Source organism: Allobosea sp. GW821-FHT10B12 (assembly GCF_059415545.1).
Window position 1 is genome coordinate 850,401 of the sequence record NZ_JBWKNL010000003.1, and the last position, 55,591, is coordinate 905,991.

General features: G+C 65.7%; 57 protein-coding genes and 1 tRNA gene (2 of these 58 only partly in view). 28 read left to right on the forward strand and 30 right to left on the reverse strand.

The window, feature by feature from the left end; all coding sequences use genetic code 11:
- On the reverse strand, positions 1-163 hold the beginning of the coding sequence (locus AC07O0_RS14120; RefSeq protein WP_494624011.1) for a 2-hydroxyacid dehydrogenase. Its footprint begins 812 nt before the window's first position; 163 of the gene's 975 nt are visible here — the first part of the coding sequence; it begins with the start codon at positions 161-163; the stop codon falls past the left edge of the window.
- Positions 164-341: 178 nt separating this feature from the next.
- On the reverse strand, positions 342-1,103 hold the full coding sequence (locus tag AC07O0_RS14125) for a FadR/GntR family transcriptional regulator (RefSeq protein ID WP_494624013.1): 762 nt from the start codon (positions 1,101-1,103) through the stop codon (positions 342-344).
- Positions 1,104-1,349: 246 nt separating this feature from the next.
- On the opposite strand from AC07O0_RS14125, the gene AC07O0_RS14130 reads away from it, so the two are divergent.
- The 5 genes from AC07O0_RS14130 to AC07O0_RS14150 all read left to right on the forward strand — a co-directional run bounded on the left by AC07O0_RS14130 (position 1,350) and on the right by AC07O0_RS14150 (position 6,676).
- A complete protein-coding gene (locus tag AC07O0_RS14130; protein WP_494624015.1) occupies positions 1,350-2,402 on the forward strand; it encodes an ABC transporter ATP-binding protein in 1,053 nt (350 codons plus the stop codon).
- A 113-nt stretch (positions 2,403-2,515) separates the two neighbouring features.
- The gene (locus AC07O0_RS14135) at positions 2,516-3,823 is read left to right on the forward strand and encodes an ABC transporter substrate-binding protein (protein ID WP_494624017.1); all 1,308 of its coding nucleotides are present in this window, start codon (positions 2,516-2,518) and stop codon (positions 3,821-3,823) included.
- A 61-nt stretch (positions 3,824-3,884) separates the two neighbouring features.
- Complete coding sequence (locus tag AC07O0_RS14140; protein WP_494624019.1) at positions 3,885-4,838, forward strand: carbohydrate ABC transporter permease; 954 nt, start codon at positions 3,885-3,887, stop codon at positions 4,836-4,838.
- Complete coding sequence (locus tag AC07O0_RS14145) at positions 4,831-5,736, forward strand: carbohydrate ABC transporter permease (RefSeq protein WP_110491520.1); 906 nt, start codon at positions 4,831-4,833, stop codon at positions 5,734-5,736. Before AC07O0_RS14140 ends, AC07O0_RS14145 begins: the two co-directional genes overlap by 8 nt.
- A 43-nt stretch (positions 5,737-5,779) precedes the next feature.
- Positions 5,780-6,676 (forward strand): NAD(P)-dependent oxidoreductase, encoded by an 897-nt coding sequence (locus AC07O0_RS14150; protein ID WP_494624224.1) that lies wholly within the window; start codon positions 5,780-5,782, stop codon positions 6,674-6,676.
- Between the two features lie 109 nt (positions 6,677-6,785).
- On the opposite strand, the gene AC07O0_RS14155 is transcribed toward AC07O0_RS14150, so the two are convergent.
- Positions 6,786-7,871: a LacI family DNA-binding transcriptional regulator gene (locus tag AC07O0_RS14155; protein WP_494624022.1), complete on the reverse strand. Its 1,086-nt coding sequence runs from the start codon at positions 7,869-7,871 to the stop codon at positions 6,786-6,788.
- A 104-nt stretch (positions 7,872-7,975) separates the two neighbouring features.
- On the opposite strand from AC07O0_RS14155, the gene AC07O0_RS14160 reads away from it, so the two are divergent.
- Positions 7,976-8,878: an NAD(P)-dependent oxidoreductase gene (locus AC07O0_RS14160; protein ID WP_494624024.1), complete on the forward strand. Its 903-nt coding sequence runs from the start codon at positions 7,976-7,978 to the stop codon at positions 8,876-8,878.
- Positions 8,879-9,012: 134 nt separating this feature from the next.
- Here the strand turns inward: AC07O0_RS14160 and AC07O0_RS14165 are convergent, their stop codons facing one another.
- The 5 genes from AC07O0_RS14165 to AC07O0_RS14185 form a co-directional block, all read right to left on the reverse strand.
- Positions 9,013-9,930, reverse strand: coding sequence for a DMT family transporter (locus tag AC07O0_RS14165; protein ID WP_494624026.1), 918 nt, complete (start codon positions 9,928-9,930; stop codon positions 9,013-9,015).
- Positions 9,931-10,041: 111 nt separating this feature from the next.
- Positions 10,042-10,515 carry a MarR family winged helix-turn-helix transcriptional regulator gene (locus AC07O0_RS14170; RefSeq protein ID WP_494624028.1) on the reverse strand — a complete coding sequence of 158 codons (474 nt, stop codon included), beginning with the start codon at positions 10,513-10,515 and terminating at the stop codon, positions 10,042-10,044.
- 81 nt (positions 10,516-10,596) lie between these two features.
- Positions 10,597-11,190 carry an NAD(P)H-dependent oxidoreductase gene (locus AC07O0_RS14175; RefSeq protein ID WP_494624030.1) on the reverse strand — a complete coding sequence of 198 codons (594 nt, stop codon included), beginning with the start codon at positions 11,188-11,190 and terminating at the stop codon, positions 10,597-10,599.
- A gap of 8 nt (positions 11,191-11,198) precedes the next feature.
- Positions 11,199-12,626 carry an FAD-binding oxidoreductase gene (locus tag AC07O0_RS14180; RefSeq protein ID WP_494624032.1) on the reverse strand — a complete coding sequence of 476 codons (1,428 nt, stop codon included), beginning with the start codon at positions 12,624-12,626 and terminating at the stop codon, positions 11,199-11,201.
- The gene (locus AC07O0_RS14185) at positions 12,623-13,972 is read right to left on the reverse strand and encodes a cytosine deaminase (RefSeq protein WP_494624034.1); all 1,350 of its coding nucleotides are present in this window, start codon (positions 13,970-13,972) and stop codon (positions 12,623-12,625) included. The genes AC07O0_RS14180 and AC07O0_RS14185 overlap by 4 nt, the downstream gene beginning before the upstream one ends.
- 184 nt (positions 13,973-14,156) lie before the next feature.
- Here AC07O0_RS14185 and folD point away from each other — a divergent pair, with 184 nt between their 5' ends.
- On the forward strand, positions 14,157-15,014 hold the full coding sequence (gene folD, locus AC07O0_RS14190) for a bifunctional methylenetetrahydrofolate dehydrogenase/methenyltetrahydrofolate cyclohydrolase FolD (RefSeq protein ID WP_494624036.1): 858 nt from the start codon (positions 14,157-14,159) through the stop codon (positions 15,012-15,014).
- Between the two features lie 115 nt (positions 15,015-15,129).
- On the opposite strand, the gene lpdA is transcribed toward folD, so the two are convergent.
- From lpdA to AC07O0_RS14250, 12 genes are all read right to left on the reverse strand, one after another.
- On the reverse strand, positions 15,130-16,530 hold the full coding sequence (lpdA, locus tag AC07O0_RS14195; protein ID WP_494624038.1) for a dihydrolipoyl dehydrogenase: 1,401 nt from the start codon (positions 16,528-16,530) through the stop codon (positions 15,130-15,132).
- Positions 16,531-16,549: 19 nt separating this feature from the next.
- Positions 16,550-17,215, reverse strand: a complete 666-nt coding sequence (locus tag AC07O0_RS14200; RefSeq protein ID WP_494624040.1) for a hypothetical protein — start codon at positions 17,213-17,215, stop codon at positions 16,550-16,552.
- Positions 17,215-17,652: a VOC family protein gene (locus AC07O0_RS14205; protein WP_494624042.1), complete on the reverse strand. Its 438-nt coding sequence runs from the start codon at positions 17,650-17,652 to the stop codon at positions 17,215-17,217. The genes AC07O0_RS14200 and AC07O0_RS14205 overlap by 1 nt, the downstream gene beginning before the upstream one ends.
- A 64-nt stretch (positions 17,653-17,716) precedes the next feature.
- Positions 17,717-18,103 carry a hypothetical protein gene (locus tag AC07O0_RS14210; RefSeq protein ID WP_494624044.1) on the reverse strand — a complete coding sequence of 129 codons (387 nt, stop codon included), beginning with the start codon at positions 18,101-18,103 and terminating at the stop codon, positions 17,717-17,719.
- Positions 18,104-18,114: 11 nt separating this feature from the next.
- Entirely contained in the window at positions 18,115-19,347 is a 1,233-nt protein-coding gene (gene odhB, locus AC07O0_RS14215; protein WP_494624046.1) for a 2-oxoglutarate dehydrogenase complex dihydrolipoyllysine-residue succinyltransferase, read from the reverse strand.
- A 39-nt stretch (positions 19,348-19,386) separates the two neighbouring features.
- The gene (locus AC07O0_RS14220; RefSeq protein WP_494624048.1) at positions 19,387-22,344 is read right to left on the reverse strand and encodes a 2-oxoglutarate dehydrogenase E1 component; all 2,958 of its coding nucleotides are present in this window, start codon (positions 22,342-22,344) and stop codon (positions 19,387-19,389) included.
- Between the two features lie 133 nt (positions 22,345-22,477).
- On the reverse strand, positions 22,478-23,362 hold the full coding sequence (gene sucD / locus AC07O0_RS14225) for a succinate--CoA ligase subunit alpha (protein ID WP_494624050.1): 885 nt from the start codon (positions 23,360-23,362) through the stop codon (positions 22,478-22,480).
- Positions 23,363-23,371: 9 nt separating this feature from the next.
- On the reverse strand, positions 23,372-24,568 hold the full coding sequence (sucC, locus tag AC07O0_RS14230; protein WP_494624052.1) for an ADP-forming succinate--CoA ligase subunit beta: 1,197 nt from the start codon (positions 24,566-24,568) through the stop codon (positions 23,372-23,374).
- A gap of 85 nt (positions 24,569-24,653) precedes the next feature.
- Positions 24,654-25,616, reverse strand: a complete 963-nt coding sequence (gene mdh / locus AC07O0_RS14235) for a malate dehydrogenase (protein ID WP_091836521.1) — start codon at positions 25,614-25,616, stop codon at positions 24,654-24,656.
- Positions 25,617-25,861: 245 nt separating this feature from the next.
- Complete coding sequence (locus AC07O0_RS14240; RefSeq protein WP_494624055.1) at positions 25,862-26,464, reverse strand: TetR/AcrR family transcriptional regulator; 603 nt, start codon at positions 26,462-26,464, stop codon at positions 25,862-25,864.
- Between the two features lie 2 nt (positions 26,465-26,466).
- Positions 26,467-27,642 carry a cell division protein ZapE gene (gene zapE, locus AC07O0_RS14245; RefSeq protein WP_494624057.1) on the reverse strand — a complete coding sequence of 392 codons (1,176 nt, stop codon included), beginning with the start codon at positions 27,640-27,642 and terminating at the stop codon, positions 26,467-26,469.
- Positions 27,643-27,722: 80 nt separating this feature from the next.
- The gene (locus AC07O0_RS14250) at positions 27,723-28,586 is read right to left on the reverse strand and encodes a LysR family transcriptional regulator (protein WP_494624059.1); all 864 of its coding nucleotides are present in this window, start codon (positions 28,584-28,586) and stop codon (positions 27,723-27,725) included.
- A gap of 99 nt (positions 28,587-28,685) precedes the next feature.
- On the opposite strand from AC07O0_RS14250, the gene AC07O0_RS14255 reads away from it, so the two are divergent.
- Positions 28,686-29,282 carry a LysE family translocator gene (locus AC07O0_RS14255; protein ID WP_494624226.1) on the forward strand — a complete coding sequence of 199 codons (597 nt, stop codon included), beginning with the start codon at positions 28,686-28,688 and terminating at the stop codon, positions 29,280-29,282.
- 163 nt (positions 29,283-29,445) lie between these two features.
- Entirely contained in the window at positions 29,446-30,063 is a 618-nt protein-coding gene (locus AC07O0_RS14260) for a GNAT family N-acetyltransferase (RefSeq protein ID WP_494624061.1), read from the forward strand.
- A gap of 31 nt (positions 30,064-30,094) precedes the next feature.
- Here the strand turns inward: AC07O0_RS14260 and AC07O0_RS14265 are convergent, their stop codons facing one another.
- Entirely contained in the window at positions 30,095-30,817 is a 723-nt protein-coding gene (locus AC07O0_RS14265) for an AprI/Inh family metalloprotease inhibitor (RefSeq protein WP_494624063.1), read from the reverse strand.
- A 171-nt stretch (positions 30,818-30,988) separates the two neighbouring features.
- Here AC07O0_RS14265 and AC07O0_RS14270 point away from each other — a divergent pair, with 171 nt between their 5' ends.
- The gene (locus AC07O0_RS14270) at positions 30,989-31,417 is read left to right on the forward strand and encodes a RidA family protein (protein ID WP_494624065.1); all 429 of its coding nucleotides are present in this window, start codon (positions 30,989-30,991) and stop codon (positions 31,415-31,417) included.
- Positions 31,418-31,431: 14 nt separating this feature from the next.
- On the opposite strand, the gene AC07O0_RS14275 is transcribed toward AC07O0_RS14270, so the two are convergent.
- On the reverse strand, positions 31,432-33,009 hold the full coding sequence (locus AC07O0_RS14275) for an OpgD/OpgG family glucan biosynthesis protein (RefSeq protein ID WP_494624067.1): 1,578 nt from the start codon (positions 33,007-33,009) through the stop codon (positions 31,432-31,434).
- A gap of 663 nt (positions 33,010-33,672) precedes the next feature.
- Here AC07O0_RS14275 and AC07O0_RS14280 point away from each other — a divergent pair.
- The 4 genes from AC07O0_RS14280 (at position 33,673) to AC07O0_RS14295 (ending at position 38,041) form a co-directional block, all read left to right on the forward strand.
- Positions 33,673-34,818, forward strand: a complete 1,146-nt coding sequence (locus AC07O0_RS14280) for a type III PLP-dependent enzyme (protein ID WP_454025096.1) — start codon at positions 33,673-33,675, stop codon at positions 34,816-34,818.
- Positions 34,819-35,049: 231 nt separating this feature from the next.
- Entirely contained in the window at positions 35,050-35,586 is a 537-nt protein-coding gene (locus AC07O0_RS14285; RefSeq protein WP_494624069.1) for a GNAT family N-acetyltransferase, read from the forward strand.
- A 122-nt stretch (positions 35,587-35,708) separates the two neighbouring features.
- Positions 35,709-36,521: a phosphodiesterase gene (locus AC07O0_RS14290; protein ID WP_494624071.1), complete on the forward strand. Its 813-nt coding sequence runs from the start codon at positions 35,709-35,711 to the stop codon at positions 36,519-36,521.
- Positions 36,522-36,604: 83 nt separating this feature from the next.
- Positions 36,605-38,041, forward strand: coding sequence for a homospermidine synthase (locus AC07O0_RS14295; protein ID WP_494624073.1), 1,437 nt, complete (start codon positions 36,605-36,607; stop codon positions 38,039-38,041).
- Between the two features lie 58 nt (positions 38,042-38,099).
- Here the strand turns inward: AC07O0_RS14295 and AC07O0_RS14300 are convergent, their stop codons facing one another.
- Both AC07O0_RS14300 and AC07O0_RS14305 read right to left on the reverse strand, forming a co-directional pair.
- Positions 38,100-38,405, reverse strand: coding sequence for a hypothetical protein (locus AC07O0_RS14300; RefSeq protein ID WP_494624075.1), 306 nt, complete (start codon positions 38,403-38,405; stop codon positions 38,100-38,102).
- Between the two features lie 122 nt (positions 38,406-38,527).
- Positions 38,528-39,604: a hypothetical protein gene (locus tag AC07O0_RS14305; protein WP_494624077.1), complete on the reverse strand. Its 1,077-nt coding sequence runs from the start codon at positions 39,602-39,604 to the stop codon at positions 38,528-38,530.
- 448 nt (positions 39,605-40,052) lie between these two features.
- Here AC07O0_RS14305 and AC07O0_RS14310 point away from each other — a divergent pair, with 448 nt between their 5' ends.
- The 3 genes from AC07O0_RS14310 to AC07O0_RS14320 all read left to right on the forward strand — a co-directional run bounded on the left by AC07O0_RS14310 (position 40,053) and on the right by AC07O0_RS14320 (position 43,144).
- The gene (locus AC07O0_RS14310) at positions 40,053-41,087 is read left to right on the forward strand and encodes an aspartate-semialdehyde dehydrogenase (protein ID WP_454025101.1); all 1,035 of its coding nucleotides are present in this window, start codon (positions 40,053-40,055) and stop codon (positions 41,085-41,087) included.
- Positions 41,088-41,259: 172 nt separating this feature from the next.
- A complete protein-coding gene (locus AC07O0_RS14315; RefSeq protein ID WP_494624228.1) occupies positions 41,260-42,186 on the forward strand; it encodes a DMT family transporter in 927 nt (308 codons plus the stop codon).
- A gap of 70 nt (positions 42,187-42,256) precedes the next feature.
- A complete protein-coding gene (locus AC07O0_RS14320; RefSeq protein ID WP_494624079.1) occupies positions 42,257-43,144 on the forward strand; it encodes an alpha/beta hydrolase in 888 nt (295 codons plus the stop codon).
- Here the strand turns inward: AC07O0_RS14320 and AC07O0_RS14325 are convergent.
- Positions 43,117-43,791, reverse strand: coding sequence for a TetR/AcrR family transcriptional regulator (locus tag AC07O0_RS14325; protein ID WP_494624081.1), 675 nt, complete (start codon positions 43,789-43,791; stop codon positions 43,117-43,119). The two genes, AC07O0_RS14320 and AC07O0_RS14325, sit on opposite strands and share 28 nt — an antisense overlap.
- A gap of 149 nt (positions 43,792-43,940) precedes the next feature.
- Here AC07O0_RS14325 and AC07O0_RS14330 point away from each other — a divergent pair, with 149 nt between their 5' ends.
- The 6 genes from AC07O0_RS14330 to AC07O0_RS14355 all read left to right on the forward strand — a co-directional run bounded on the left by AC07O0_RS14330 (position 43,941) and on the right by AC07O0_RS14355 (position 49,161).
- Positions 43,941-45,146, forward strand: coding sequence for an HlyD family secretion protein (locus tag AC07O0_RS14330; RefSeq protein WP_494624083.1), 1,206 nt, complete (start codon positions 43,941-43,943; stop codon positions 45,144-45,146).
- 178 nt (positions 45,147-45,324) lie between these two features.
- Positions 45,325-46,911, forward strand: a complete 1,587-nt coding sequence (locus tag AC07O0_RS14335; RefSeq protein WP_494624084.1) for a DHA2 family efflux MFS transporter permease subunit — start codon at positions 45,325-45,327, stop codon at positions 46,909-46,911.
- A gap of 169 nt (positions 46,912-47,080) precedes the next feature.
- Positions 47,081-47,614, forward strand: coding sequence for an iron response transcriptional regulator IrrA (gene irrA, locus AC07O0_RS14340; RefSeq protein WP_494624085.1), 534 nt, complete (start codon positions 47,081-47,083; stop codon positions 47,612-47,614).
- The gene (locus AC07O0_RS14345) at positions 47,611-47,898 is read left to right on the forward strand and encodes a (2Fe-2S)-binding protein (RefSeq protein ID WP_494624086.1); all 288 of its coding nucleotides are present in this window, start codon (positions 47,611-47,613) and stop codon (positions 47,896-47,898) included. Before irrA ends, AC07O0_RS14345 begins: the two co-directional genes overlap by 4 nt.
- Positions 47,899-48,008: 110 nt before the next feature.
- On the forward strand, positions 48,009-48,497 hold the full coding sequence (gene bfr, locus AC07O0_RS14350) for a bacterioferritin (protein WP_092156792.1): 489 nt from the start codon (positions 48,009-48,011) through the stop codon (positions 48,495-48,497).
- A 124-nt stretch (positions 48,498-48,621) separates the two neighbouring features.
- Positions 48,622-49,161, forward strand: a complete 540-nt coding sequence (locus AC07O0_RS14355) for an MOSC domain-containing protein (RefSeq protein ID WP_494624087.1) — start codon at positions 48,622-48,624, stop codon at positions 49,159-49,161.
- 102 nt (positions 49,162-49,263) lie between these two features.
- On the opposite strand, the gene AC07O0_RS14360 is transcribed toward AC07O0_RS14355, so the two are convergent.
- The 4 genes from AC07O0_RS14360 to AC07O0_RS14375 form a co-directional block, all read right to left on the reverse strand.
- On the reverse strand, positions 49,264-49,926 hold the full coding sequence (locus tag AC07O0_RS14360; protein WP_494624089.1) for a cold-shock protein: 663 nt from the start codon (positions 49,924-49,926) through the stop codon (positions 49,264-49,266).
- A gap of 179 nt (positions 49,927-50,105) precedes the next feature.
- The gene (locus tag AC07O0_RS14365; RefSeq protein WP_494624091.1) at positions 50,106-50,825 is read right to left on the reverse strand and encodes a carbonic anhydrase; all 720 of its coding nucleotides are present in this window, start codon (positions 50,823-50,825) and stop codon (positions 50,106-50,108) included.
- A 70-nt stretch (positions 50,826-50,895) separates the two neighbouring features.
- Entirely contained in the window at positions 50,896-51,210 is a 315-nt protein-coding gene (locus AC07O0_RS14370) for a DUF167 family protein (protein ID WP_494624093.1), read from the reverse strand.
- Between the two features lie 4 nt (positions 51,211-51,214).
- Positions 51,215-51,505, reverse strand: a complete 291-nt coding sequence (locus tag AC07O0_RS14375; protein WP_494624095.1) for a YggT family protein — start codon at positions 51,503-51,505, stop codon at positions 51,215-51,217.
- A gap of 108 nt (positions 51,506-51,613) precedes the next feature.
- On the opposite strand from AC07O0_RS14375, the gene AC07O0_RS14380 reads away from it, so the two are divergent.
- The 3 genes from AC07O0_RS14380 to AC07O0_RS14390 all read left to right on the forward strand — a co-directional run bounded on the left by AC07O0_RS14380 (position 51,614) and on the right by AC07O0_RS14390 (position 54,233).
- Positions 51,614-51,689, forward strand: a tRNA-Ala gene (locus tag AC07O0_RS14380).
- Positions 51,690-51,831: 142 nt separating this feature from the next.
- On the forward strand, positions 51,832-52,689 hold the full coding sequence (locus tag AC07O0_RS14385) for a LysR family transcriptional regulator (RefSeq protein ID WP_494624097.1): 858 nt from the start codon (positions 51,832-51,834) through the stop codon (positions 52,687-52,689).
- Between the two features lie 188 nt (positions 52,690-52,877).
- On the forward strand, positions 52,878-54,233 hold the full coding sequence (locus tag AC07O0_RS14390) for an amidohydrolase family protein (RefSeq protein WP_494624099.1): 1,356 nt from the start codon (positions 52,878-52,880) through the stop codon (positions 54,231-54,233).
- Positions 54,234-54,299: 66 nt separating this feature from the next.
- Here the strand turns inward: AC07O0_RS14390 and AC07O0_RS14395 are convergent, their stop codons facing one another.
- Positions 54,300-54,785, reverse strand: a complete 486-nt coding sequence (locus tag AC07O0_RS14395; protein WP_494624101.1) for a hypothetical protein — start codon at positions 54,783-54,785, stop codon at positions 54,300-54,302.
- Positions 54,786-54,920: 135 nt separating this feature from the next.
- Here AC07O0_RS14395 and AC07O0_RS14400 point away from each other — a divergent pair, with 135 nt between their 5' ends.
- Both AC07O0_RS14400 and AC07O0_RS14405 read left to right on the forward strand, forming a co-directional pair.
- A complete protein-coding gene (locus tag AC07O0_RS14400; protein ID WP_494624103.1) occupies positions 54,921-55,127 on the forward strand; it encodes a hypothetical protein in 207 nt (68 codons plus the stop codon).
- A gap of 73 nt (positions 55,128-55,200) precedes the next feature.
- A protein-coding gene (locus AC07O0_RS14405; RefSeq protein WP_494624105.1) for a hypothetical protein crosses the window boundary here: on the forward strand, positions 55,201-55,591 show its 5' portion. The gene runs 236 nt beyond the window's last position; 391 of the gene's 627 nt are visible here — the first part of the coding sequence; it begins with the start codon at positions 55,201-55,203; the stop codon falls past the right edge of the window.

The following is a 55,591-nucleotide window of genomic DNA, read 5'->3' on the forward strand; positions in this document are numbered from 1 at the left end:
CGCCGGCGACGCCGCGGACGCGATCCTTCACGGCGGCCAGCGCCGCCGGGCGATCCTGCTCCTTCCAGAGCTCGTGCACGGTGAAGCGCGCCTTCAGCTGGTCGGCGGCATAGGCCATCAGCGGCCCGGTCATGATGATCTCGATCTTGCTCTGCGCGGTCATGGCCCTGCTTTCGTGGAACGCCTGCTGGCTTGATTTCAAATTCTTAAAACGATTAGATCAACCCTAGCCGCTCGGATGCCACCGGGGAATTCCCAGGCGCGCAAGCAGGAGCTGCTTGCAGAGCCGGTTATGACATCCCGGCTCGGCTGTCGATTCAGCCCGATATAGTATGACTTAATCACGCGCTTTTCGACGCTTCCGCCTGCGCTCGCGCCGCGAGCAGACCCAAAGTGCTGTTCAGACTGTCGATCACCAGTCCGCTCATCCGCGCTGCGGCGAGATCGCCGTCGCGCTGCACGATCGCATCGAGAACGCGTTCGTGATCGATCAATGACGCGGTGAAGAAGAACTGGTCGTCCGGAGCCTTGAGAAACAGCGACCACTGGATCGTCGCGCAGACGGCTGGCGCGAGGCATTGCAGCGGCGGGTTGCGGGTCGCGGCGAAAATCGCCTCGTGGAAGGCGAGATCGGCATTGACGGTCGGCTCGGCATAGGGCGGGTTCTCGGCCATGCCGCGAAAGGCCGCCTCGATCCGGCGCAGATCAGCAGCCTCGCGTCGCTGCGCCGCCAGCCGCGCTGCACTCGGCTCGACGAAAAGCCGAAGCTCAAACAGATCTCGGATGAATTTCTCATTCGGGTCGGCCTTGAAATGCCAGGCCAGCACGTCGGGGTCGAGCAGGTTCCAGGCCTCTCGCGGCGCCACCCGCGTACCACTTTTCGGCTTGGCCTCGACCAGCCCCTTGCCGCTCAGGAACTTGACCGCCTCGCGATAGGCGGTACGGGAGACCGAAATCTCGTCCTTCAGATCGTCCTCGTTCGGCAGCAATGCGCCGGCCGGCGACGCTCCGGTGATGATCGCGACCGCGAGCCTCTGCGCCACCTGGCCGAAGAGCCGGTCTGGATTGAGCCTCGTCGCGCGTGCATGGACATGGAGCTGCATCGAACCGCGCTTTTTCCTCCGTGATCGGCGGCGTCGGAGAGGTCGTCCCGCTGCCTGCCCGGCGCTTGACACGCCCGTTTCTATCGTATGACTTTATCCCGGAACGAGGTTGACGCAACAGGCGGCTCGCCTGAATTGCGCGGCCTCGTTTCGATCGGCCGTCAGAAGCCGATGGTCTGCAACGCCGCCGGCGGGGATTGTGTCAGGCACCCCGAGGCAACCTAAAGAGCGGGAGAGAAACCAAAGATGGCATCCGTCCAGATTGCCGACGTGCGCAAGGCCTATGGCTCGACGCAAGTCATTCACGGCGTCGACATCGACATCAACGATGGCGAATTCGTCATCCTGGTCGGCCCTTCGGGCTGCGGGAAATCGACCCTGCTGCGCATGATCGCCGGCCTCGAGAACATCTCGGGCGGCGAGATCCGGATCGGCTCGCGCGTCGTCAACGACGTGCCGCCGAAAGAGCGCGACATCGCCATGGTCTTCCAGAATTATGCGCTCTATCCGCATATGACGGTGGCCGACAACATGGCCTTCTCGATGAAGCTGCGGAAGGCGCCGAAAGCCGAGATCGACGAGCGTGTCAGCAAGGCCGCCGGCATTCTCGGCCTGACCAATCTGCTCGACCGCTTTCCGCGCCAGCTTTCGGGCGGCCAGCGTCAGCGCGTCGCCATGGGCCGCGCCATCGTGCGCGATCCGCAGGTCTTCCTGTTCGACGAGCCACTTTCGAACCTCGACGCCAAGCTGCGCGTGCAGATGCGGACCGAGATCAAGGAGCTGCATCAGCGCCTCAAGACCACCACGGTCTACGTTACCCACGACCAGATCGAGGCCATGACCATGGCCGACAAGATCGTCGTGATGCATGACGGCATCGTCGAGCAGATGGGCGCGCCGCTCGATCTCTACGACAATCCCGCCAACCTCTTCGTCGCCGCCTTCATCGGCTCGCCGTCGATGAACCTGCTGAAGGGCACGATCCGCGCCAATGGCTTCGAGACCGAAGGTGGCGTGATCTGGCCGATCGGCAAGCACCCCACCGATTCGAACGACCGGGCGGCCGTGCTGGGCATCCGCCCCGAACATCTCATTCTCGACCCTGCCGGCCTGCCGGCCGAGGTCGTGGTCATCGAGCCGATGGGTTCGGAAACGCAGGTCGTCGTCCGCTGCGGCGGCCAGGACCTGACCTGCATCTTCCGCGAGCGCATCACTGCCAAGCCCGGCGAAACCATCAATATCCGGCCCGACACCTCGGTGACCCATCTCTTCGACGCCGCGACGAGCAAGCGTATCTGAACTCCCGCGGAGGGCCGCACGGGGAACACCCCGGCGGCCCGCCCCCCGTACTGCCTACAATATCCGACGAGGCTCCCATGCAGGGCCTCGCGACAACCCGGAGGAGACAAGCGATGAGCATTTCCAGACGTGACGTATTGATTGGCGGCGCGGGTCTCGCCGCCGGCGCCACCCTTGCCGCGCCGTCGATCGCCCAGACCGCCAATATCGAGAAGGGCGCGACGCTGCGCGTGCTGCGTCCGACCAAGTTCGTCGATCCCGACCAGACGATCTTCAACGAGAACACCGAGGCCTTCACCAAGGCGACCGGCGTCCAGGTCCGCGTCGACTATGCCAGCTGGGAGGATCTGCGCCCGCAAACCGCCGTCACCGCCAACACCGGCGCCGGCCCCGACGTCGTCGTCGGCTGGGCCGATGATCCGCACATCTTCGCCGACAAGCTGATCGACCTCACCCAGGTCGCCGAGGACCTCGGCAAGAAATATGGCGGCTGGTACCCGGTCGCCGAGAAATACGGCAAGAAGGACAAGACCAACCAGTGGATCTCGATCCCCATGGGCGGCTCCGGCGGTCCGGCGGTCTATCGCGAATCCTGGGTCAAGGAAGCGGGCTTCAGCAGCTTCCCGAAGGATCATGCCGGCTTCCTCGACCTCTGCCGCAAGCTCAAGGCCAATGGCCATCCCCCCGGCTTCGCCCTCGGCAACGCCGTCGGCGACGGCAACTCGTTCTGCAACTGGCTGGTCTGGTCGCATGGCGGCTACATGGTCGACGAGAACAACAAGGTCGCGATCAACAGCAAGGAGACGATCGAGGCGCTGAAATACGCCAAGGCGCTCTACGAGACCTTCATCCCGGGCACGCTCTCCTGGCTCGACATCAGCAACAACAAGGCGCTGACCGCCGGTGAAATCGGCCTGACCCAGAACGGCGTCTCGCTCTACTTCTCGATCAAGAACTCGAAGGACGAGAAGACCGCCGAGATCGGCAAGGACCTCAACCATGCGCCGATGCCGGTCGGCGCCGGTGTCGGGCGGCCGACCGAGACGGCGCTGGTGATCAACGCCATGGTGTTCAAGCACACCAAGTTCCCGAATGCGGCCAAGGAATATCTCCGCTTCATGATGGAGAAGGAGCAGTACGACAAGTGGCTGACCGGCTGCTTCGGCTACTGGACCCAGCCGCTCAAGGGCTATGCACAGAGCAAGGTCTGGGAGAGCGATCCCAAGATCCTGGTCTATCGCGACACCTGGGAGCGGGCTCTCTGGAGCGGCTACAAGGGCGCGATTACCGAGGCGGCCGGCACTGTCAACGCCGAGTACGTCATGGTCCAGATGGTCGCGTCCGTCTGCGCCGGCCAGGCGACGCCCGAGCAGGCGGCCGCCGAAGCCGAGCGCCGCGCCAAGCGCTACTACCGCACCTGATCCGTCGACACCGCGCCGCCGGTTTGTCCGGCGGCGCGGCTCCATCACGGGATAAAGCGCCATGACCATTGCGGCGGAGGCCCGGCCGACCACCCAGCCCGAGCAGAGCTGGCTGGTGAGGCTGTTCGACTACAAGCCATTTCTGATCTTCATTTGCCTGCTGCCGGCACTCGGCCTGCTATTGGTCTTCCTGAGCTATCCGCTCGGCCTCGGCATCTGGCTCGCCTTCACCGATACGCGCATCGGCCGCAGCGGCGTCTTCATCGGCTTCGAGAACTTCGAGTCGCTCTGGCACGACCCGGTCTTCATCACCTCGGTCTGGAACACGTTGCTCTATACCAGCGTCGCGACCGCCGGGAAATTCGGGCTCGGCCTCTGGCTGGCGCTCCTGCTCAACAACCATCTGCCGTTCAAGTCGCTGTTGCGCGCGTTGATCCTGGTCCCGTGGATCGTGCCGACGGTGCTCTCGGCGATCGCCTTCTGGTGGATCTATGATCCGCAGTTCTCGATCATTTCCTATGTGTTGGTCGACGTGCTCGGCTGGCGCGACACCTATATCGACTTCCTCGGCTCGCCTTGGCCGGCGCGCTGGTCGCTGATCGCCGCCAATGTCTGGCGCGGCATCCCCTTCGTCGCAATCTCGCTGCTCGCCGGCCTGCAGACCATCTCGCCGGCGCTCTACGAGGCAGCGATGCTCGACGGCGCCAATGCCTGGCAGCGCTTCCGGCACGTCACCTTGCCGATGCTGATGCCGATCCTGGCGATCGTGCTGACCTTCTCGGTGCTGTTCACCTTCACCGACTTCCAGCTCGTCTACGCCATCACCCGTGGCGGCCCGATCAACTCGACGCACCTGATGGCGACCCTCGCCTTCCAGCGCGGCATCCCCGGCGGCCAGCTCGGCGAGGGCGCTGCGATCGCGGTGGCGATGATCCCCTTCCTCGTGATGGCGACGCTGTTCAGCTATTTCGCGCTCGCCCGCCGCAAATGGCAGCAGGGAGAAGACAATGACTGATCAAGCCGCCCCTGCTCCACGCCCGCATCTCGTCGACAAGGAGAGGGCCGGCGTAATCGACTGGTCCTCGGGACCGCGCCGCTTCATCACGCTTTATCTGCCGCTCTCGCTCTTCGTGATCGTGCTGCTGTTCCCGTTCTACTGGATGGCGATCACGGCGATCAAACCGAATGGCGAGCTGCTCGACTACAAGAACAACAATCCGTTCTGGGTGAAGTCGCCGACGCTCGACAACATCAACAAGCTGCTGTTCCAGACCGACTATCCGCAATGGCTGCTGACGACGATGACGGTCGCGACGGTCGCGACCGCGCTCTCGCTCTTCGCCAGCGTGCTCGCCGCCTATGCGATCCAGCGCCTGAAGTTCAAGGGCTCGAACTATGTCGGCCTTGCCATCTACCTGGCCTATCTGGTGCCGCCCTCGATCCTGTTCATCCCGCTGGCGACGCTGATCTTCCAGTTCGGGCTGTACGACTCGCAGCTCGCGCTGATCCTGACCTATCCGACCTTCCTGATCCCGTTCTGCACCTGGCTCCTGATCGGCTACTTCAAGTCGATCCCCTATGAGCTCGAGGAATGCGCCATGATCGACGGCGCGACGAGGCTGCAGACGCTCTGGAAGATCACCCTGCCGCTGGCGCTGCCGGGGCTGATCTCGGCCGGCATCTTCGCCTTCACCCTGTCCTGGAACGAATTCATCTACGCGCTCGCCTTCATCCAGTCAGCGGAGAAGAAGACCGTGCCGGTGGCGGTGCTGACCCAGCTCGTCGAGGGCGACGTCTACCATTGGGGCTCGCTGATGGCCGGTGCGCTGCTCGGCTCGATCCCGGTCGCGATCCTCTATTCGTTCTTCGTCGACTACTACGTCGCCTCGATGACGGGTGCGGTGAAGGAATAGCTCCCGGCGGGCGGCCAGGCCGCCCGCCTTCCAACCAAGGCAAATCGTTGTGACTTCCATCGCCTTCGTCGGGCTCGGCGCCATGGGCGCACCGATGGCCGAGAACCTCGTCAAGCGCCAGTTCCGCGTCACCGGTTTCGACATGCGCGAAAGCGCCCGCGCTGCGCTCGTAGCCGCCGGCGGCCAGGCTACCGATAGCGCCGCCGCAGCGGCTGAAGGAGCCGAGACGCTCGTCCTGATGGTGGTGAACGCCGCACAGGCCCGCTCGGTCCTGTTCGACGCCGGCGCGCTCGCTGCGCTGGCTTCGGGTGCGACCGTCATCCTGATGGCGACCTGTCCGCCCGGCGAGGTCGAGGCCATCGCCGAAGCCGTGACCAAGACCGGCCGGCATTTCGTCGACGCGCCGGTCTCCGGCGGCGTGAAGGGCGCGCAAGGCGGCACGCTGACCATCATGGTCGGAGCCCCCACGGAGAGCTTCGCCAAGGCCAAGCCCGCACTCGACGCCATGGGCGACAAGGTCTTCCATGTCGGCGAGAAACCGGGTCAGGGTGCGACGGTAAAGACCGTCAACCAGCTGCTCTGCGGCGTCCATATCGCGGTCGCGGCAGAGGCGCTCTCGCTGGCGCAAAAGGCCGGCATCGACGGCGCCCTGCTGTTCGAGATCATGGGCGGCTCCGCCGCCTCATCCTGGATGCTGAAAGACCGCGGCCCGCGCATGCTCGAGGACGAGCCGCCGGTCGCCAGCGCCGTCGACATCTTCGTCAAGGACCTCGGCATCGTCCTCGATGCCGGCCGCGCCGCCAAGGCGGCCCTGCCGCTCGCCGCGGCCGCGCACCAGATGTTCCTGGCCGCCTCGGGCCTCGGCCATGGCGGGCGCGACGACTCGCATGTGGTGCGCGCCTATCGGGCGCTGAACCGCAAGCCGGACAATGATGCCTGAGCCAAAGCATTTTCGAGCGAAGTGGGCACCGGTTCGCGTGAAGAAAATGCGTCAAAACAAAAGCCTGGGACATCTCCGTGCTTCGGAGAAGCTCGGACCTGTCCCAGCCTCAGTGCCGCACCTTCGGCGGCGCCGTCGTCCCGCGCACGACCAGCTCCGGCGTCAGCAGCGCACGCTCCGGCGGCGCCGACGGGTCAGCGATGCGGCGGAGCAGCATCTCTGCCGACCTGCGCCCCATATCGTCCTGGAAGTTCTTCAGGGTCGTCAGTGCCGGGTACCATTGCGACGCTTCCTGGACATCGTCGCAGCCGATGATCGAGAAGTCCGCGCCGGCCTCCATTCCGCGATGGCGCAGGCCGAGCATCGCTCCGAAGGCTGTGAGATCGTTGAAGCAGACCGCAGCGGTCGGCGGATTCGCAGCGTCGAGCACCTTCTGGACGCCCTTCAGCCCGTTCTCGCGCGTGCCATAGGCCGAATAGACGATCGAAGGATCGAGCGGCAGGCCGTGCTTGGCCAGCGTCTCGCAATAGCCGCGATAGCGGTTGCGGCCGGTCGAGATCAGCGGACTTTCGCCAAGGAAGGCGATGCGGCGATGGCCGAGGCCGAGCAGATGCTCGACCGCGAGCACGGTGCCATGCCGGTCGTCCGAGCCGACGAAGTCGAGCCCGATGCCGGGAATCTCGCGCGAGAGCTGCACCAGCGGCACCTGTGCCGCCATCAGATGCTGCAGCGTCTCGGCCGTGGTGCCGCCGGCCGGGCAGATGATCATGCCGTCGGGGCGGTATTCCTTGAGCGTGTTGAGGACGCGATCCTGCCGTTCGAGATTCTCGGCATAGGTGCCGAGCAGGATCGAGCGACCATGCGCCGTCGCCGTTTCCTCGATCGCGGCGAGCAGCTCGGCGAAGTACGGGTTGGTGATGTCGTGGAAGCCGACGCCGAGGATATTGGTCCGGTCGGTGCGCAGCGATGCCGCGCTGCGGTTGTAGCTGTAGCCCATCTCTCGCGCGATCTGCTGTACGCGCAGGCGCGTGCCGTCGGCGACCAACGGGCTCTCGCGCAAAGCGAGCGAGACGGTCGCTGTCGAGACCTCCAGCCGATCGGCGATGATCTGCAAGGTAACGCGGCCCCGGCCACCGGGTCTTACACCCGCCTTCCCTGCCCCCGAGGGATCGCGCGAGTGTCCATCATTCGCCATCAATCGCTTCTCCTGAAGCCTCGAAGCCGATGCATTCAACCAGTTCTTGGCCAAATCGTTCCGCATTGCCTTTTTCCATCTCATAGAATTCGGAGAAACTGAAGATGAGCGCGACTAAAGAATCGATCGGCTTCATCGGCGTTGGTTACATGGGCCAGGGCATGGCGAGCTGCATTCTCGCCAAGGGCTTCCCTCTCACCGTCATGGGCCATCGCAATCGCAAGCCGGTCGAGGAATTGAAGGCGGCAGGCGCCGCGGAAGCCGCCACGCCGAAGGAGCTCGCCGGGAAGGCCAGCATCATCTTCCTCTGCGTCACCGGCTCTCCGCAGGTCGAGCAGGTGATCAACGGCCCCGACGGCATCGCCGCCGGCGCAAGGCCCGGCACGGTCATCGTCGATTGCTCGACCTCCGACCCGGTCTCCACGATCGCTCTGGCGGAGCGGCTTTCTGCCATCGGCCTGCACCTCTGCGACGCCCCGCTCGGCGGAACCCCCGCCCAAGCGAAGCTCGGTCAACTCTCGACGATGATTGGCGCCGACAGCGCGGTTTTCGAGCGCATTCGCCCGGTCTGCGAGGCCTGGGCCCAGAAGATCGTGCATCTCGGCCCGGTCGGCGACGGCCACAAGATGAAGCTGCTCAACAACTTCCTCTCCCTCGGCTACGGCGCGATCTATGCCGAGGCGCTCACTCTGGCGCAAAAGGTCGGCATCTCCCCGCAGACCTTCGACAGCGTCATCACCGGTGGGCGCATGGAGTGCGGCTTCTACCAGACCTTCATGAAGTACGTGCTGGAGCGCGACCGCGACGCCCACAAGTTCACGCTCTCCAATGCCCTGAAGGACGTCCGCTATCTGGAGAGCCTGGCCAATGCGGCCGGGGTCCCGAATCCGGTCGGCGGCGCGGTCAAGAACGTCTATGCGGCGGCCGTCGCGAGCGGCAAAGGCGAGGACTATGTGCCGATGCTCTCTGACTTCGTCGCCGGGCAGAGCAAGGTCACGCTCGGCTGACGCCCGTGCGCGTTCCATAGCAAGACACGCCCGGACCACAACTGTGCCGAACGGAGCCGCCGATAGCCAGTTGCGGTGCAAAACCGTCATCATGGCCTCCATCCACGGGTGGAGGCTTCAAGGACCGTGCCGGGTCAATCCAACCGGGCCGAGCCTTCCGGCACGTGCCGGATGCGCTCGCGATAGAGCAGGTAGAGCCCGGAAGCGATGACGATCGCGGCGCCGATGAAGGTGAAGCGGTCGGGGATCTGGCCGAAGACGAACCAGCCGAGCAGGATCATCCAGACGATCTGGGAATAGATGAACGGCGCCAGGATCGTCGCCGGGGCGCGCTGATGCGCCAGGATCAAGAGCCAGTGGCCGAGCGCGCCAAAGAAGCCGGTGCCGCACATCAGCAGCCAGCTCTGCCAATCCGGCGGCCATGACCAGTACAGCGGCAGCAACGGCAGCATGATCACCACCCCGCCGATGCCGGAATAGAACATCGTCGTCTGCGGCGAATCGCTGGAAGCCAGCATTCGCGTCGACAGACTATAGAAGGCATAGCAGAAGCAGCCGCAGACGCTGAGCAAGGCCGCCGGATGCAGACCCCCCAAACCTGGCCGTGTCACCACCAGCACGCCGAGGAAACCGACGCCGATCGCGATCAGTCGGCGCGGGCCGGCCCACTCCCCGAGCAGCGGCCCTGCCAGCAGCGCGACCAGCAAAGGCGCGGCGAACATGATCGAGACGGTTTCGGCGAGCTGCAGATATTGCAGGGCGACGAAGTTGAGCGCGGTCGAGCCGAGCAGCAGCAGCGAACGGAAGCCCTGCAGCCAGGGTCGCTTGGTGCGGGTGATGCCCGGGTGACTCCAGGGGTTGAGCAGAAGCGAGACCAGGGCGACGCTGACCAGATAGCGCGCCAGGACCACCTGCATCGGGTGCATCGTCCCGCCGAGCCATTTTGCGCAGCTGTCGAGCAAGGAAAAGCAGATGATCGCCCCGCTCATCAGGGCGATGGCGGTCAGGCGTGTCCGGCGCGTATCCGGAAGCGGAGCGGGAGCGGCCGACAAGGCTGAGCGTCTCGTCATGCTCTGGAGGAATGACGAGCTATCAATGAACCGATTTAAGACTTGAAACCAGCCCGCCAGCGCATGCGAGTCATGCCATTGGCGCGTTCAGCCTCAGGCCGCGTCCTCGGCCTCGTCATCGGCCTCGTCGACATCGGCCCCCGCCTTGGACAGGCCTTTCGACGCCTTGCGCAGCAATTTGCGCAATTGCTTGCGCTCCTTGGCGTCGAGCTTTTCGAGCAGCTCTTCCTCGACCTGATTCCAGACCGCATCAAGCGCCGAGGCGGTCTTCTGGCCGTTCTCGGTCAGCGCCACCTGCACCAGCCGGCCGTCGCGGCCGCCGCCCTCGCGCGTCACCAGCCCCTGCAGCGAGAGCCGGCCGATCGTCTTGGAGACCGTAGGCGGCTTGACCCGCAGCAGCGTTGCGAGTTCACCCATCGTCATCGGTGAGCTCTGCAAAGATTTCAGGGCCTGCTCCTGGCCCGGGAAGAGCCCGAGCGCGTTGAGCCGCTCGCCCATCCGTGCCCTGTGTAGCCGCGCCGTCACCAGCAAGGCACGGCCGACGCTTTTTTCGAGGGACTTGGTCATGAGCCGGCCCTTGGAAAAGGTTGCGGATACTTTTCGCCGGCTGTGCAATCGCCTGCCTTCATGACAAGCCGATGACAATTGTCAGACAGGCTCTTGAATCCGTGCGATTTCCTGCTCGACCCTGGCGAGAAAGGCTGCGCGGCTCTGCGGTGTCGAGCGGTTCATGTCGTAATGCGCGAGATAGGAGACCCGCGCCGCCGGGTGGCACACCGCCCGCAAGCCGCGCTTGATCTGCCGGCGCGGTGGATCGCCCATCAGGAAGGTGCGCCAGCGCGAGCCGCCATAGCTCGTCACCGTCATCAGCCGGCGAATATTCCAGAGATTCGGACGGATCGAGCCGTCGACCAGCTTGAACGAAACGCCCGGCAGGAAGACACGATCGAAATAGCCCTTCATGATCGCCGGATAGCCATAGTTCCAGACCGGGAAGCAGAGGAACAGCGCCTCAGCCTGCAATAAGCGCTCGACATAGCCGGCTACTGAATTTCGATTGCTGGCGAGATCATGATAGCCGACCCGTTCCTCGCGGCTCAGCACCGGATCGAAGCCCTCGGCATAGAGGTCGCAATCGTCGACCTCGTGCCCGGCACGGCGCAGGCTGGAGACGAGTGTCTCATGCACCGCCGCCCCGAAGCTCTTGGGATCGGGATGGGCATAGAGGACGAGCGCGCGCATCGATCGGCTCAGGCGCCGACGCCGGCTTCGCCGAGAGCCTTGAACAGGAAGGTCTTGCCCGAGCGGTAGTCGTAATTGGGGTCCTCCCAGGCAATCATCTTGCCGGGGTTGAGCAGCCCCTGCGGATCGGCCTCGCGCTTGAAGGCGAGCTGGACCTCGTCGGTCTGCTTCATCCCGCCCTCCTCCAGCGTGTAGCGATGCGGGTTGAAGATCGGTGCCCCCATCTCCTCATGGATCGCCATGATCTCCTCCAGCCGCTCCTCACTGGTGAAGCGCACCAGCGGCAGGCCGAAGCAGGTGATCTTTCCGTCGAAGCGGACGAATTCGAGATGGCAGGTCACCTCGTCGCCGAAGCGGGCATGGATCTTGTCGACCAGCTCGACCTGGTTCGGGAAGGGGTAGAGCACCTGCAGATAGGTGATCGACGGATCGACCCGCAGCGCCCGCAAGGTGGTGTGGTTCCAGCCGAGTTCGAAGGTAGGCGGCAGCCCCTTCGCCTCCTCGGCCGTCAGTTTGTCGGAGCGCATCAGCACTTGCGAGCCGCCGAAGCGGCGGGCGAAGGCGAGCATCGACTCGACCGCGAAGTCGGCGACCATGACCATCACGCAATGGCTGTCGCGCGGGAGGAACTTCCTGTGGCGCAGGAAATAGTCGTGCGGCGCGGGAGCGGCGACCACGGCGAGGTTCTTCAGCGCCAGCCCGTCCTGCTCGCCGAGGGCGTTGGCGAACTCGGTCGCGGCGCGCAACTCGTCAAAGCCGAGGATGACGTCAACCCAGGCATAGGCCGGGCCGAGCGGCATCTCGACCTGAGTGATGATGCCGTTGGTGCCGTAGGCATGGGCGACCTTGTGCAGGTCCTCGCCCTGGAGCTCGAGGATCCGCGGTGTGCCTTCCATGGTCGCGACGCGCAGCGAGATGATGTTGCCCCAGTCGCGCAGGCCGCCCCATTTGATCGAGCCGACGCCGCCGGAGCCGCCGGCGATGAAGCCGCCGACCGAAGCGGTGTGATAGGTCGAGGGGTGCAGCCTGATCTCCTGGCGCGAATGGGCGCGCGTCTCCTGGTCGATCTTGGCCAGCACCGCGCCGGGCTCGGCGACATAGCGCCCGGCCTCGATGCTCGTCACCTTGTTGAAGCCGGAGAGGTCGAGCACGATGCCGCCCGAGAGCGGCATGGCCTGGCCGTAATTGCCCGTGCCGGTGCCGCGCGGCGTCACGGGAATGCCGAGCGCATGTGCCGCCGAAAGCGTCTCCAGCACCTGCGCTTCGCTGGTCGGTGAAACGATGATGTCGGCGACGACATGATCGAGCTGGCGCTTCAGCTTCGGCGAGTACCAGAAGAAGTCGCGGCTCTTCTGCTTGACCAGCGCCGGATTGTCCTCGGTGCGGATGCCGTTCAGGCGGCGCTTCAGGGCGTCGATGTCGTAGCGTACGGTCATGCGGAGCGGCTCATGAGGTGATCGAGTTCGCGATAATCGGGCAAGGTGCGGTCGATGGTACGGCCATTGACCAGTACGGTCCGGTCGGCCTGCGGCCTGGCGAAGAATTCGGTCCAGTCGCGGGCGCGCGTCAGGATCAGGTCGGCAGGGCCGCCAGGCACGAGGCGGCCAGCACTGGAAAGCCCCATCAGCTCGGCCGGCGCTGTCGCAACCGCCCTCGTCCAGTCCCGGTCGGAATGGTCGAGCTGGAGAATGCGGGTGCCCTCGCGCAGCGTCTCGACCAGGTCGAGATCGCCATAGGCGTAGAACGGGTCGCGCGTGTTGTCGGAGGCGATCATCACCGGCACGCCGGCCGCCTTGAGCTCGTGCAGCGCCGTGACGCCGCGCCAGCGCGGCGTGCGACCGCGCTGGCGGTCCTGCAGATACATGTTGCACATCGGCAGCGAGACCACGGCAATGCCGGCCTCCCTGACCTTGCCGATGATCCGCGCCTCGTCCTGCGGCTGCTGCAGCGAGAGCGAGCAGCAATGGCCGGCCAGGATCCTACCCTCGAAGCGATGGCGCAGGGCCGCGTCGGCGATGTGCTCGAGCGAGCGCGCCGCGGGATCGTTGGTCTCGTCGACATGGAAGTCGAGATCGAAGCCGTGCTCGATCGCGGTCCGGAACAGCGTATCGAGCGCGGTGTCGAGCTCCGGCACCATATAGGTGACGGCGCCGAGCAGCCTGTCGCCATGGGTCGTCACGGCCTTCGTAATCGCCTGCATATGCTCGGGATCGGCGACGGCGTCGATGCCGAACAGCGGCGACGCCTGCAACGCGATTCGCCCGGCCCATTCGGCGCGCAATTCGGCATAGACCGGCCAGGAGATACCGATCTGCTTGCCGAGCGAGTCGAGATGAGTGCGGATCGCCGCCGTGCCATGGGCATGGGCGCAGCGCAGGCCAAACTCCATGCGCGCCCGCACGTCTTCAGCAGACCAGTTCGCCTCGCGATCGGCCGCGACTGCACTCAGCGCACCCATGAAGCTGCCGTCCGGATTGGGCCGGCGCGGCCAGATATGGCCCTTGTCGAGATGGGTGTGGACGTCGACCAGCCGCGGCAGCACGATGCCGCCGTCGAGATGGTAGAAGGAGTCGATCTGCCCTTCGTGATCGAGACTAGGCGGCCACCAGCCAGGCTCGATGGCGGAGATCCGCCCGTCTTCGATCAGCAGATCGACCCTTGCGAGCCCTTCATCATCTACGGTGTACTCCGACTCGGGAACTCCGATCAGCGCGACCGGGCAGCGCCCCCCGGTTATCCAGTATCGGGCGGAGTTGGGAATGGCGGCAAAGCCGGTGGTCACGTCGCTGTCTCCGGCTTGCACGCTGCCTTCTGAATCACCTGCCGACCATGCTGGCTCGCCGCGCCACGATCAAGCGGCACCGACGGCATCCCCGCCCGCACCGCAGTCAGGACGGCGGCGGTACTTGTTCGTTGCGCCGCGATGCAGCATGAGGACCGCTCGAATGCGCAGGACGGAGCTGGTCATGACGGCACGCATCATCGATGGCAAGGCGGCGGCGGCAGAGCTGCGCGCCGAGATCGGCCGCGAGGTCGCGGCACTCAAGGCAGCCGGCAAGCCCGCTCCCGGCCTGCACGTCGTGCTCGTCGGCGAGGACCCGGCCAGCAAGGTCTATGTCGCCTCCAAGGAGAAGCTCGCGGCCGAGATCGGGATGAATTCGGTCGCCCACCGCCTGCCAGCCGAGACGACCGAAGCGGCGCTGCTAGCCAAGATCGCCGAACTGAACACCGATGACGGCGTCGACGGTATTCTCGTCCAGCTGCCGCTGCCCAAGCATATCGACACCGGCCGCATCATCGACGCGATCGATCCGGCCAAGGATGTCGACGGCCTGCACCCGATCAATGCCGGCCTGCTCGCCGGCGGCAAGAACGGCCTCGTGCCCTGCACGCCGCTCGGCTGCATGCTGCTATTGAAGCAGGTACTGCCTTCACTGTCGGGGCTGGAAGCGGTCGTCATCGGTCGCTCGGAGCTGGTCGGTCGTCCGGTGGCGCAGCTGCTGCTGCAGGCCGACTGCACCGTCACCATCGCCCATTCGCGCACGCGCGACCTCCCGGCCGTGGTGAAGCGCGCCGACATCGTCGTCGCCGCAGTCGGCCGGCCGCGCATGGTCAAGGGCGACTGGATCAAGCCGGGCGCCACCGTGATCGATGTCGGCATCAACCGCATGCCCGATGGCAAGCTCGCCGGCGATGTCGACTATGCCGAAGCAGTGGAGGTTGCCGGCGCAATCACGCCGGTCCCAGGCGGCGTCGGCCCGATGACGATCGCCTGCCTGCTGCGCAACACGCTGACCGCCTATCGCGCGCGGCGGGGTTCGTAAGCTTCGTCATGGTCGGGCTTGCCCCGACCATCTCAGGACGAGATGGCGCCCTATCCTGCGCGAGATTCTCGGGTCGGCGCTGAGCGCCGCCCGAGAATGACGCATTAGCCTCCGCTCACATATGGATCGGGCGCTTGTCGACGGCGAGCGCCGCTTCCTTGACCGCCTCGGCCAGCGTCGGATGGGCGTGGCAGGTGCGGGCGAGGTCTTCGGCCGAGCCGCCAAACTCCATCAGCACCGTCACCTCGGCGATCAGGTCGCCGGCATGCGGGCCGATGATGTGGCAACCGAGCACGCGGTCGGTCGTCGCATCGGCGAGGAATTTCACGAAGCCGTCGGTGTGCCGCATCGCCCGTGCCCGGCCATTGGCCGTGAACGGGAACTTGCCGACCTTGTAGGCGATGCCCGCAGCCTTCAGCTCTTCCTCGGTCTTGCCGATCGCGGCGACCTCGGGGGCGGTGTAGACGATGCCGGGAATGGCGTCGTAGTTCACATGGCCATGCTTGCCGGCGAGGATCTCGGCAACGGCGACACCCTCATCCTCGGCCTTGTGCGCCAGCATCGGCCCGCGCACCACGTCGCCGATCGCGTAGATGCCATCGACATTGGTCTTGAAGTGGTCGTCGATGATGACGCGGCCGCGCTCCGTCGCGACGCCGGCCTTGTCGAGCCCGAGCCCGTCGGTATTCGGGCGGCGGCCGATCGCGACCAGCACGATGTCGGTGTTGATCGTCCTGGCCTCGCCACCGGCGGCGGGTTCGACAGTCACGGTGGCGCCACCCTTCTTGGCCACGTCGACCTTGGTGACCTTCGAGCCGAGATGGAAGGTGAAGCCCTGCTTCTGCAGGATGCGCTGGAACTGCTTGGCGATCTCATCGTCCATGCCGGGCAGGATGCGGTCGAGGAACTCGACGACCGTGACCTTCGCGCCCAGCCGGGCCCAGACCGAGCCGATCTCCAGGCCGATCACGCCGGCACCGACAACCAGCAGTTCCTTCGGTACGGAGGTAAGCTCGAGCGCACCGGTCGAAGTCACGACTGTCTTCTCGTCGGTCGTGACGCCCGGCAGCGCCGCCGATTCGGAACCGGTGGCGATGACGATGTTCTTGGTCGCGAGCTCCTGCGTCTTGCCATCATCACCGGTGACGACGACCTTGCCGGCGGCCGGGATCGAGGCCGTGCCGTGGAACGGCTCGATCTTGTTCTTCTTCAGCAGGAAGGCGACGCCGTTCACATTGGCGTCGATCGTCTCCTGCTTGTGGACCAGCATCTGCTTCAGGTCGAGCTTCGGCTTGCCGACGCTGATGCCAAGGCTCGGGAAAGTATGGCTTACCTCGTCGAACATCTCGGACGCGTGCAGCAGCGCCTTGGAGGGGATGCAGCCAACATTAAGGCAGGTCCCGCCATGGGTCTTGCGCTTCTCGACCACCGCGACCTTGAGGCCGAGCTGGGCGGCGCGGATGGCGCAGACATAGCCGCCGGGGCCGGTTCCGATGACGACGAGATCGTAGGACATGGTGCTTTCCATCAGTTGTTCAATTGTCGGAATTGGAAGCGTCTCGCAGAGGTGCATTTGCGATACGGGAGAACACATCGGCACGTGTCTCAGTGCCTTCTGGGAGGGTTTCGCTCAAGGTCGCATCGGCGCCGTTATCAAAGATCCAAACGGCGTAAAGGAAATAATCGAAATCAAAAATTGACAGCGGATAAGATAATTTTCGCATTTCAATTTTGTAGCCAAAGACAATCGAGCGTCCGCCTTCTACAACAGAAAATTCTAAGATCTTCTCATCATTACACCTAACAATCAGATTTTTGGCGTCCGGACAATTCTGGAATAGTCGCCGTATCGTAGAAAATTGCGACAACGGCTTGCCATTCAAAGCGATGGGAGCAAGTCCTGCACATTCCCCCGAAGGCTCCTCGCCATCCAGCAACTCGGCGGCCTCACTCGACAGCGACCAAGAAGAAGGGTGAATTTTGACGCTCCAGAGATGAGGAGGCAGCCCTTGAAAATAGCACTCTGCCTGCTCAGCCGTCAGCACCCAAGAAGAAAATGGCAATTGACCTTGGTATCCATACTTTCGTACACCAAGTGCCTTACGGAGCCCGGCAATATCCGTTTCTCCGAAAGCAATCCCGCCGCTGCGCCCATCCTTGAAAAGCTGCCAGAGATCGACATCCGGTCGCCGCTTACTCACTACCCGCGCTCCTGGCTCACGCTCAGCGGCGCGTTGAAGGCCCAGACATGGCCGAATGGGTCGCGCAGGCGGCCATAGCGGGCGCCCCAGAACACGTCGCTTGGCGGCATGATGACATTGGCGCCGGCAACCTGCGCCATGGCGATGGCGGCATCGACATCGGCCGGCTGCGGCAGGTTGATGCTGATCGCGATGCTGGCGCCGCTACGTGAACTCGGCGCCATGACATCGCCACCGAACTCCGGAAATTCATCGTGCAGCATCACCTCGCTGCCGAAGAGTGCGAGATTGGCGTGCATCACGCGCCTGCCGTCCTCGGCCATCGCCTTGAAGGTGCACTCAGCGCCGAAAGCCTTCTCGTAGAAGGCGATCGCCTCTTCGCCACCCTTGACGCAGATATGCGCCTGGATCGGTGGCGGATTGGGTCCGAAAGCCATGCTCCGTCTCCTAGGCGGATCGAACGATCACGTCGGACTGTGTGGGCAACTCCGTCACCCCATCCTATCGATGCGACGGCGCCAAACGCGCGAACATCGCCGGCACGAGGGCGAGGAGCCCGATGATGTCGGCGATCACGACCTTCCTGATAGCGGGACCATAGCCACCGACGAGGAGCGCGATCACGATGAAGCTCGCCATGCTCGCACCAGCGACGAGCACGGCCACGTCGCGCAGCCCGGGCCGGACGGCGGCCACCAGCAGCAAGACGCCCACGAGACCGAACAGGACGGCACGGTGCCGCAGCAGGATTTCGAGATCGGGACTGGCGATCTCGAAACCATAGAGCGAGCGCAGCCAGCCGGCCCCGGCTACGCCGATCGTCGGCAAAAGGTTGATGATGCCGGCAACGGCGAGGCCAACAGGGACGAGCTGTGCCGGGATCGCCATCTAGGCAGGTCTCAGAGGTCGAGCACGAGGCGCGCGGGATCCTCCAGGCCTTCCTTGACGCGGACGAGGAAGGTCACGGCTTCCTTGCCATCGATGATGCGGTGGTCATAAGAGACTGCAAGATACATCATCGGGCGGATCACGATTTGGCCGCCGACCACCATCGGCCGCTCCTGGATCTTGTGCATGCCCAGGATCGCCGATTGCGGCGCGTTCAGGATCGGGGTCGACATCAGCGAGCCGTAGACGCCGCCATTCGAGATGGTGAAGGTGCCGCCCTGCATCTCCTCGATCTTGAGGGCGCCGTCGCGGGCCTTCCTGCCGAACTCGCCGATCTTCTTCTCGACGCCGGCGATGGAGAGCTCGTCCGCATCGCGCACCACCGGCACGACCAGGCCCTTGTCGGTGCCGACGGCGACGCCGATGTGGTAGTAGTTCTTGTAGACGATGTCGGTGCCGTCGATCTCGGCGTTGACGGCCGGGATCTCCTTCAGCGCCTGCACGCAGGCCTTCACGAAGAAGCCCATGAAGCCGAGCTTCACGCCGTGCTTCTTCTCGAACACGTCCTTGTACTGGTTGCGCAGCGCCATGACGTTGGTCATGTCCACCTCGTTGAAGGTGGTCAGCATCGCGGCGTTGGTCTGGGCTTCCTTGAGGCGGCGCGCGATGGTCTGGCGCAGCTTCGTCATCTTCACGCGCTCTTCGCGCGAGGCATCGTCCGGAGCCGACGGCGCCCGGACCTGAACCGGGGCGGCGGGCGCCGCAGCGGCGACGGCCGGGCCGGTCGCGATCGCAGCGAGCATGTCGCCCTTGGTGACGCGGCCATCCTTGCCAGAAGCCGCGACCTTCGACGGATCGACGCCGCTTTCGGCGGCGAGGCGGGAAACAGCCGGGCCGGAATCGGCGGCCTTGGTCGCGGGCGCGCTGGCGGCCGGTGCCGGGGCGGCCGCAACCGGCTTCGGCGCCTCCTCGGCGGCCTTGGCCGGAGCGGCCGCGGCCTTGCCGTCACCGGCGGCGATGGTGCCGAGCAATGCGCTGACGCCGACCGTCTCGCCTTCCTTGGCGACGATCTCGCCGAGCACGCCGGCTGCCGGCGCGTTGACCTCGAGCGTCACCTTGTCGGTTTCGAGCTCGACCAAAGGCTCGTCCGCCTTCACCGCGTCGCCCGGCTTCTTGAACCACTTGCCGATGGTGGCCTCGGAAACGGATTCGCCGAGGGTCGGAACGCGGATTTCGGTCGCCATGTCAGGCCTCTTCTCGTGTCTTTTAGATCAGGCGTAGGGTCAGACCGCGAAGGTCTCGTCCAGGAAAGCGTTGAGCTGGGCAGTGTGCTTCGACATCAGGCCGGTCGCGGTCGCGGCCGAAGCCGGGCGGCCGACATAGCGTGGCCGCTTCGACTTCGAGCCGGCATGCCCCAGCACCCATTCCAGATAGGGTTCGACGAAGGTCCAGGAGCCCTGGTTCTTCGGCTCTTCCTGGCACCAGACGACATCGGCGCTCTTGAAGCGCGCCAGCTCCTGAGCCAGCGACTTCAGCGGGAACGGATAGAGCTGCTCGACGCGCATCAGGTAGACATCGTCGATACCGCGCTTCTCGCGCTCTTCCAGCAGGTCGAAATAGACCTTGCCCGAGCAGAGCACGACGCGGCGGATCTTCGAATCCTTGACCAGCTTGGTGGTCGACTTGCCGCGCTCGGCATCGTCGTGCAGCACGCGGTGGAAGCTCGAGCCCTCGGCCAGTTCGCTGAGGTCGGAGACGCAGCGCTTGTGGCGCAGCAGCGACTTCGGCGTCATCAGGATCAGCGGCTTGCGGAAGTCGCGCTTCAGCTGCCGGCGCAGGATGTGGAAATAGCTCGCCGGGGTCGAGCAGTTCGCCACCTGCATGTTGTCCTCGGCGCACATCTGCAGGAAGCGCTCGAGGCGGGCCGAGGAGTGCTCCGGACCCTGGCCCTCATAGCCGTGCGGCAGCAGGCAGACCAGGCCCGACATGCGCAGCCACTTGCGCTCGCCCGAGGAGATGAACTGGTCGAACACCACCTGCGCGCCATTGGCGAAATCGCCGAACTGCGCCTCCCACATCGTCAGCGCGTTCGGCTCCGACAGGGTATAGCCGTATTCGAAACCGAGCACCGCCTCTTCCGAGAGCATCGAGTTGATGACCTCATAGCGCGCCTGACCCTCGCGGATGTTGTTCAGCGAGGTATGGCGGGCTTCGGTCTCCTGATCGATCAGCACGGAATGGCGCTGTGAGAAGGTGCCGCGCTCGCAATCCTGGCCGGAGAGGCGCACGGGATTGCCGTCGAGCAAGAGCGAGCCGAAGGCGAGCGCTTCCGCTGTCGCCCAGTCGATGCCCTGCCCGCTCTCGACCGCCTTGCGGCGGTTGTCGAGGAAGCGCTGGATCGTCTTGTGGACGTTGAAGCCTTCCGGGACCTCGGTGATTTTCTGCGTGATCTCCTTCAGCACCGCTTCGGGCACGCCGGTGGCACCGCGGCGCGGATCGTCCTCGTCGGCGCGGATCGCCTTCATGCCGGCCCAGCGGCCATCGAGCCAGTCGGCCTTGTTCGGCTTGAAGGCCTGGCCGGCGTCGAACTCGACCTCGAGCCTGTCCTTCCAGGCGGCGCGCATCTGGTCGAGCTCGCCCGGCTTGATCACGCCCTCGGCCTCGAGCTTGGCGCTGTAGAGCTCCAGCGTCGACTTGTGGCCGCGGATCTTGCGGTACATCAGCGGCTGGGTGAAGCCCGGCTCGTCGCCTTCGTTATGGCCGAAGCGACGGTAGCAGAACATGTCGATCACGACCGGCTTGTGGAACTTCTGCCGGAACTCGATCGCGATCTTGGAGGCGAAGACCACCGCCTCAGGGTCATCGCCGTTCACATGGAAGACCGGCGCCTCGACCATCTTCGCCACGTCCGACGGATAGGGCGAAGAGCGCGAATAGCGCGGATAGGTGGTGAAGCCGATCTGGTTGTTGATGATGAAGTGCAGCGAGCCGCCGGTGCGGTGCCCCTTGAGGCCCGACAGGCCGAGGCACTCGGCCACGACACCCTGGCCGGCGAAGGCAGCGTCGCCATGGATCAGCAGCGGCAGCACCTTGGAACGCTCGACGATATCGCCGAACTGATCCTGCTTGGCGCGGACCTTGCCGAGCACGACGGGGTCGACAATCTCGAGATGCGAAGGATTGGCGGTCAGCGAGACGTGGACATTGTTGCCGTCGAACTCGCGGTCCGACGATGCACCGAGATGGTACTTGACGTCGCCCGAGCCCTCGACGTCGTCGGGGGCGAAGGAACCACCCTTGAATTCGTGGAACAAAGCGCGGTGCGGCTTGCCCAGCACCTGGGTCAACACGTTGAGGCGACCGCGATGGGCCATGCCGAAGACGATGTCGCGCACGCCGAGCGCGCCGCCGCGCTTGATGATCTGCTCCAGCGCCGGAATCAGCGACTCGCCGCCGTCGAGGCCGAAGCGCTTGGTGCCGGTGAACTTGAGGTCGAGGAACTTCTCGAAGCCCTCGGCCTCGACGAGCTTGTTCAGGATCGCCTTCTTGCCCTCGCGGGTGAAGGCGATCTCCTTGTCCGGTCCCTCGATCCGCTCCTGCAGCCAAGCCTTCTGCTCGGGATCGGAGATGTGCATGAACTCGACGCCGAGCGTCTGGCAATAGGTCCGCTGCAGGATCGCCGTCATCTCGCGGATGGTGGCGAACTCCAGGCCGAGTACGTTGTCGATGAAGATCTTGCGGTCGAGATCGGCTTCGGTGAAACCGAAGGCGGCCGGCGACAGCTCCTCCGGATCCTTCTGGCTCTCGATCCCCAGCGGATCGAGCTGGGCATGGAGATGGCCGCGCATGCGGTAGGCGCGGATCAGCATGATCGCCCGCACCGAGTCGCGCGTCGCCTGCTGAACATCGGCAGCCGACAGTGTCGCGCCGGCGGCCTTGGCCTTGGCGCCGAGCTTTTCGCCGACCGCCTTCTCGACCGCGGCCCAGTTGCCGTCGAGCGCCGAGACCAGCTCGCCACCGGCCGGGATCGGCCAGTTCGGCTTCTTCCAGGACGCGCCCTTGGCGTTATCGACGATCGCCTGCTTGTCGTCGTTCAGCGCGGAGAAGAAGCCCTGCCACTCCGGATCGACCGACTTGGGGTCAGCCTGATAGCGGGCGTAGAGGTCCTCGATATAGGCCGCGTTGCCGCCATAGAGGAAACCCGTCTGCGCGAGAGCCTCGTTGATGTCCTGGCGAGCCATGGTCGTCCTGCCTTCTTCCTAACCTGCCGCTTCGTCTTGCCGTCATGCTCGGGCAAGGCCCGAGCATCTCTTTGTTAAGCCTGGCTGGTCATGAGATGGTCGGCTCGAGGCCGACCATGACGCAGCCTGGCCGTCAGCCCTTCAATACTTCGACCAAGGTCTTTCCAAGGCGCGCCGGCGACGGCGAGACCCGGATGCCGGCCGCTTCCATCGCCGCGATTTTGTCTTCGGCGCCGCCCTTGCCGCCCGAAATGATCGCGCCGGCATGGCCCATGCGGCGGCCGGGAGGAGCCGTGCGGCCGGCGATGAAGCCGACCATCGGCTTCTTGCGCCCGCGCTTGGCCTCGTCCTTGATGAACTGCGCCGCGTCTTCCTCGGCCGAGCCGCCGATCTCGCCGATCATCACGATCGACTTGGTCTTCTCGTCGGCGAGGAACATCTCGAGCATGTCGATGAACTCGGTGCCCTTGACCGGGTCGCCGCCGATGCCGACGGCCGTGGTCTGGCCGAGGCCTTCGTTCGTGGTCTGGAACACCGCCTCATAGGTCAGCGTGCCGGAGCGCGAGACGATGCCGACAGAGCCGGGCTTGAAGATGTTGGCCGGCATGATGCCGATCTTGGACTCGCCAGCGGTGACGACGCCCGGGCAGTTCGGCCCGATCAGACGGGTCTTCGAACCGGAGAGCGAGCGCTTGACGCGGACCATGTCGAGCACCGGGATGCCCTCGGTGATGCAGATCACCAGCGGGATCTCGGCGTCGATCGCCTCGCAGATCGCGTCGGCCGCACCCGGCGGCGGGACGTAGACGACGGACGCGGTAGCGCCGGTCTTCTCGCGTGCCTCGGAAACCGTGTCGAAGACGGGCAGGCCGAGATGAAGCGAACCGCCCTTACCGGGCGAGGTGCCGCCGACCATCTGCGTGCCATAGGCGATCGCCTGCTCGGAGTGGAAGGTGCCGTTCTTGCCGGTGAAGCCCTGGCAGATGACCTTGGTGTTCTTGTCGATCAGGATGGACATCGGTTTACCTCAAGCCTTCTTGATCGCAGCCACGATCTTCTGGGCGGCGTCGTCGAGATCATCGGCCGGGATGACGTTGAGGCCAGAGGTCCGGATGATCTCCTTGCCTTCCTCGACATTGGTGCCTTCGAGGCGCACGACCAGCGGCACTTCGAGGCCGACCGCCTTCACCGCCGCGATCACGCCGCGGGCGATGACGTCGCACTTCATGATGCCGCCGAAGATGTTGACGAGGATGCCCTTCACCTTCGGGTCGGCGGTGATGATCTTGAAAGCCGCGGTGACCTTCTCCTCCGAGGCGCCGCCGCCGACGTCGAGGAAGTTCGCGGGGCTTTCGCCATAGAGCTGGATGATGTCGAGCGTCGCCATGGCGAGGCCGGCGCCGTTGACCATGCAGCCGATCGTGCCATCGAGCGCGATATAGGCGAGGTCGTACTTGGACGCCTCAATTTCCTTGGCGTCCTCTTCCGTCTCGTCACGCAGCTCCATCAGCTCGGGATGGCGATAGAGCGAGTTCGAATCGAAGGAGACCTTCGCATCCAGGCACTTGACCTGGCCCTGCGTCGTCACGATCAGCGGGTTGATCTCGAGCATCGCCATGTCCTTGCCGACGAAGGCGGCATAGATCTGGCCGAGCACGCTCGCGGCCTGCTTGGCCTGGTCGCCGGCAAGGCCGAGCGCCTTGGCGACGGTGCGGCCGTGATGCGGCATGATGCCGGTCGCCGGATCGACGGAGAAGGTCAGGATCTTCTCGGGGGTGTCATGGGCCACCTTCTCGATGTCCATGCCGCCCTCGGTCGAGACCACGAAGGCGACGCGCGAGGTCTCGCGGTCGACCAGCGCCGAGAGGTAGAATTCCTTCGAGATGTCCGAACCGTCCTCGATATAGAGGCGGTTGACCTGCTTGCCGGCCGGGCCGGTCTGCTGCGTCACCAGCGTGTTGCCGAGCATTTCCTTGGCGTGGCTCTCGACCTCTTCGATCGACTTCGCGAGCCGCACGCCACCCTTGGCGTCGGCTGGCAGTTCCTTGAACTTGCCCTTGCCGCGCCCGCCGGCATGGATCTGGCTCTTCACCACATAGAGCGGTCCGGGCAGCTTCTTCGCGGCCTCGACGGCCTCCGCCACCGATAGCGCCGGGAAGCCGGCGGAGACGGGCGCGCCGTACTCCTTGAGAACCGCCTTGCCCTGATATTCGTGGATGTTCATGCCTGATGTCCTGTGCCGGTAAAGGGAGAGGCGACAGCGTGACGACCGACGACGTTGCCGCCGGCCATCACGCCATCCGTCTGTCTCACGCCAATGACGCGTCGATGCTCTTGCAGGCGTCGATCAGGCCCTGCACCGAGGCGACCGACTTCGCCAGCATCTCCTTCTCGGCGCCGTTGAGGCGGATCTTGACGACCCGCTCGACGCCCTTGGCGCCGATCACCACCGGCACGCCGACGAACATGTCCTTGACGCCGTACTGGCCCTTCAGCGCAGCCGCCGCAGGCAGCACGCGCTTCTGGTCCTTGAGGTAGCTCTCGGCCATGGCGATCGCCGAAGCGGCCGGGGCGTAGAAGGCCGAGCCGGTCTTGAGCAGGTTGACGATCTCACCGCCACCCTTGCGGGTGCGCTCGACGATGGCGTCGAGACGCTCCTGCGTGGTCCACTTCATCTTGACGAGGTCGGGCAGCGGGATGCCGGCGACGCCCGAGTAACGAACCAGCGGCACCATGTCGTCGCCGTGGCCGCCGAGCACGAAGGCCGAGACGTCCTTGACCGAGACCTTGAACTCGTCGGCGAGGAAATGGCGGAAGCGGGCCGAGTCGAGCACACCGGCCATGCCGCAGATCATGTTGGGCTTCAGACCCGAGAACTTCTGCAGCGCCCAGACCATCGCGTCGAGCGGGTTGGTGATGCAGATCACGAAGGCCTTGGGAGCATACTGCTTGATGCCCTCGCCGACCGACTTCATCACCTTGAGGTTGATGCCGATCAGGTCGTCGCGGCTCATGCCGGGCTTACGCGGCACGCCGGCAGTGACGATGATCACGTCGGCGCCCTTGATGTCCTCATAGGACTGCGTGCCCTTGTAGCCGGCGTCGAAGCCGTCGACCGGAGCGGACTCGGCGATATCCAGGCCTTTGCCCTGGGGAATGCCCTCGGCGATGTCGAACAGGACGACGTCGCCCAGTTCCTTGAGACCGGCGAGGTGAGCGAGCGTGCCGCCGATCTGTCCGGCGCCGATAAGGGCGATCTTCTTGCGGGCCATTGCCGAATCCTTGTTGTTGGATGCGAAAGCAGTTGAAGCCGAAAAGCCGACGGTTCTTTGGCGCAAGCCGCTTCCAGGCTCAACCCCGCGCACGAAGGGACATTGGAATAGTCCGAAATGGTCGTTAAGACCTTTCTGGCGGGGAATACCGAGGAAAAACAGACCGTTAGAAGCTAAACACCTCTGATGCGGCGTCAAGCTGCCTCACAATAGGGCGGTTACAATTTACAAAATATGTCACTTTCTTAGATCACGCCGGTCGCAAGCGTGCGCAGCGCCACCCTGATCAAGGTGGCGAGCCTGGCGTCGACCGAGGCTTGCGGCACATCCGCCTCCAGTTCCAGCGAGGCAGGATGGATGAAACGGTGTGTAGCGTCGATCACGAAGGCGATAGCACGGTCGCGGTCACGCGGCTCGAAGGCCCCCGTGGCGATGCCGTCGTCGATCACGCGTTCGAACAAGGCGCGGACGCGCGTGCGGTTGCGCCGGCTGATCGCATGGCGCTTCGCCACGGCCTGCGACAGCGCCGCGAACAGATGCGGCTCCTCGTGCAGCAGATCGCGATTGGCTTTCGCCAGTGCCAGGATCAGGCGCTCCAGCTTGTCCTCGGCCGGATCCGGCCCGTCGGCGATGTCGGCGAGCTTGCGTTCGGCCGACTTCAGCCAGACATCGACCACCGCATCGATCAGTGCGGTGCGCGAGGGAAAGTAGCGGTAGACATTGGCATGGGTCATGCCGGCCTCTTCCGCCACCGCAACCACGGTAAAGCGGCGCAGGCCGTGCTGGCGCAGGTGCTCGCCGGCGACCGAGAGGATACGCATCTCGCTCGGCTCGCGCGGCGTGGTCACGGTCAGGTCTCCACCAGCCCGGTCGCGTCGCCGCTCGCGGCCGAGTCGGCCCGCCCATGCGGCAGGGCGAGATACTCCTCCGAGCGCATCTCGATGAGGCGCGACACCGTCCGGTCGAACTCGAAGGCCTCGCGGCCGCTCTGCGCGACATAGAGCCCAGTCGGCTCGGCCGCCGCCGAGGCGACGAGCTTCACATGGCTCTCATAGAGCGTGTCGATCAGGATGATGAAGCGCTTGGCCTCGTTGCGCCGCTCGATGTCCATGATCGGGATGCCGTCGAGGATCAGCGTGTGGAAGTGCTGGGCGAGCGCGAGATAGTCCGAGGCGCCGTACGCCTGGGCGCAGAGATCGGCAAAGCTCGCCCGCGCCACGCCGCCGGCCGCCTGCGGCAGCTTCAACTCATGGCCCTTGATATCGATCGTCACCGGCGCGCCCTGAGTCATGCCGGTCAACTGGCTGAAGGCTTTGTCGAGCGCAGCCTTCGCCTTGTCGTCGGCGGGCACGTGATAGGTCGGCGCGCCGCCGAGCTTCTCCAGCCGGAAATCGGTGCGCGCCTCCAGCTTGATCACATCGACCTTGCTGGCCAGCAGCTCGATGAAGGGCAGGAACAGCGCGCGGTTGAGCCCGCCCTCATAGAGGCGCGACGGCTCGACATTCGAGGTCGCGACCACGGTGACGCCGTCGGCGAACAGCTTCGTGAACAATCGCCCGAGGATCATCGCATCGGCGATGTCGGTGACGGTGAACTCGTCGAAGCAGAGCAGGCTCGCCTCTTCCGCGAGCTCCTCTGCCACCGGGCCGATCGGGTCGGGCTCCTTGACCTTGCCGGCCTTGAGGGCCTGGCGATAGGCATGGATGCGCTCATGCACATCGGCCATGAAGGCGTGGAAATGCACGCGCCGGCGTAGCCCGACCGGAACCGTCTCATAGAACAGGTCCATCAGCATGGTCTTGCCGCGGCCGACCGAGCCCCAGATGTAGAGCCCCTTGACCTCGTCGGCTGGCTGCTTGCGTCCGAACAACCAGCCGAGTGCGCTGCTCTTCTTCGCCAGCTTGCGACTCGCGAGCGTCTCGGACAGCGCCTGCAGCCGCCTGACGACGGCGACCTGCGCCGGATCGCGTTCGATCGCACCCGAGGCGACCAGGGCGTCATAACGTTCGGGGAGCGTGGCGGACATGGCCTCGAGGCGGGAAAAGACGTCGCTTTCCGGGTTACGGCAGGCCGGCCCGGCTCGCAACCCTCGGCGAGGCAGGCAAGCTATGCGGCCTGCCGCGGGCGTAGCCAGCCGGCGCGCAAGTGGCGGGCGAGCTCGCGCGCCGCTTCCGAAGGCTGCGAGCGCGACAGATGCAGCGTGATCGCGAAGGGTGGCAACTCGGGCAGGCCTTCCGCAGAGCCGAGAATGTCGAGATCGGGCGGGACCGTGCAGGCGAGCCAGGCGGTGACGGCGAGATCGGTCCGGACCGTCGCCGTGGTCGCGTCGATATTGCCGTTCTCGAAAACGCTGCGCCATGCCCGCCCCTGCACGTCCAGCGCTTCGGTCACAGCCGGCCGGAAGGCGCAGCTATCGGCGACCAGCGAGAGTGGCAGCGGCTGCTTCAGATGCGCGGTGCCGGCCCTGGCGCCGACCCAGACCAGCCGCTCGATGCCGAGGCATTCGCCGCCGGCAGCCGAAAGCGGCTCCTCGACCAGGGCAAGGTCGACCTCGCCCTTGCCGAGCGCCTCCAGCAATTGCGGCGAGGAGGCGCAGACCAGCGAGATTTCGACCAGCGGGCTCGCCTCGGCGAAACCCTTCAGGATCGGCGCGAGCGAAGTGCCGACGAGGTCATAGGGCACGCCGAGGCGCACCGTGCCGGCGAAGCCCGTCGTCATCTCCGCCCAGATCTCGTCATTGAGGCCGATCAGCCGGCGCGCTTTCGCGAGCAGGCGCTCGCCCGCTGCCGTCAGCTTCAGCCTGCGGCGTTCGCGCAGGAACAGGACCTGCCCGAGCCGGCGCTCCAGCCGCATGATCTGCTGGCTGACCGCGCTCTGCGTCAGGTGCAGCGCATTGCCGGCAACCGTCATGCTGCCATGGTCGGCCACGGCGACGAAGGCCCGGATCAGTTCGAGGTCGAGATTGCGCATGGCATGACATTATTGATCGTAATGCAAAGTCCCTTCAACATTCGTTTTCATCATTGCTCTTGGACACCTAATTCCATGGCTCCCACCCCGGAGCCGTCCATGTCGCCGGAATCGATCCTGCCGCTCATCGCCTTCGCCGCCATTTCAACCGTAACACCGGGCGCCACCACCACGCTCGCTACGGCGTCGGGCGCCCATTTCGGCTTTCGCCGGTCGGTCCCCTTCATGGTCGGTGTCGCGATCGGATTGGCCGGGATGGCGGTGGCGGCCGCGGCAGGCCTCGCCGGCCTGCTGCTGGCGATGCCGTCGCTCGAATTCGGAATGAAGCTGGCTGGCTCAGCCTATCTGCTCTGGCTCGCGGTCAGGATCGGGCGCAGCGGACCGCCGCATCTCGACAAGAGCATCGCAAAACCGACGAGCTTTCTAGGCGCGCTCTGGATCCAGCTGCAGAATCCCAAGGGCTGGGCAATGACGCTCGGCGCCGCCGCTTCCTTCGCCGGCCTTACCCGCGACGCAGCTGAACTCGCCGCCCTTCTCGGAACCGTCTTCGGCGTCCTCGCGCTCATCTCACTGATGCTGTGGTGCGTAGCTGGCCTGCTTCTCGCTCGGCTCCTGCGCCAGAACTGGCAATGGCACGCACTCAATGTCGCGCTCGCCTTAGCGCTTGCCGCCTCGATCCTCACGATGTGGCGTTAGCGCACAGGCATCACCATTTCCGCCAATTTTACAGGCATTTAGCCGTAAATTGCCGCAATCGCGCCACTTGTATTCCCAGATCGGGAGATCATCTTCGTTCCCGAGTTAGGGAAGATTCGCCTCCTGGGGGCAGCGCCCATCTGCGCTTTCACAGGAGCTGCAATTGAATCGTTCGATCAAGTCTGGCGCCAAGGCCAGGCACGGCGAGGTCAGGCGTCTCTGGCCTGCCGAGCGCGATCTCTTCACCGCCCATCTGCTTCGCCTCGATGCCACGACGCGGCGCGAGCGCTTCGGTACGGCGGTCAACGATGATTTTCTGCGCGCTTACGCCGAAACCACCTTCGGCGTCGGCGGGCTCGTCTACGCCTATGTCGAAGCCGGCGAGGTCCGCGGCGCCGCCGAATTGCGCGGGCTGGAGGAAATCGTCATCCAGACCGGCGAAGCCGCTTTCAGCGTCGAGCGCGACTGGCGCCGGCGCGGCATCGGCGAAGCCCTGTTCGGCCGCCTGATCACAGCGGCGCGCAACCGCAACATCCGCACGCTCTATATGACTTGCCTGCCCGAGAACGCCGCAATGCGGAACCTCGCGCGCAAGTTCGAGGCCGAGATGGTCGGCGGCTACGCCGACGTCGAGGGCCGCATCGCCACCGGCGCGCCGACGCCGTTTACTCTGCTCGACGAAGCGCTCGACAATGCCCGCAGCTTCGCGACCCTGTCGCTCTCGCTGCAGCGCAAGTTCTGGCCGCAGGCCCTGTTCGGCCGGGCCGCCTCGCGGCACTGACCCCGCTTCGCAACAATGACGGGCGCCGCGCTCAGCGATTCATCGAGAGCCCGGCGCCCGATTTCGTGATCGCTCCGTTCATGGTGCCGGCACTGCCGACGCGCAGGCGCGCGACCACCGAACCGCCGCGCTGATAGAGATAGACCTCGCCGTCGCGATAATCCCAGGCATTGACCTGCTGCAGGTCGCGATTGCTGCAGCCCGTGGCATTGGCGCGGTAGAGATCGAGCGAGGGCGAGCTCGAGAGCTGCACCCGGCAGGAACCGCCGGTCGCTTCCTGTGCGGTCCAGTTGCCGATGACGCCATCGCGCGTCGAGACCGAACCGCTGCGCGTCGAGCCGCCGCCCGGCGTCGCGCCGGGATTGGCGTTGGCGATCTGCGGCGGCGCGGGCTCGGCCGGGCGCTGCTGCTGAACCGGCGGCGGCTGTTGGCCCGGCTGCGCTGCCTGCGGGTCGAAGAACGGATCGTTCTGGGGCGGCATGCCGCCGGCGCCCGGCGCAGGACCACCGGGCGGATAACCGCCGGCCTGTGGCGGCGCGCTCGGATAGCCGCCCGGCGGCGGCAAAGGTTCGGAGGTGATCGGGGCCGACTGGATCGGCGGCGCCGACTGGACAGGCTCGCCATAGACCGGAGCACGGGCAACGGCCTGGCCCGAACCCGGGCCATATCCGCCGAAGCGCTGCGATCCCGCGCAGGCGGTGAGCAGTATGAGAGGCAGCAGGCTCGCGGCCCGCAGCAGCGCAGAAGTCCTCAAGCTCATCCCCGTCATCTCGATAGCTCGGCCACCCGGAACACTGTGAAACCTGTCGCCTGAACGTGCCATGAGCGCGTTCAAGGCTGCAAAGGGGCGCCGGTCAAGTCTCAACATGGTTTTGCAGCATGAAGCCGGCATGGCAGAAGGGTGCACCGCCATCCGGACCATGAGATGAAGCCGCTCAACCCCTCCTCGATCCGCGCGCCCTTCGCCCGCTACAGCCATGGCGCCGAGCTGCCGGCCGGCCAACGCCTCGTCTTCTGTTCCGGCCAGCTCGGCATTGCAGCCGACGGCACGATCCCCGAAAGCGTCAGGGAGCAGGCCGATCTCTGCTTCGCCAACATTGCCGCGATCCTGGGCGAAGCGGGGATGACGCTGAAGGACATCGTCCGGGTCAACGCCTACGTCACCGACCGCACTCACATGAAGGGCTATATGGAGTCGCGCGATGCTCATGTCGGCACGCCGCCGCCAGCCTCGACACTGATGATCGTCTCCGGCTTCACCCTGCCGGAGTTCAAGGTCGAGATCGAGGTCGTCGCGGCAGCGCCCGAGAAGCGGCGCAAGCCGGCACGCAGCCCGACCGCGCCGCAATTCTAAAGCGGGCCTCACCCTCAGCCCGCGTCGGGCGCCCGCCAGGGATAGCTCCAGGTCTCGGTCAAGGTCTTGCTGCCGCTCTTCAGGAAGGCACGCATCTCGGCGAGCTGGCCGGGCTCAACCACGATGTCGATGAAGGCGCGAAAGCCGTCCGTCTTCGGGTTCGGCACCAAGAAGGCCCGGTTGATCCGGCCATAGGCGATCGAGGGCACGATCTCGACCTTTTCCGGCTGCTTCAGATAGTAGCCGAGATCGCCGCCGGCGAAGTCGACGATGAAGCGCCGGGCGTTCTCCGTCACGGGCTCGCCCGAGCCGAGCGCCTTGGGCTTGGCTTGGTAAGTGTTGATCGCCCGCCCGCCGGGATGCAAATCGTTGGAATCGACCATCGCCGTCAGCTTGTAGCCGAAGCGGAACTCGCGGCCGGGCTCGAGCGGCGCCTTCGGCGCCCAAAGCGCCACGATGTTATCGTTGGTTTCGTCGGTGGTCGGCAGTTCGATCAGCTCGACCACGCCCTCTCCCCAATCACCTTGCGGCTCGACCCAGTAGGAGGGCCGCAGTTCATAGGCGAGGTCGAGATCTTGATAATGCTCGAACGCACGATCGCGCTGCATCAGGCCGAAGCCGCGGACATTGCGCTCGACAAAGGAGGACGACGCCGCGACGCGGGCATTGCGCAGCGGCCGCCAGATCCATTCGCCAGTGCTGGAATGGATCAGCAGCCCGTCGGAATCGTGCAGTTCGGTGCGGAAGTCGTCATAGAAGCGACGGTCGTTCTCGCCGGTGAAGAACATCGAGGTGAGAGGCGCCAGACCCAGCTTCTCGATCGGCTTGCGCGGGAACAGCACCGCGCCGACATCAACCACGCTGTCGCCGTCCGGATAGACATGGAAGCGATAGGCGCCCGTGACCGAAGGCGAATCGAGCAACGCATAGACTGTGACGCGCTCGGCGTCAGCCGTCGGCGTCTCGACCCAGAACTCGCGGAAGATCGGGAATTCCTCACCGCCGGGGATCCCCGCTCCGATCGCAAGGCCACGCGCCGAGAGGCCATAGCGCTGCCCGCGCCCGAGTACGCGGAAATAGCTTGCCCCGATGAACGAGATGAGCTCGTCGAAAACGCGCGGGTCGTTCAGCGGGTAGTGCAGACGGAAGCCGGCAAAGCCAAGATTGACCGGCAGCGGCTTGTCGAACTTGGTCCGCCCGTAGTCGAAGAGATTGGCGGCGTAGGGCACCGGCGTCGGCACGCCGTCGCGGATCACGTTCACCGTCACTGGCCGGGTGAACAGGAAACCAGGGTGGAACATCTGCATGCGGAAACCGGAATTCGACTGGCCGAGCAAGGCCCGTTCCGGGCGGAAGCGGATCTCGCGCCAGGCGTCGAAATCGAGCCGCGTCAACGCTTCCGGCAGTGCCGGCCCCGCTTCATAAGGGACCGCGGCGATCTCGCGGGCTCGGCGCACCACGTCGTCGAAGCCGAAGCGCGGCTGCGGCGGCGCCTGTTCCGGCTGCTGCGCCAGCAAAGCATTGGGCGCGGCGGTGGCGCACAATGCGGCGCTCAGCCCGGCCAGAACCCGGCGGCGATCGGTAACCGTCATGATCGAAGCTTGCCCCAACAGATATAGGCGCGCGAAGGCGCGCTGCGGCAACGACTTAGGCGATGAAATGGGGCTGGTCTAGGGCGCAGCGATCGCCCGCATGGGCCAGCGTTAAAAGGAAATGAGAGTCGCCCGCTGCCGCCTTCGGCCCGTCCTGTAAAAAATCCGGTCCCGGCCGTCAGAAAAAACTTGAAGCGCCGGGCAGCCCTCCGTATATGGACCTCACCCAATTCGCACGTGCCTGTGGCCGCGTGCTGGTCGGTGGGCATCCGGACAAGAGGCCGGACAGCCGCCAGGGATGGGAAACGGATGGAGGGGGATGGACATCCCCTCAAATCACGCTCCCGGCGCTCGCAAGAGGGCCGCTCCCGAACAGCGACCAGCAGCCGGAGGCAAAACCGGCGAACCCCGAATCTCCACGGGGGACGCAGCTTAAAGCAACGACGGAGCGGGCTTTTTTGGTCTCGCCGGCTTTCCACAGGCCGGCACCGAAGAGGCTTGTCCTTCATTGCCGGCCGTGCGGGGTCTCCCCAATCGACGGTGTTTCGGGTCCGGACGTTTCGTCCGCAGTCCGTAGGCGTCTCCACAGCGCCTCGGGTCGCGGTCGTTTCAACCGGCTACACGTCGTATCGGCGCCGCTTGCGCCGAAGGGAGCTGCGTCTCATGACCGAGCGCATCCGTGAATTTCTGCGTGACCGCCGCGAGGACGGCCCCTGCGTCGTGATCGACCTCGAGGTCGTGCGCGAGAACTATGTCGCCTTCTCCCGGGCGCTGCCTGACACTCGCGTCTTCTACGCGGTCAAGGCGAACCCGGCGCCGGAAGTGCTGCGCCTGCTGGCCAAGCTCGGCTCCTGCTTCGATTGCGCCTCGGTCGTCGAGATCGAGCTCGCCCTCGCGGCCGGCGCCACGGCGGACCGCATCTCCTTCGGCAACACCATCAAGAAGGAGCGCGACGTCGCCCGCGCTATGGAGCTCGGCGTGCGCCTGTTCGCCGTCGACTGCCAGGCCGAGGTCGAGAAGATCGCCCGTGCCGCCACGGTCACCAAGGCCGAAGGCGCGCGCATCTTCTGCCGCATCCTCTGCGACGGCGCCGGCGCCGACTGGCCGCTCTCGCGCAAGTTCGGCTGCGTGCCCGAAATGGCCGCGGACGTGCTGGAGCACGGCCATCGCCTCGGCCTGCAGGCCTATGGCATCTCGTTCCATGTCGGCTCGCAGCAGGCCAACGTGAACGCTTGGGATTCGGCCCTGGCCTCGGCCTCGGCCGTGTTCAAGGAATGCGCCACCCGCGGTCTCTCGCTGTCGATGGTCAACCTCGGCGGCGGCTTCCCGGCGCGCTACCTGAAGCCGATCCCGGGCGTCCCGGCCTATGGCGATGCAATCTTCCAGGCGCTGTCGAAGCATTTCGGCAACCGCCTGCCCGAGACCATCATCGAGCCGGGCCGCGGCATGGTCGGCGAAGCCGGCCTGATCGAGGCCGAGGTCGTGCTGATCTCGAAGAAGAGCGAGGACGACCAGGTCCGCTGGGTCTATCTCGACATCGGCAAGTTCAACGGCCTGGCCGAGACGATGGACGAGGCGATCCGCTACCCGATCCGAACGATCCGGGACGGCGACGCCACGGTTCCTTGCGTACTCGCCGGCCCGACCTGCGATTCGGTCGACGTCATGTACGAGAAGACCCCGTACATGCTGCCGTTCAGCCTCGAGATCGGCGACAAGGTCCTGATCGAAGGCACCGGTGCCTATACGACGACCTATGCGGCCGTCGCCTTCAACGGCTTCCCGCCGCTGAAGCAGTACGTCATCTGACGAATAGGGGCTGGCTCGCCAGCTCCGAACCAATCGGGTCCGGCGAAGCGCCCTGCCACCTATCGGCAGGCTGCCCGGGAAACCGGGCGGAGCGTTCGTGCCTCCAAGAATGGAGCGCGCGGGCGTGGCTCCCGCCGGACCCTCTTCCACACATTCCCCTGTTTGTGGCCGCTCGCTGAGCGGCGCCGGGAAGGTCCGCGCGATGGCGGACGCTCCGGCAGGAGGTGCGTCATGATCACGATCCGCGACGAGATCGAGACCGATATCCCGGCCCGCGAGGCCCTGCTCGACCGCTGCCTCGGCGAGCGCCGTACGGTGAAGTCGAGCGAGCGCCTGCGCGAAGGCCGTTTGCCGGCTGAAGGTCTCGCCCTGACGGCGGAGCGTGACGGCGCTGTCGTCGCGACCGTGCGCCTCTGGCATGTCGAGACGGCCGGAAAGCCGGCGCTGCTGCTCGGACCGCTCGCGGTCTCGCCGGACCTGCAGGGCGAAGGCCTCGGCAAGGCGATGATGCGCGAGGCGATCTGGCGCGCCGCCTGCCGCGGCCATGGCGCGATCCTGCTCGTCGGCGATGCGCCCTACTACGCGCGCTTCGGCTTCACGGCCGAGCCGATGGCCGATCTTTCCATGCCCGGCCCGTTCGAGCGCGAGCGCTTCCTCGGCCTCGAACTGCGCGACGGCGCGCTCCAGGGCGCGAGCGGTGTCCTGAAAGCCACGGGAGCGCTCGCCCCGGCCGAGGGAATGGAAGGTCTCCGACGTCGCGCCGCCTGAAGCTCGCTCGGGATCGTAGTCGATCCGTCATCAAATCGCGTCATTGAAGCCCGCGCGGCCTTGGCCGCGCGGGCTGCCGTCAGGTAAGGCGGTCCAGGCTGCCTCCCTGACGAAGAAGAACCATGTTGATCGCCCATCTCTCCGACCTGCACATCTGTCCGCCTGGCCGGCTCGCCCTCAAGGTCTCCGACACGATCGGCATGACGCAGCGCGCCTTCGACGCTGTCGCCGCCCTGCCCGTCCGCCCCGACGTCCTCATCATCACCGGCGACCTGACCGAAAGCGGCCTGCTAGAGGAATATGCGCTCGTTCGATCGATGCTGGAGACGCTCGGCCTACCCACCCTGCTGATCCCCGGCAACCACGATGTCCGCGAGGCGATGATCGCCGGGCTCGACCTCGGCCCGCATGCCGATCTCGGCGGCCGCTTCATCCAGTTCTCAGCCGATCTCGGCCCCCTCAGACTGATCGGCCTCGACACACTGCTGCCCGGCTCCAGCGCCGGCGCGATCTGCGATGCGCGTCTCGACTTCCTCGAACGGGAGTTGGCCGAGGCGGAAGGCCGGCCCGTCCTCCTGTTCACGCACCACCCGCCTTTCTCCTGCGGCCTCGGCTACATGGACGCGGTCATGCTCAAGGAGGGCGCAGCGCGCCTGACCGAGATTGTATCGCGCCATCCGAACGTCGAGCGCGTGCTCAGCGGCCATCATCACCGCCCGGTCCAGGTCCGCTATGCCGGCACCATCGGCCAGGTCGTGCCCGGCGTCGCCCACCAGGTCATCCTCGACCTGACGCCGGGGGCCGAGGCGCGCTTCCTGATGGAGCCGCCAGCCTTCATGCTGCATTCCTGGCAGCCCGATGCCGGCCTGGTCTCGCACACCGCCTATGTCGGCGCCTTCGAAGGTCCCTACCCGTTCAGCCTCGGCAAGGAGTGAGCCCGTCGGCATTGACGCCGAAGAGCCCGCCCCATACCAGCGTCCGCTTATCCTCAACCAGACCCACCCAGGAGTGAAAAAGAATGACGGATTGGCCCGTATACGGCGAGATCAGTGGCCCGATCGTGATGATTGGCTTCGGTTCGATCGGCCGCGGGACACTGCCGCTGATCGAGCGGCATCTCAAATTCGACAAGAGCCGGTTCGTGGTGATCGCACCCGACGACGACAACCGCGCCCTTCTGGACGAGCGCGGCATCCGCTTCATCCAGGAAGCTGTGACGCTCGATAACTACAAGAGCATGCTCACGCCCCTGCTGACCGCGGGCGGCGGCCAGGGCTTCTGCGTCAATCTCTCCTGCGATACCGGTTCGCGCGACATCATGGAGCTCTGCTCCAGCCTCGGCGCGCTCTATATCGACACGGTCAACGAGCCTTGGCTCGGCTTCTATTTCGACGAGACGAAGGGCCCGGGCGAGCGCTCGAACTACGCGCTGCGCGAGATGACGCTCGCCGCCAAGCGCGCCCGCGCGCCGGGCTCGACCACCGCCGTCTCCTGCTGCGGCGCCAACCCCGGCATGGCCTCCTGGCTGGCCAAGAAGGCTCTGCTCAACATCGCCTCCGACATGCGCCTCAACGTGCCGCAGCCGACCACCCGTGAGGAATGGGCCGGGCTGATGAAGCAGGTCGGCGTCAAGGGCATCCATATCGCCGAGCGCGACACGCAGCGTTCGAAGAACCCCAAGCCGCCGGGCGTCTTCGTCAACACCTGGTCGGTCGAGGGCTTCATCTCCGAGGGCGTGCAGCCGGCCGAGCTGGGCTGGGGCACCCATGAGAAGTGGATGCCGGACAATGCCCGCACCCACGAGACCGGCTCGCAGGCGGCGATCTACCTGATGCAGGCCGGCGCCGAGACCAAGGTGCGCAGCTGGTGCCCGACCCCGGGGCCGCAATACGGCTTCCTGGTGACGCACAACGAGTCGATCTCGATCGCCGATTACTTCACTGTGCGGGACGAGGCCGGCAAGGCGATCTACCGGCCGACCTGCCACTACGCCTATCACCCGGCCAACGATGCCGTGCTCTCGCTGCACGAGATGTTCGGCAATGCCGGCCGCCCGCAGGAAGAGCACCACATCCTCGAGGAGAACGAGGTCATCGACGGCATCGACGAGCTCGGCGTGCTGCTCTACGGCCACGACAAGGGCGCCTACTGGTTCGGCTCGCAGCTCTCGACGGAGGAAGCGCGCAAGCTCGCTCCGTACCAGACCGCGACCGGCCTGCAGGTCACCTCGGCGGTGCTCGCCGGCATGGTCTGGGCGCTGGAGAATCCCAAGGCCGGCATCGTCGAGGTCGAGGAGATGGATCTCGACCGCTGCCTTTCGATCCAGATGCCCTATCTCGGGCCGGTGAACGGCTACTACACGGACTGGACGCCGCTCGATGGCCGCCCGGGCCTGTTCCCGGAGGATATCGACACCAGCGATCCCTGGCAGTTCCGCAACATTCTGGTGCGGTGATCACCAAAGCAAAAGGCCCGCCTCTCGGCGGGCCTTTTCATTTCACGCACGCCCGTGCTCAGAAGCGCGGCGTCGAGAAGCTGTTGGCGAAGGGGTTGGCGCCCGAGCCGATGCGCGAGGGCAGCGTGCCTTCGCCGTAGAGCTCGCCAGCCGCCGAGTAGACCGGGCTCGCCACGAAATGCTGCGACGCATAGCGGTTCATGCTGCCGACCGGCACGACATTGCCGGCGTCGAAATAGCTGCGCTTCTGCACGGTGACGCGCAGCGGCTTGCGCTGCTGCTGGGCCTCGGCCACCGAGACCACGAAGGTGACGGCTGCAGCCGAGAGGGCCAGACCGGCGGCGAGACGGGAAAGCGAACGCATGACGATCTCCTGAGGCGGTTGCCCCCGCCAAGGCTACGGCGGATCAGCTGTCGCTGACGATACAATTCCAGAGTTAATGCTTTTGTTGCGGCCTGCCAGTGCGCTGCGGCAACACGAGCCCGTTACCGCGCCTGCGCCTGCTTGCCGCTGGTCGGTCGCAGGGCCGGCGCCTTGCCGTCGGCGTCGAGCCAGGAGCCCTTGCGCCCGCTCGCAGCGAGCCGCGGCACAGAGCAGCCCTGCCGGCGGTTGAGTTCGGTGCGGGCGAAACTGGCGCGCAGCTCGGGATCGTCGCCGGCACTCAGGAGGTCGATCCGGTCGATCAGGCAGATCAGTTGCGCCCGGTCGGCTGGCCGTGCCTCGCTGCCGCACCACCAGCCGGAGAAGGAGAGATGCGCCGCCGCGTCGAGATGACGGAAGGCGATGCAGGCCCGACCGGCCGCGCCGTCGCTCAGGCCGATATCGGCTGTCTCGACCGTGCCGAACTTGGTCTCGATCGTGGTGGCGGCGCCGCTGCGCCCGACCGAGAGCCCACGCGCCGCGCTCTCGCGCACCAGCGTGATCACGAAGGGCTGCGACATACCGACGAGCGCCTTCTGCACCTGGGCGTCGCGATTGACCTGGAATTTCAGCGACAGGAACGATCTGCCGTCGTCGAAGGCACCGAAGCTCAGCACGTCCTCGCGCCGCTGCCCGTCCTGGCTGCGCCGCGCCTCATAGGCACTGCGCTTGTCGAGCTCTGGCGATTCCAGACCGAACAGCGCGATCGGCCGGCCGATCGTCACCCAGCCGTCCTGCCCGGCAGCGATCGGCAGCGCCTGAAGGCGAACATCGCGTACGAGCGGAGCGGCTGCGGCCTCCGTCGACGCCAGATTGGCGAGCGCGGGTTCCGACGAACCGGAAGAGAGACCGGCGACGAGCATCGCGGTCAGGCTGATGCCGGTCAGCGCCGCGAGGCCGCGCCAGACGAGGCCGCCGGTCAAGCCGATTGCGCCGGAGCGCAGAACCCGCCGGGTCGGACGCATGATCCGTGCGAAGCCGGCTTCGGCGGCATCAGCGAGATCGACCAGCCGCGCAGCGAGATCGAAGCGGCCGGGAGCTGCTTCCGCCAGGCCTTGCAGGCGCGGCTGAAGACGCTGCCCGCTTTCCTGCAGGTGCAGCTTGAAGCGCTGCCAGATGGCGTTGATCTCGTCCCCGGACACGACAGAACCCGACCCGTTGGGCGACCCGCACCCCTGCCGGCCGCCTCGTCCCACTCGCGGGCGAGCTTTCGCCGGTCGCGATGAGCAGGTCGTTACCGGCCGCGGGCCATCGCGAAACAGGGTCAATGACGGGTAAGGAGGCAGGGTTAATGCCGGAGGCCGCCTCTACCGATTGACTTTTTACGGCGGCTTGTGTTTGGGATTGCACGCCGGACACTTATCTTCCGGCTTCGCGATGATGCTCAGGTTGGCTCAGTGACGTTCCGTCTGACGACGAAAACCACGACCAAAACGACGGCCGGGAAAACCCGGACGTCGCACTGACACGTCGCCTCGATTCCGGGTTCTCCCCCCCGGCCGGGGTCAACCGGCCGAACCCGCAAGCGAGATCAGCGGCGACGGCTCCCCGGGGAGGCTGAACCGGTTTCGCCAGAAGGAATTCACAAAGATGAGCTTCAAGGTCGCGGTCGTCGGCGCCACGGGCAATGTGGGCCATGAAATGCTCGACATCCTCGCCGAGCGCGCTTTCCCCGTCAGCGAGGTGGTGGCGCTCGCCTCCTCCCGCTCCATCGGCACCGAGGTTTCCTTCGGCGACAAGACGCTGAAGGTGAAGGCGCTCGACCATTACGACTTCTCCGACACCGACATCTGCCTGATGTCGGCGGGCGGCGCGGTCTCCAAGGAATGGTCGCCGAAGATCGGCGCCCAGGGTGCCGTCGTGATCGACAACTCCTCGACCTGGCGCATGCATCCCGACGTGCCGCTGGTCGTGCCCGAGGTGAACGCCGCCGCAGCCGCCGGCTTCAGCAAGATGAACATCATCGCCAACCCGAACTGCTCGACGGCGCAGCTCGTCGTGGCGCTGAAGCCGCTGCATGAGCGCTTCGGCGTCAAGCGCGTGGTGGTCTCGACCTATCAGTCGGTCTCCGGCGCCGGCAAGGAAGGGATGGACGAGCTCTTCAACCAGACCCGCGCCGTCTTCGCCGCCGGCGAGGTCGAGGCGAAGAAGTTCAGCAAGCGCATCTCGTTCAACGTCATTCCGCACATCGACGTCTTCATGGAGGACGGCTACACCAAGGAAGAGTGGAAGATGATGGCGGAGACGAAGAAGATCCTCGATCCGAAGATCAAGCTGACCGCGACCTGCGTGCGCGTGCCGGTCTTCATCGGGCACTCCGAAGCCGTCAACATCGAGTGCGAGAAGCCAGTGACCGCCGACGAGGCGCGCGAGATCCTGCGCGCTGCGCCCGGCGTCCTCGTGATCGACAAGCGCGAGCCCGGTGGCTACATCACCCCGCATGAGGCGGCCGGCGAGGACGCGACCTATATCTCGCGCATCCGCGAGGACGCCACGGTCGAGAACGGCCTCTCCTTCTGGTGCGTCTCGGACAATCTGCGCAAGGGCGCGGCCCTCAACGCGGTGCAGATCGCCGAGGTGCTGGTCAACCGCAAGCTGATCCAGCCGCGCAAGCAGGCGGCCTGACAGCAGGCCAGACGATTTAAAGAAAATTTCAAGGCGGGCGCCATGCCCGCCTTTTTCTTGCGCGGACGCATGGCGGTCGTGCCGGATTTGCGCAAGGGCTCGCCCCGATCATCGGCTAGGGTCGGCTTCTCCTCAAGAATCGCCGAAGACCTTGCCCGACACCTTGACCAGAGTGCCTCTGCCAGTCGAACCGGCACCGGCAGAGCCGCCACAACGCCCAGCGCCGCGGCGCGACAATGGCCTGCGCGGCATCGGCCTGATGCTGATCGGCAGCGTCTTCCTCTCCGCTGCCGACGTCGCATCGAAATACCTCACGGCAACGACACCGGCCATCCAGGTCGTCTGGCTGCGCTATGCCGCCTTCGCCCTGATCATGCTGGCGGTCGCCGCTCCCGGCGGCTTCGCGCAGCTCAGGCCGAAGCGCATGCACATGCAGATCCTGCGCGGCATCGCCGTCACGGTCTCGTCGATCCTGTTCGTCTCCTCGCTGCGATACCTGCCGATCGCCGACGCGACCGCGACGAGCTTCGTCTCCCCGCTTTTCGTCACCGCGCTGTCGATCCCGATCCTCGGCGAGAAGATCGGCTGGCGACGCTGGACGGCCACAGCCGTCGGCCTGATCGGTGTCCTGATCGTCGTCCGGCCGGGCGGCAGCGACTTCCAGCTCGCCTCGATGCTGCCGGTGCTCTCGGCGGCGACCTGGGCCTTCGCACTGATCGTCACCCGCATGATGAGCGCGACCGAGAACCCGGTGACCACGCTCGCCTGGTCGGCGGTCGTCGGCTGCGTGCTGCTGACGCTCCTGCAGCCACTGACCTGGCAGCCGCTGTCGACCGAGGCACTGCTGGTCGGCCTGTTCATCGGCGTCTCCTCGACCGTCGGACACTGGTTCGTGATCCAGGCCTTCCGGCATGCCGACGCCTCGCTGCTGGCGCCCTTCTCCTATGTCCAGCTGCTCTGGGCCTCGGCCTTCGGCTTCATCCTGTTTTCGGTGCTGCCCGACGCCTTCACCTGGTTCGGCTCGGCGATTATCATCGCCTCCGGCCTCTACACCGCCCATCGCGAGCGCATCCGGGCGCGTCTGGTCACAGGACGATAGGCGAGGCCTGCATCCAGCCGGAGGGTAGCGCTCTATCCACAGCATCGCCCTCATCCTAGCCTCGCCCGCAATGACCTCCCTCATCACTCTCAGCCGCCGCGCCTTCGTCACAGCCGGCTCGGCACTACTGTCGGCCTGCTCGCCGCTCGGGCTGCTCAATGCGCTCAGCCCGGCCGATGCTGGCGGCCGCCTCGCCGCCAGTGGCATCGCCTACGGCCCGGACGAACGCCACAGGCTCGACGTTTACGTGCCGGAGCAAGGCACCGGTCGGGCACCGGTCATGGTCTTCTTCTATGGCGGCGGCTGGAACAGCGGCGAACGCGCCGACTATGCCTTCGTCGGCCGCGCCTTCGCGGCACAGGGCTTCGTCACTGTCATCCCCGACTACCGGCTGGTGCCGCAGGTCCGCTTCCCTGCTTTCGTCGAAGACAGCGCGCTGGCTCTGCGCTGGGTCCGGGATCACATTGCGAGCTATGGCGGTGACGCTACCGGCATCGCATTGAGCGGCCATTCGGCCGGCGCCCATATCGCGATGATGCTGGCGCTGGATCGGCGTTTCCTTGCCCGCGCCGGCCTGCGACCAGGCTTCGTGCGCAGCGTCGCAGGACTCGCCGGCCCCTACGACTTCCTGCCGCTCGATGATCCGCGCAGCATTACCGCTTTTGGCGACTATCCGCGCCTATCGGAAACGCAGCCAGTCACCTTTGCCAGCGCCCACGCCCCGCGCGCCTTCCTCGCAACCGGCGACGAAGACGAAACGGTCAGGCCGCGCAACAGCTTGGCACTCGCCGCAAAATTGAGGGCTGCCGGGGTAGCAGTCGAGTTGAAGACCTATCCCGGCCTTGGTCACGCCGGCATCCTGCTCGCCTTGAACACCGGCTTCCGAGGCCGCGCACCAGTCCTCGTCGATATCGTGCGCTTCGCAAAAGCTCAGAGCTTTGCGGGCGGCACGCCATAGCGCGCCATGAAGGTCGCCACCGCCTCGCCGACGACATGCGCGATCTCGTCCTCGCTCGGCGGCGTGCGCACCGCGTTGAACAGACGCGGGCGCATCAGGGTCGACTGTGAGAGGTCGACGAATTGCGCCGCCGCCAGGGCGGTGTCCGCGATCGCCAGCTCGCCCTTGGCGACACGCAGGTCGAGAAAAGCGGCCAGATGCCGCGCGCCCTGCATCGGGCCGCGCTCGTAGAATTCACGGCCGAGATCGGGCATGCGCTCAGCGACCCCGAGCACGATCCGGTGAGCGCTCATCGCGAAGGGACCGGTCAAAAGGCGTATCAGCCCGCTGCCGAAGTTCATCAGCGCCAGAGTGAGATCGGGCTCCTCTGCCAGCGCCTCGTACATGCCCTGTTTCTGCTTCTCGCGTTCGCGCTCGATCAGCGCGACGAAGAGATGTTCCTTGTCCTCGAAATACACATAGAGCGTACCCTTCGAGACGTTCGCCGCCGCGGCGATGTCGTTCATGCTGGCCGCATCGAAGCCGCGCGCCGCGAACACGGCATGCGCTCCTTCGAGGATCTGGTGACGCTTGTCCGGATCCGCGCCGGCGACGCGCCGGTTGCGTGAGATTGCCTTGACATGTCGCGGCTCGAGCGTCGCGCTCATCCTGTTCCATCCGTTTCGCGCATGTTCGCGCTTGCAAAAATAATCGAACCGATCGGTTCGATTTCCTCTTGATATGCCCCGGCTTCGGCGCTATTTCAACCGCAATCGAACCAGACGGTTCGAAATGTGATCGTCAGGGCATTGCTACCATGACTGTCGAATCTGCCGTTGAAAAGCGTATCGAGGACCGCCGCGACCGGCTGAAGCTGGTCGATCCCGTGCTCGAACAGACACCAGCCCCCGTTGAAGCCCGCAAGGCGGACGAGGAGCGCGCTCCCGCTCCGCAGGCGGGCGACAAGCCCGCGCCCAAGCGCAGCGGCACCAAGCGCGTCGCGCTGATCCTCGTCGCCGGCACGGCGCTCGCCGCCGGCCTCTGGTTCGGCATCGACTGGTGGCGCAATGGCCGCTTCATCGTCTCGACCGACGATGCCTATGTCGGCGCCGAGATGGCGACGATCTCGGCCAAGCTGCCTGCCAACATCGCCACGATCTCGGTGACGCAGAACCAGGAGGTCAAGGCCGGCCAGCCTCTGGTCGCGCTCGACCCCGGTGATCAGCGCATCGCGCTGGAGAGCGCCCAGGCCAAGAGCGCGACCGCCAAGGCCACGCTCTCTCGCATCGACGCTCAGGTCGAGGCTGCCCGCGCCAGCCTGCAACAGGCGCAGGCGCAGCAGGTCTCGGCCGAAGCCGCCGTCACCCGCACCACCGCCGATTTCGAGCGCGCCAACAACCTCGCCGCCAAGTCCTATGGCTCGCAGGCGACGCTCGATGCCGCCACCGCCGCACGCGACCAGGCCGTCGCCTCGCTCGCCAGTGCCAAGGCCGGCGTCGTCCAGGCTACGGCCAATATCGAGGTGCTGAAGGCACAGCGCGTCGAGGCCGCCCGCCAGATCGACGAGCTCAAGGTCGCCGAGGACAAGGCGGCGCGTGATCTCTCCTTCATGGCGATCTCAGCGCCGATCGACGGACTCGTCGCCAACACCAACATGCAGCTCGGCGACCTCGTCAGCGCCGGCAAGCGGCTGATGTCGATCGTCCCGCTCGACAAGGTCTATGTCGACGCCAACTTCAAGGAGACGCAGGTCGGCCCGCTGAAGATCGGCGACAAGGCGAAGATCACCGTCGATGCCCTGCCTGGCCAGCTCTTCGACGGTACGGTCAGCGGCATTGCCGGCGGCACCGGCTCGGTCTTCACTTTGCTGCCGCCCGACAACGCCACCGGCAACTTCACCAAGATCGTCCAGCGCGTGCCGGTCCGCATCGCCCTGTCGCCCGAGTCGGCGGCCAAGCATGTGCTGCGTCCGGGCATGTCGGTCGTGGTCTCGATCGACCCGCGCCCGAGCACGCAGAAATAACCAGACGTCCGGGCCCTCGACCCGAGGAGCCGTTCCCGACCGGGGAATGGCGATGCGCCAAGGCTCAATCGCCCCTTCTGGGCCAAAGCGCACCGCGCCTCACGGCGCTCCTCGGGTCGGGGGCTCGGCTCCAACCCCAAGCTGAAGCCCGAAGCTGTAGCCCGTCTTGGAGGCCGGCATGGCCACCGCCACGACTGCCATTCCCGCCGGTGCCGCACCGGCTGCCGACGCCATCCCGATGCGCCGGATCTTCGCCTTCATGGCGATGGTCTTCGGCATGTTCATGGCGATCCTCGACATCCAGATCGTCTCGGCCTCGCTCGCCGAGATCCAGGCTGGTCTGTCGGCCTCCAGCGACGAGATCGCCTGGGTCCAGACCGCCTATCTGATCGCCGAAGTGATCATGATCCCGCTCTCCGGCTATCTCAGCCGGGCGCTGTCGACCCGCGTCTTCTTCTCTATCGCCGCCGCCGGCTTCACGGTGGCGAGCATCCTTTGCGCCACCTCGAGCTCGATCAACGAGATGATCCTGTGGCGTGCGGTCCAGGGCTTCATCGGCGGCGGCATGATTCCCGGCGTCTTCGCCGCGGCCTTCACCATCTTCCCGGCCTCGAAGCGGCCGATCGTCTCGCCGCTGATCGGCCTGATCGCCACGCTCGCTCCGACCATCGGCCCGACCGTCGGCGGCTATCTCAGCCATGCCTTCTCCTGGCACTGGCTCTTCCTGGTCAATGTCATCCCCGGCATCGCCGTCACCATCGCGGCCTGGAACCTGATCGACTTCGACAAGCCCGATCACAGCCTGCTCAAGCGCTTCGACTGGGTCGGGCTCGGCGCCATGGCCGCCTTCCTCGGCAGCATGGAATACGTGCTCGAAGAGGGCACCCGGCTCGACTGGTTCGAGAGCCACGAGATCGTGATCTTCACCTTCGTGATGATCATCGGCGCCGTGCTGTTCTTCTGGCGGGCGCTGACCCGCGACGATCCGCTGGTCGATCTCTACGCCTTCAGGAACCGCAACTTCGCCTTCGGCTCGCTGTTCTCCTTCACCATGGGCATCGGCCTCTACGGGCTGACCTATCTCTACCCGGTCTATCTCGGGCGCATCCGCGGCTATGATGCGCTGATGATCGGCGAGACCATGTTCGTCACCGGCCTCGCCATGTTCCTGACCGCGCCGATCGCCGGGCGCCTCTCGGCCAAGCTCGACCCGCGCATCATGATGATGATCGGCTTCGGCGGCTTCGCGCTCGGGACCTGGATCGCGTCCTTCATCACCGCCGACTGGGACTTTCACGAACTCTTGATCCCGCAGATCCTGCGCGGCTGCTCGCTGATGCTGTGCATGGTGCCGATCAACAATCTTGCCCTCGGCACCTTGCCGCCGCAGCAGCTCAAGAATGCGTCGGGCCTCTACAATCTCACCCGCAATCTCGGCGGCGCGGTCGGGCTCGCGGTGATCAATACGCTGCTGAACAACCGCACCGACCTGCACATCACCCGCCTGCACGAGGCGGTCGCTGCCGGGCGCCAGATTGCCGAGGAGAATCTTGCGGCGATGACCCAGCGCTTCGCCGATTTCGGCGATGCCGCGCAGACCATGGCGCTCTACACGTTGAACCAGCGCGCCCATAAGCAGGCCCTGATCATGGCCTTCGGCGATGTCTTCCTTGGTCTGACCGTGATCTTCGCTGCCTTGGTCGCGCTCGCCATCTTCATGAGCAAGCCGCCAGCGGCGAAACCCGGAGGCGGCGGCGGTCACTGAGACCTGCCCCGAACGACCGCTCCGCATCGTGGACAACCCCTGATGCGTCTTGCCGCAGGTGCGAAGAGATTGACAGTCGGCTTCGGACACGGCAAAAATACTAGCAATATCAGTAGTTTAGATGAATTCTAAACTACGAAGACACCGATCTTCGAGTTGGAAGGCGTTCATGAGCATTCTGTCCCTGAAGGATGGCAGCCCGGTGCGGGCCCAGGCGGAGCAGATCCCCTGGCCGCAGAAGGCTCCGGCCGCCTGCCCGATCAGCGCGGTCAAGGCGCGCCTGCGCAGCGTCGGCCTGAGGCCCACGCGCCAGCGCATGGCGCTGGGCTGGCTGCTCTTCGCCAAGGGCGATCGCCATGTCAGCGCCGAGATGCTCTATGAGGAGGCGCTGCGCGCTCGCGAGCCGCTCTCGCTCGCGACCGTCTACAACACGCTGCGCCAGTTCTCCGAGGCCGGCCTGCTGCGCCAGGTCTCCGTCTCCGGGCCGAAGACCTTCTTCGACACCAATGTCTCGGAGCACCACCATTTCTACAATGAGGACGACGAGACCGTCGTCGACATCCCGGGTTCCGAGATTCACGTCTCGGGCCTGCCGGTCGCCCCGGAAGGCATGATGATCTCCTCGGTCGAGGTGATCGTGCGCCTGCGTCGCGCTGATGGCGAGGAGACGGTGACGAAGGTCGCCGGGGGCCACCGGGCGTGATCGTCTGCTCCTGTAACGTTCTCTCCTGCCGTCAGATCAAGGGTACCATCGCCCCTGACGGCAGTGGTCCGCGTACCGCGGGCGAGGCCTATGATTGCCTCGGCTGCAGTCCGGACTGCGGCCGCTGTGCCCGCGAGGTTCGTTCCCTGCTCGCCGAGGCGCGCGCCGCCTGCGCCAGCCAGTGTCATAGCTGCGCCAGCCACAATGTCGAATGCGCCGTACATGTCTCGGTCGGCCTGATGATGGCCGGCCTTGAGGAGAATGACGACCGCGTCGCCGCCTGATCCGGCACGACACGTTTTCTCGCGCCGGGCGCGCAATCTGCCCTTCCCTTTCCGGTCGAGCCGCTCTACATTAGGATCATTCTAATGTAGTCGATTGCGAGGAGAGCGGCATGAAGGGCGACAAGAAGGTCATCGAATACCTCAACAAGGGCCTGCGCTCCGAGCTCACGGCCATCAACCAGTATTGGCTGCACTACCGGATGCTCGATAATTGGGGGCTGAAGGACATGGCCAAGACCTGGAAGAAGGAGTCGATCGAGGAGATGGTCCACGCCGACCGTTTCGTCGACCGCATCCTCTTCCTCGAAGGCTTCCCGAACCTGCAAACCCTCGACGCGCTGCGCATCGGCGAGAACGTCAAGGAAGTGATCGAGTGCGACCTCAAGGCCGAGGTCGAGGCACGCGCCCTCTATCAGGAAGCCGCGAAATACTGCCGCGATGTCGGCGACTACCCGTCCGAGGACCTGTTCAAGGCTCTGATGAAGGATGAGGAAGGCCATATCGACTTCCTCGAGACCCAGCTCGACCTGATCGGCCGCATCGGCCTCGAACTCTACACCCAGAAGCATGTCGGCGGGCTCGAGGGCGACGAGCACTGAGCACAGGCCGTTTTAAAGGGGCGATCGACCGGGCCTGGTGACAGGCCCGGTTTTTTGTTGCGCGTCCATCTCCCAAAGCTGCGCCCGCCATGCCAAAGACCCACCACCAGCATGGAGACGAGAGATGGGCACGATCGTCGCAGTCGCACGGGACCAGGGCCACCGCTTCAGCAAGCCGATCCTGCAGGCGATTCGGCTGCTCGCCGGCCTTGGGATCGAGGGCGATGCTCATTGCGGCGAGACGGTGAAACACCGCTCGCGCGTCGCCGTCGATCCGACGCAGCCCAATCTGCGCCAGGTTCACCTGATCCATGAGGAGCTGTTCGACGAGCTCGCAGCCGGTGGCTTTTCGATTCGACCCGGCGATATGGGTGAAAACGTCACCACCCGCGGAATCGACCTGCTCGCTCTGCCCGCCGGCACGCGCCTGCAGCTCGGCGCTGACGCGCTCGTCGAAATCACCGGCCTGCGCAATCCTTGCACCCAGATCGAGGCGTTCCAGCCCGGCCTGCTCAAGGCCGTGCTCGGCCGCGATGCGGACGGAAAGCTGATCCGCAAGGCTGGGATCATGGGGATCGTGCTGGTGGGCGGTGAGGTCAGTCCCGGCGATTCGATCGAGGTCCGCTTGCCGGCCCTGCCGCATCGGGCCCTCGAACGCGTCTGAGGCGGCTGGACCTTTCGGCCCGCCGCCTCATCATTGCGTCAAGGTTATAGCCCGGTCAGGCTGGTTCAGCCTGACCGGCGAGATGTGCTCGCGACCAGCTTCTCAGAGGAAGCTGATGTTCGCGGCCTCGGGGCCCTTCTTGCCGGCGCGGATCGAGAAGCGCACGCGCTGCCCGTCCATCGGCGGCTGCAGGCCGCTGCGGCTCAGCGACGAGACGTGCAGGAACACGTCCGGCCCGCCCTTGTCGGGGGCGATGAAGCCGAAGCCGCGGTCGGTGTTGAAGAACTTCACCGCGCCATCGAACGGGCCTTCCATCGGGGCGCTGGCGCCGCGATCGAAGCCACCGCGATCGCCGCCGCGGTCGAAGCCACCACGGTCGCCGCGGTCATAGCCGCCGCCACCGCCATAGCCGCCACCGAAATCGTCGCGCGGCGGGCGCGGCGAGAACGGACGGCCACCGCCACCAGGACCGCCGGCGCCACGCGGCGCAGCGGGGGTTGCGGTCGAGGCGTCGATCTCGTGGACGGAAACGACCTGCAGGCCGCGCCGGCCTTCGCCGAGATCGCAGATGATGGTCGCACCGGGCTGCAGGTCTTGCGGATCCTGCGGGCCGATGGCCGAGATATGGAGAAACACGTCGCCCGAGCCGTCCGCCGGAGAGGCAAAGCCGAAGCCTTTCTCCGGATCGAACCACTTGACCTTGGCTTCGATATTCTCGTGGGTGACGAAGGGCGCCGGGGCGGCGGGCTTGCGACGATCGAACATGCAGCTTCAACGATAGTGACCGGGAGCGCGCAATCTAGCGCAAGCTTCCGGGTTCGTCATCGGGGCGGCGCAGCAAAAATTCTGGTCCGGCGAAATGCTGCCGGATCGCAAACTTTTTCCCCAGCGACCGCCGTTTCACGCGGCGGATTGTTCAAAATTCACCCGATCGGGAGCAGACGTCAACCGTCCTGTCCCGGCTCGGCCTCCGAGCAGCGGATCATCTGCACCTTTTTCGGCATCTCGCCGACCGCCGGGATGAACTGCCCGGTCTGCGGGTCGAGTAGCATCAGCATGCCGGTTGCGACCGCGAAATAGGCGCCATGCAGGTGCAGCCTGCCCTTGCTCTCGAGGATGTTGATGCACGGGAAGGTGCGCAGGTTTGCGAGCGACTGCTGGACCGAGAGCAAAGCGAGGCGCTCGACATAGTCGTCGAGCGTCTCGTTCCGGCCGCGTCCGCCCGAGCGCCGGGCCGCGGGCTCGACCAGCGTGATCCAGCGGCCGATGAAATCGCCAGACGAAAGCGGGCCTTGCGTATCGTCGGCGAAGGCCTTGATGCCACCGCAGCGGCCATGCCCGAGCACGACGATGTGCTCGACCTTGAGCGCCTGGACGCCGTATTCGAGCGCGGCAGATGTGCCGTGCAGCTGATCGTCCGGCGAGAAGGGCGGGATCAGGTTGGCGATGTTGCGGATCACGAACATCTCGCCAGGGCTCGCATCGAAGATCACCTCGGGCGAGACGCGCGAATCGCAGCAGCCGATCAGCATGATCTTCGGCGTCTGCCCGCTCTCGGCGAGCTTTTCGTAGCGGCTCTGCTCGCGGACGAAGCGATCGTCGAGGAAAGCGCGATAGCCTTCGGTCAGGCGTTGCGGGAACGGCTGGGGGGCTGGCTGGTCCATGGCGCATGTTGGGCCAGAAAGCGACGGCCTCCGTCAAGAGCCCGCAGCCTGATTCTGCTGCGATGCAGCATCAAATCTCGCAAAGCTGCTTCTGCAATCGTGCCGCCAACGCTGGCGCGTCGCCGTGAATGACGACTCGTTTCAGCCGCGCGCTCGCGCCGGCCGTCAGCGCAATCTGCGAGCGGGAAACCGCCAATTCCTTGACCAGAAGCGCGATCAGGGCGGCATTGGCCTCGCCCTCGCTCGGCGCGGCCCGGACCCTTGCCTTCAGCACCTGGCGGCCATCGGCCAGCGTCTCGACGCCGTCGAGGCCATCACGTCCGCCGCGCGGAGTCAGGCGGATCGAAATCGCAAGCCCGTCCGGCGTGACGGACCAGGGCGACATCCGGCTAGAATACGTTGGGATAGATGTAGCGCTGGATCACGCTCTGGATGAAGAAGATGACCAGCAGCAGGATGATCGGCGAGATGTCGATGCCGCCGAGATTGGGCAGCATGTTGCGGATCGGCCGCAGCGCCGGCTCGGTGATGCGGTAGAGGAAATCCCAGACCGTGGAGACGAACTGGTTGCGGGTGTTGACGACGTTGAAGGCGATCAGCCAGCTCAGCACAGCCGAGGCGATCAGGATCCAGACATAGAGGTTCAGCGCCAGCATCACGACGTCGAGAACGGCACGCATCGAGCAGCATCTCCGAGAAGCCCAGGCGCTTCGCCGGAAGCACCCACAAAACTCCTGTCGCAAGCGATTGACAGAAGCGCGACGCACGGCCTAGAAGGCCAGCGCCCTGGGGCTGTAGCTCAGATGGGAGAGCGCTGCAATCGCACTGCAGAGGTCAGGGGTTCGAATCCCCTCAGCTCCACCAGGCCCAACGACTTGGTCGTTGATCTCCCGAAATCGATGGACCGAAGCGCCGTTGGCTGCTCGCCCGCGGACGCTGCCTTGGCCGCAGCCACCTGCGCCCCCTAGTATCGCGTGACCGCCCCGAACCACCCGGCAGCGCGACGATGACTCGCTACCCCATGTTCAGCCCGCAGCTGCTGCAAAGCTTCGTCGCAGTCTGTGACAGCATGAGCTTCACCCGTGCCGCCGAGCGGGTCTCTCTGTCGCAATCGACCGTCAGCCAGCAGGTCCGCCGGCTTGAGGAGATGCTCGGCAAGCCGCTGTTCGAACGCAATCCGCACCAGGTGCAGTTGACCGAGGAAGGCGGCCGGCTCCTGAGCTATGCAAGGCGCATCCTCGCTCTGCATGAGGAAGCCCATGACGCGCTGACCGGCTTCTGGCGCGACGGCGTGCTCAGGCTCGGCATGCCCGAGGACTTCACCGTGCCGACCGCCGGCCTGCTGGCGCAGTTCAGCCTGGCGGAGCCACATCTGCGCCTCGACGTGACCAGCGGCCTCAGCGCCGATCTCTACAGCGCCTATGAGCGCGAGGAGCTCGACCTGATCCTGGTCAAGCAGCGCCGCCGCCAGCCGCCGCGCGCCGCAAGACCCGAGCCGCTGCTCTGGCTCGACAGCCTCGCCCACCCCGCGATCGAGCGCGCGCCGGTGCCGCTGGCGGTGTTTCCGCTGAACGGGCTCTACCGCGAGGAGCTGTGCGAGACCCTGGACAGCCTCGGCATACGCTGGCGGGTCAGCTACGCCAGTACGAGCCTGGCTGCGCTCACCGCGGCCTCCGCCGCCGGGCTCGGCCTGACCCTGCTTCCCGCAAGCTGCCGGCAGCAGGGCCACCGCGTGCTTGGAACCGCGGAGGGCTTGCCCGAGGTGACCGGCTTCGAGCTGGCGCTCTACTACCGCGACAATGCCCCGGACGCGACCACGACCCTCGCCGGGGAGCTGGCCGCCTTCTGCGGCCTCCAGCAATAGTGTGATCTCTGCCGCCGATCCTTGGCTATCGGCTTGAACGCGTTGATCATTGCCGAATCGAATGATCATCATGGGCAAAGATCGCTGCCAATGCCCGTAAGCGTCCCGTAGATCGGAGCCACAAGCTCACATTAGATCGGGGAAACACCATGGGCAGCGCGCAGCACCAGAGCCGCAGGGGCTTTCTCATGCAGACCGGCCAGCTCACCACCTCGGCGGCGATCATCGGCCTGGCCGGTGGCAGCGCTGAAGCGGCTCCAAGCAAGACCGGCAGGGACGATGCCAAGACCGGCATCACCACACTGACCGACCGCCACTACTATCTCGGTAATGTCCGGCTCGAAGATGGCTTCGACTATGACGGCGAGATCGTGGTCGGCACCCGCACTAGGCTCTATACGCTCGAGATCAAGGACGGGAAGATCGCCGCTTTGCATCCCGCAGGCGCCGCCCTCTCCGCCACACTGCCGCGTTACAACGCCGACGGCCAGCTGATGCTGCCGGCGATGCGCGACATGCACATCCACCTCGACAAGACCTTCTATGGCGGCCCCTGGCAGGCGCCGCGCCCACGCCAGGGCAAGACGATCATGGACATGATCGCGCTGGAGGAGAAGCTGATCCCGACGCTGCTGCCGACCTCGCAGGAGCGCGCCGAAGGCCTGATCGCCCTGCTGCAGTCGAAGGGCACGACCACCGCCCGCAGCCATTGCAACATCGACCCGGTCAGCGGCCTGAAGAGCCTGGAGCACCTGCTGCTCGCGCTCGATAAGCATCGCAACGACTTCTCCTGCGAGATCGTCGCCTTCCCGCAGCACGGCCTGCTGCACTCCAAGGTCGACGGGCTGATGCGCGAAGCCATGAAGATGGGCGTGCAATATGTCGGGGGGCTCGATCCGACCAATGTCGACAAGGCGATGGAGAAATCACTCGACGCGATGTTCCAGATCGCGCTCGACACCGGCAAGGGCGTCGACATCCACCTGCACGAGACCGGCCCGTCAGGCGCCGCCGCCGTCACCTATATGATCGACACGGTCGAAAAGAACCCGGCCTTGCGCGGCAAGGTGACGATCAGCCACGGCTTCGCGCTGGCGACGATGGCGCCCGGCCTTCAGGCCGAGACGATCCAGCGCCTCGCAGCCCAGAAGATGACGATCGCCTCGACCGTGCCGCTCGGCGCCCTGACGATGCCGCTGCCGCAACTACAGGACAAGGGTGTCTTCGTGATGACCGGCACCGACAGCGTCATCGACCACTGGTCGCCCTTTGGCAGCGGCGACATGTTGGAGCGGTCCTATTTCTACGCGCAGGTCTATCGGAATTCCGACGAGTTCCGTCTGTCGCGCTCGCTCGCCATCGCGACCGGCGGCGTCCTGCCGCTCGACGACGAGGGCAAGCGCGCCTGGCCCAAGGTCGGCGACGATGCCGGCTTCACTCTGGTCGGCGCCAGCTGCTCGGCCGAGGCAGTGGCGCGCGTGCCAGCGCGCAGCGCCACCTTCCATCAGGGGCGTATGGTTTACGGCAGCGTCGGCAAGGCCTGACGCTCATAGAGTCGAGACCATTTTTTCGGCGCGCCCGGGTCGCGGGCGCGCCACGCCTATTCCTGCTCAGCCCTTGAGCTTGGCGTTGCACTGGCTCCAGTAGCCGCCGCCCTTCTCGATCCATTTCAGCTCGCCATTGGCGTTGGCGGCCTTGTTGGCGTTGTACTGGTCGGCGCAGGTCTTGAGGCGCGCCCTGCCGGCGGTCTCATCAGAATATTTCGGCGCGACGACCCGCGGGAACACTGCGGCCTTGGCCTTGCCGGCGGGCTTTGCCGGGGTCGCCGCCGCCGGCTTGGCCGCCGTGGTCGCGGCCGGCGTCGCCGCCGGGGCTGGAGCATCCGTCACCGCCGCCGCCGCATCGTTCTCCGAGGCATCGTCATCGGCGCAGTTGGCTTTGCGGAAATCGTTCCACTTCTGGCCCTTCAGCGTGTTCGCCTTCTTGGCGTCCTGATACTTGGCGCTGCACTCTTTCATGGTCAGGGCCGAGGCCGGGGCGCCGGCTAAACCCATGGTCATCAGAGCGAGGGCGGTGGAGAACAGAAGCGTCTTCATGAGCAGTCTCCCTGGGCGATGAGTCGAGCTCGCCGCGGCGAGCTTAACCAACGATGCGAATCTCTGCCATCGCCCTGCGGCAACTTCTGGGCTAGTCAGCGGATTCGATAGCCAGTCACCACAAAGGACATTTTGATGAAGGTTGCCGCTTATCTCGCCTTGCCCGTTGTGGCTTTCAGCCTGGCTGCCTGCACGACCTTGGAGCAGCGCGTCAGCGGCGCCGCCGTCGGCGCTGGGACCGGAGCAGTCGTCGCCGGGCCGGTCGGGGCGGTTGTCGGCGGGGCTGCCGGTGCGGTCAGCGCTCCGTCGGTCGTGCGGGCCACGCGTCGCGCCTCGCGCTAATCCATCCGGCGGCGGAACTCAGCCGCCGTTGCTTCGTTTCGATCCTGAAGCTTTCGAGCCACGGAGTCGAACGATGGACAACGACAAGCGCCTGCCGCCGGACGTCCCTCCCAGCGAAGATGCGGAGATCGACCGCGCGACGGGCAGCGTCACCGCCCGCGCTGCGGATCTTGCCAATCGCACAGCGGAAACCGTCAGGGACGGCTACGGCCGGGCCAAGGAAAAGCTCGCTGAGCTCGATCCGCTGCGCGATGCCGGCCGCTATGCCCAGGAAACCGGCGAGGCGGCGGTCGAGACGGTCGAGCGCCATCCGCTCGCGGCCTTCGCGGTGGGTGCGCTCAGCGTCGGCCTGATCGCCTGGGCGATGACGCCCCGCCGTTCGAGCTGGCAGCCCGATACCTCGGGCTGGAGTCGGATGCTGCGCGACTATGGCGACCAGGCGCTGCGCGCCGGGCGCGATCTGG

Coding starts and splice junctions, on each gene's coding strand:
- AC07O0_RS14125 (WP_494624013.1), bottom strand. CDS start 1,103: ATGCAGCTCCATGTCCATGCACGCGCGACGAGGCTCAATCCAGACCGG.
- AC07O0_RS14130 (WP_494624015.1), top strand. CDS start 1,350: ATGGCATCCGTCCAGATTGCCGACGTGCGCAAGGCCTATGGCTCGACG.
- AC07O0_RS14135 (WP_494624017.1), top strand. CDS start 2,516: ATGAGCATTTCCAGACGTGACGTATTGATTGGCGGCGCGGGTCTCGCC.
- AC07O0_RS14140 (WP_494624019.1), top strand. CDS start 3,885: ATGACCATTGCGGCGGAGGCCCGGCCGACCACCCAGCCCGAGCAGAGC.
- AC07O0_RS14145 (WP_110491520.1), top strand. CDS start 4,831: ATGACTGATCAAGCCGCCCCTGCTCCACGCCCGCATCTCGTCGACAAG.
- AC07O0_RS14155 (WP_494624022.1), bottom strand. CDS start 7,871: ATGGCGAATGATGGACACTCGCGCGATCCCTCGGGGGCAGGGAAGGCG.
- AC07O0_RS14160 (WP_494624024.1), top strand. CDS start 7,976: ATGAGCGCGACTAAAGAATCGATCGGCTTCATCGGCGTTGGTTACATG.
- AC07O0_RS14170 (WP_494624028.1), bottom strand. CDS start 10,515: ATGACCAAGTCCCTCGAAAAAAGCGTCGGCCGTGCCTTGCTGGTGACG.
- AC07O0_RS14175 (WP_494624030.1), bottom strand. CDS start 11,190: ATGCGCGCGCTCGTCCTCTATGCCCATCCCGATCCCAAGAGCTTCGGG.
- AC07O0_RS14180 (WP_494624032.1), bottom strand. CDS start 12,626: ATGACCGTACGCTACGACATCGACGCCCTGAAGCGCCGCCTGAACGGC.
- folD (WP_494624036.1), top strand. CDS start 14,157: ATGACGGCACGCATCATCGATGGCAAGGCGGCGGCGGCAGAGCTGCGC.
- lpdA (WP_494624038.1), bottom strand. CDS start 16,530: ATGTCCTACGATCTCGTCGTCATCGGAACCGGCCCCGGCGGCTATGTC.
- AC07O0_RS14205 (WP_494624042.1), bottom strand. CDS start 17,652: ATGGCTTTCGGACCCAATCCGCCACCGATCCAGGCGCATATCTGCGTC.
- AC07O0_RS14210 (WP_494624044.1), bottom strand. CDS start 18,103: ATGGCGATCCCGGCACAGCTCGTCCCTGTTGGCCTCGCCGTTGCCGGC.
- odhB (WP_494624046.1), bottom strand. CDS start 19,347: ATGGCGACCGAAATCCGCGTTCCGACCCTCGGCGAATCCGTTTCCGAG.
- AC07O0_RS14220 (WP_494624048.1), bottom strand. CDS start 22,344: ATGGCTCGCCAGGACATCAACGAGGCTCTCGCGCAGACGGGTTTCCTC.
- sucD (WP_494624050.1), bottom strand. CDS start 23,362: ATGTCCATCCTGATCGACAAGAACACCAAGGTCATCTGCCAGGGCTTC.
- sucC (WP_494624052.1), bottom strand. CDS start 24,568: ATGAACATCCACGAATATCAGGGCAAGGCGGTTCTCAAGGAGTACGGC.
- mdh (WP_091836521.1), bottom strand. CDS start 25,616: ATGGCCCGCAAGAAGATCGCCCTTATCGGCGCCGGACAGATCGGCGGC.
- zapE (WP_494624057.1), bottom strand. CDS start 27,642: ATGTCCGCCACGCTCCCCGAACGTTATGACGCCCTGGTCGCCTCGGGT.
- AC07O0_RS14250 (WP_494624059.1), bottom strand. CDS start 28,586: ATGCGCAATCTCGACCTCGAACTGATCCGGGCCTTCGTCGCCGTGGCC.
- AC07O0_RS14255 (WP_494624226.1), top strand. CDS start 28,686: ATGTCGCCGGAATCGATCCTGCCGCTCATCGCCTTCGCCGCCATTTCA.
- AC07O0_RS14270 (WP_494624065.1), top strand. CDS start 30,989: ATGAAGCCGCTCAACCCCTCCTCGATCCGCGCGCCCTTCGCCCGCTAC.
- AC07O0_RS14275 (WP_494624067.1), bottom strand. CDS start 33,009: ATGACGGTTACCGATCGCCGCCGGGTTCTGGCCGGGCTGAGCGCCGCA.
- AC07O0_RS14280 (WP_454025096.1), top strand. CDS start 33,673: ATGACCGAGCGCATCCGTGAATTTCTGCGTGACCGCCGCGAGGACGGC.
- AC07O0_RS14285 (WP_494624069.1), top strand. CDS start 35,050: ATGATCACGATCCGCGACGAGATCGAGACCGATATCCCGGCCCGCGAG.
- AC07O0_RS14290 (WP_494624071.1), top strand. CDS start 35,709: ATGTTGATCGCCCATCTCTCCGACCTGCACATCTGTCCGCCTGGCCGG.
- AC07O0_RS14295 (WP_494624073.1), top strand. CDS start 36,605: ATGACGGATTGGCCCGTATACGGCGAGATCAGTGGCCCGATCGTGATG.
- AC07O0_RS14300 (WP_494624075.1), bottom strand. CDS start 38,405: ATGCGTTCGCTTTCCCGTCTCGCCGCCGGTCTGGCCCTCTCGGCTGCA.
- AC07O0_RS14310 (WP_454025101.1), top strand. CDS start 40,053: ATGAGCTTCAAGGTCGCGGTCGTCGGCGCCACGGGCAATGTGGGCCAT.
- AC07O0_RS14320 (WP_494624079.1), top strand. CDS start 42,257: ATGACCTCCCTCATCACTCTCAGCCGCCGCGCCTTCGTCACAGCCGGC.
- AC07O0_RS14325 (WP_494624081.1), bottom strand. CDS start 43,791: ATGAGCGCGACGCTCGAGCCGCGACATGTCAAGGCAATCTCACGCAAC.
- AC07O0_RS14330 (WP_494624083.1), top strand. CDS start 43,941: ATGACTGTCGAATCTGCCGTTGAAAAGCGTATCGAGGACCGCCGCGAC.
- AC07O0_RS14335 (WP_494624084.1), top strand. CDS start 45,325: ATGGCCACCGCCACGACTGCCATTCCCGCCGGTGCCGCACCGGCTGCC.
- irrA (WP_494624085.1), top strand. CDS start 47,081: ATGAGCATTCTGTCCCTGAAGGATGGCAGCCCGGTGCGGGCCCAGGCG.
- bfr (WP_092156792.1), top strand. CDS start 48,009: ATGAAGGGCGACAAGAAGGTCATCGAATACCTCAACAAGGGCCTGCGC.
- AC07O0_RS14355 (WP_494624087.1), top strand. CDS start 48,622: ATGGGCACGATCGTCGCAGTCGCACGGGACCAGGGCCACCGCTTCAGC.
- AC07O0_RS14360 (WP_494624089.1), bottom strand. CDS start 49,926: ATGTTCGATCGTCGCAAGCCCGCCGCCCCGGCGCCCTTCGTCACCCAC.
- AC07O0_RS14365 (WP_494624091.1), bottom strand. CDS start 50,825: ATGGACCAGCCAGCCCCCCAGCCGTTCCCGCAACGCCTGACCGAAGGC.
- AC07O0_RS14370 (WP_494624093.1), bottom strand. CDS start 51,210: ATGTCGCCCTGGTCCGTCACGCCGGACGGGCTTGCGATTTCGATCCGC.
- AC07O0_RS14375 (WP_494624095.1), bottom strand. CDS start 51,505: ATGCGTGCCGTTCTCGACGTCGTGATGCTGGCGCTGAACCTCTATGTC.
- AC07O0_RS14385 (WP_494624097.1), top strand. CDS start 51,832: ATGACTCGCTACCCCATGTTCAGCCCGCAGCTGCTGCAAAGCTTCGTC.
- AC07O0_RS14390 (WP_494624099.1), top strand. CDS start 52,878: ATGCAGACCGGCCAGCTCACCACCTCGGCGGCGATCATCGGCCTGGCC.
- AC07O0_RS14395 (WP_494624101.1), bottom strand. CDS start 54,785: ATGAAGACGCTTCTGTTCTCCACCGCCCTCGCTCTGATGACCATGGGT.
- AC07O0_RS14400 (WP_494624103.1), top strand. CDS start 54,921: ATGAAGGTTGCCGCTTATCTCGCCTTGCCCGTTGTGGCTTTCAGCCTG.